Consider the following 55,897-nt stretch of genomic DNA (forward strand, 5'->3'; position numbering starts at 1 on the left):
GAGGATGAGCAGCTGGCGGAGGGCTTTCTGGCGCAACTGCCGGAGCTGCCGGTGAGCCGTCCTGTCCGGCTGGGGCAGCTGGCGGCCTTGATTGGTGGGGCAACGCTGCTGTTGTGCGCCGATAGCGCTCCCATGCATTTGGCGGTGGCGGTGCAGACGCCGCTGGTGGCGTTGTTTGGGCCCACCGACCCGCTGCGGCTGCTGCCTTCAGAGGGGCCGTTTCGGGCGGTCAAGGGGGCCGATGGGAAGGTGGAGTCGATTGCCCCCGAGCAAATTCTGCAGGTGATCTTTCCGGCCTAGAGCCAAGGTTTTCGTGGCAGCAACCCAGTCCCGTTTCTCTGCAGGCGGACCGAGAAGCCTTCTAGCCTGGGAGATGTGTCCCTGTCTGCTTTTAGCCGGCGGGAGAGCTTGCTTTGTCACCTTGGCTCTCCTAGGCTTGCTGGCGAGCGACCGTAAGGCAGTCAGCATTGCTGTTGACCGGGGGAACTTCTGCCCTCTTGGGGGAAAAGGGCTGGGGAAGTAGGGGATTCTCATGCGGACGAAGGGACTTGAACCCTTACGCCTTGCGGCACTAGATCCTAAGTCTAGCGCGTCTGCCGTTCCGCCACGTCACTCTCACCCATGCTAGCTCGCCCTCTGGGCCAGGGCGACCTGTAGGGCAGCAGTCTCAGCATCATCGTCATCTCGAATCGGAATCCCGCTCCAAGTCGCGAAAAAGAGGTGTGCTCAGGTAGCGTTCCCCAAAACTAGGCTGGATCATTACAATCCGCTTGCCAGCGTTTTCCGGTCGCCGCCCCACCTGGATGGCTCCCGCCAAGGCAGCCCCAGTGGAAATGCCGGAGAGGATCCCTTCTTCTTTGGCCAGGCGCCGGCTGTAGACCATGCTCTCTTCATCTTCCACTGGGATCACCTCATCCAGCAGGTCGCGCCGCAGCACATCAGGCACGAATCCCGCTCCGATCCCTTCAATGCGATGAAAGCCGGGCCGTCCACCACTCAAGACGGCACTGGCCTTGGGTTCAACGGCCACCAGTCGAATGGCTGGGTTTTTCCCCTTCAAAAACTCGCCCGCCCCCGTGATGGTGCCGCCGGTACCTACCCCTGCCACCAGGATATCCACTTGACCATCGGTATCTTCCCAAATTTCCGGGCCGGTGGTTCTGGCATGGATCCGGGGGTTGGCGGGATTGGTGAACTGGCCCAACATGTAAGCGTTGGGAGTGCGGCGGACGATCTCTTCAGCCTTCCAGATGGCTTCCCCCATGCCGCCGGCGCTACTGGCCAGGTGCACCTCTGCTCCGTAGGCTTTCAACAGCAGTCGCCGCTCCAGGCTCATGCTCTCAGGCATGACGATGATGAGCCGGTAACCCTTGGCAGCAGCGGCCATGGCCAGGCCAATGCCGGTATTGCCAGAGGTGGGCTCCACCAAGATGGTCTTGCCGGGGGTGATCAAACCGGCCTGTTCGGCAGCCTCGATCATGCTGACGGCAATGCGGTCTTTCACCGAAGCGGCAGGGTTAAAGCTCTCCAATTTCACCACGATCTCGGCCAGGCACCCCTCCGATTGCGGGATCCGATTCAACCGCACCAGCGGGGTGCGACCGATGAGCTGGGTGATGTTGGCGGCGATTTTCATGGCTAACAAAAAGGAAGAAACCATCGCGGCAGTGGGCCCTAGCCCTTAACTCCGGAGCAACCGAGGGCCTTACGCGAGGCTAACCCTTGAATAAGCTCCTTGGCGTGCCCCTTTCAAGATCTCACTGCCCTTGGCCCAGCATTGAGGGGATCCCTGCATTCCTTGAAGTTTTGAGAGGGAGGGTTACAAAACCCCTCCTGAAAATGAATTAGAGTGAGATCACACCGGAAGGACGAGTCCATTATGCACCTGAGTGACATCACTCATCCCAACCAGCTCCGAAACCTGAACCTGAGCCAGTTGCGCAGCCTAGCCCGCCAGATTCGCGACAAACATCTGCAGACGGCTGCCAATTCCCCGGTCGGCTGTCATCTGGGGCCAGGGCTGGGGGTGGTGGAGCTGACCTTGGCCCTCTACAAGACCCTCGATCTGGATCGAGACAAGGTGATCTGGGATGTGGGGCACCAGGCTTATGCCCACAAAATGCTCACCGGCAGGTACCACAATTTCCACACATTGCGCCAGAAGGGGGGGATTTCCGGCTACCTGAAGCGCAGCGAGAGCCGCTTCGATCACTTTGGGGCGGGGCACGCTTCCACCAGCATCTCGGCAGCTTTGGGCATGGCCATCGCTCGGGATCGGCGGGGAGACAACTTCAAGGTGGTGGCCATCATTGGGGATGGTGCCCTAACCGGAGGCATGGCCTACGAAGCCATCAACCACGCCGGGCACCTGCCCAAGACCAACCTGATGGTGGTGCTCAACGACAACGGCATGTCCATTTCCCCCAACGTGGGAGCGATCCCTCGCTATTTAAACCGCCTGCGCCTCAGCCCGCCGGTGCAGTTTTTGGCCGATAGCCTGGAAGAGCAACTGAAGAATCTCCCCCTGCTGGGATCCAGCCTCAGCCCAGAAATTGACCGCCTCAAGGAAACGGTGAAGCTGGTTACCGCTGTGCAAAACAACAAAGCCGGCATTATCTTTGAGGAGCTGGGCTTTACCTACGTGGGGCCGGTGGACGGGCACAACCTGGCGGAGTTGTTGGATGCCTTTGAGTTGGCCCACGGCATCTCCGGCCCGGTACTGGTGCATGTAGCTACCGTCAAAGGCAAGGGCTACCCGCCTGCCGAAGCGGAACAGGTGGGGTATCATGCCCAATCCCGCTTCGACCTGGCCACCGGCAAGCCCTACCCGCCCACCAAGCCCAAGCCCCCCAGCTACAGCAAGGTCTTTGGCCATGCCCTCTGCAAGCTGGCCGAGCGGGATCCCCGCATCATCGGCATCACCGCCGCTATGGATACGGGCACTGGCCTGGATAAGCTCAAGGAAAAGCTGCCGGATCAGTTTGTGGATGTGGGGATCGCCGAGCAGCACGCTGTAACGTTGGCGGCTGGCATGGCCTGTGAGGGAATGCGGCCAGTGGTGGCCATTTATTCCACCTTCTTGCAGCGGGCCTACGACCAGATCATCCACGATGTCTGTATCCAAAAGTTGCCGGTCTTCTTTTGCTTGGATCGGGCGGGAGTTGTGGGAGCCGATGGCCCCACCCACCAAGGCATGTACGACATCGCCTATCTGCGCTGCATTCCGGAAATGGTGCTAATGGCTCCCAAAGATGAAGCGGAGCTACAGCGCATGGTGGTGACCGGGATCCAGTACACCCAGGGCCCCATCGCCATGCGTTACCCGCGCGGATCTGGCGTGGGGGTGCCTCTGGCAGAAGAGGGATGGGAACCCCTGCCCATCGGCAAAGCCGAGGTGTTGCGCAGCGGCGGCGAGGTGCTGATCCTGGCCTATGGGTCGATGGTGCATCCCAGCCTGCAGGCGGCGGAGATCTTGAAAGAACACGGCATCTCAGCCACGGTGGTCAATGCCCGCTTCGCCAAGCCTCTGGATACTGAGCTGATCCTGCCTTTGGCCGAACAGAGCCGCTTGGTGGTGACGGTGGAAGAAGGTTGCCTCATGGGTGGGTTTGGCTCGGCAGTGGCCGAAGCCCTGCTCGACGCCGACCTGGCAGTGCCCTTGTTGCGCTTGGGGGTGCCGGATGTTTGGGTGGAGCACGCCACCCCTGAGGAATCCTTGGCAGAACTAGGCTTGAACAGTGCCGGGATTGCCGAGCGGATTCGGGCCAAGTTTCAGGCACGAGTTCTCAAGGGATCCCCTGCAGAACTTCCCACTGTCAATTCCTAAATCTATCCTGAATCTATTCTGAGAGGCCCATCCGCCGGTTGAACTGCTCGATAGCGGCTTGCTGCAGAGCTTCTGCAACAGGGCGGGTGCGCAGGAGGATCTGCACATCTCGCAGCAGGTTTTCTCGCCACAGGTTCTCCCGCAACACCTGCAGGCGGGCATAGTTGGGATCCAAGCGCATGGCCTTTGCCCCCAGTTCCTCAGCCCGTTCGGTTTCTCCCCGAATGTAGAGGGCAGTCGCCAGGGCCAAATAGGGCTCTGCTACGGCATTGTTCATCTCTATCGTGCGTTCCCAGCGATCGATGGCGGCGTCGAGATCCCCCTGCTCATAGTCCACCAAGCCCATGTTGTTCATGGCCGGCCAATAGGCGGAATCCAACTCCAAGGTCTTCTCATATTCCTGCCGGGCCGCATCCCACCGATCCAGCATGAGGTAGGCATTGCCCAGTTGGAAGCGGGCATTGGGGTTATCCGGTTGGAGGGCAACCGCTCGTTCCAGGGTTTCAGCAGCGGCAAAGTAGCTGCCCTGCCGCAAATAAGCCGATCCCAGCGAGTAGAGAACAGCCCCATCTTGAGGAGACAGGGCGCGGGCCTTCTGCAACGAGGCAATCGCCTGCTCCAAGTCCCCCAGTTCTAGGTGGACGTTGCCCAAAACGTAGAGTAGCTCTGAGGAGTTGGGCACCATGGACACGGCCAGTTGCAGGCGGCGCAGCGCTTCTTCCGTCTGGCCAAACTGGGCTAACCGCAGCGAGTCGGTGGCCAGTTGTAGCGCTTGGGCCTGCATCAAGCCCCCATTGGGCAGAGGGACGTGCAGCAACACCTGGGCCTGGGCAGAGCTCCACCCTCCCATCCCCAACACAACTGCCAGGCCCACCGACAAGGCTCGCCAGGGCCGGACGGATAACCGGAACAACAGTGGCGGCATGATACCCACGCAATAAACAGGCCATGCCCATGTTAGCTGCAACAGCCGGGGATCCCTACGTCTTGGTGTTCTCTTCTGCAGCGGCCATTTGAAAGGGCTCTTGAGCTGCTCATGCTGATACATTCACGCTGAACTCTCCTGAACATGGTTCAGGAAAGAAGCGATCGCATCCTGCCTATCTCTGTTCGCGTCAGCGGGACGGAGTCCAAACAGGAAGGCGGTATCCCGCAAAGCCCTGAGGAATACCCCCCGAGCGCTTTCCCCCTTCACTTCCCGGCAACCGTTGCGGTGGACTCAAGGATCAGGGGGAAACTTGGTCTACTATATCCCTCTCAATGACTTTTGCCAAACCGCCTAAAGCTCAGTAAATTCAGCAAAGTTCAGGGTTTTGGGGGTTAGAGGCATGCTCTTCTGCCTGTTGCTGAGGGTGCCCCGGCTTACACAGAGGTGGATAGGCCATGGTTTACCAGCCGAGAGCAGCCAAATCAGAGGCGCCGCCACCGCCGCCCCGATTGGGTGAGCAGATCTTCGGCAGCCTTTGGCCCCCAAGTGCCGGCCTCATAGGTGAACAGAGGCGGTGCAGCACCGCCGCCATTGCCGCTGCCGGGCTCAGACTCCCAGGCCGATAACACCGGCGTCACCACCCGCCAGGCCGCTTCAACCTCATCGGCACGGGTGAACAGCGTTGGATCCCCCAGCAGACAATCCAGGAGCAGGCGATCGTAAGCATCCGGTGTACTCGCTCCAAAAGCCGTCCCATAGCGGAAATCCATATCCACCGAGCGAGTGCGGATCTCTGGCCCCGGCATCTTGGCCTCAAAGCGCAACGAGATGCCCTCATTGGGTTGGATACGCAGCACCAGGATATTGGGGCTCACCTCCCGAGCTGCCGATTGGAACAGGGAAAGGGGCACCTGCTTAAAGTGAATGGCCACCTCCGAAACCTTCTTGGGCAGGCGTTTCCCAGTGCGCAAGTAGAAGGGCACCCCCTTCCACCGCCAGGTGTCACACTCCAGTTTCAGAGCGACGTAGGTGGGGGTTTTGGACTGGGGATTGACATTGGGCTCCTGCCGATAGCCCAGCACCGGCTTGCCGGCAATCCAGCCAGGGCCGTACTGCGCCCGCACCGCTGCGGCTGCCACATTGCGGGGATCCGCTAGGCGGGTGGCCTGCAGCACCTTGGTCTTTTCGTTGCGCACCCCATCGCTGCGCAGTGAGACAGGTGGCTCCATGGCCGTCAGGCAATAGATCTGCATTAGGTGGTTTTGCACCATGTCTCGCAGGGCGCCGGCAGTGTCGTAGTAGCCGGCCCGATCCTCCACCCCCACCGTCTCCGCCACGGTGATCTGCACATGGTCGATGTAGTTGCGGTTCCAGAGAGGCTCGAAAATGGCGTTGGCAAAGCGGAAGACCAGCAAATTCTGCACCGTCTCTTTGCCCAAGTAGTGATCAATGCGGTAGATCTGCTCTTCCTGGCAAATCCGCTGCAGGATGCGGTTGAGCTCCTGGGCCGAGGTGAGATCGTGGCCGAAGGGCTTTTCGATCACCACCCGCGTTTTGGTCGGATCGGCCACCATGCCAGCTGCCCCCAGCTGTTGGATGGCCTGGGCATAGAAGTCCGGCGCCACCGCCAGATAGAACACCCGGTGGCCGCGGGTGCCCCGCTCTTCGTCCAGCTGGCTGAGCAGTTGCTTCAGGCGAAGATAGCCTTCTGGATCCCCGATATCCAGGCGGCAATAGAACAGGCGGCTGGCGAAGTCCTGCCATAGGGCCTCCGGCCCCAAGTCCTGGGGGGCAAACTCCTGCACGGCAGCCCGCATTTTTTCCCGATAAACCTCGTGAGTCCAATCGCGGCGGGCCACCCCCACCAAGGTAAACTCCGGCGGCAGCCGTCGCTGCACAAACAGCCGATAGTAGGCCGGGATCAGCTTGCGGGCCGCCAGATCCCCAGAAGCGCCAAACTGCACCACAATACAGGGATCCGGGGTGCGTTCTTGGTTGAGACCAACGCGAAGGGGGTTTTCTGCCAGGGTTACCATAGGCCAGCTTGGCTCAAAGAGAAGGATTGGGAAGAACCTAGGGCACCAGAGAACCCTCCAGGCAGCGCAGCACTTCTTCCACGTTCTCGCGGCTGCCGATGATAAGGGGCACCCGTTGGTGGAGAGATTGGGGAACGATATCCAGGATGGCCTCGGTGCCAGTGGTGGCCGCCCCGCCCGCCTGCTCGGCCAGAAAAGCCAGGGGGTTGGCCTCGTACATCAGGCGCAGCTTGCCCTCCGGTTTTTTCTGGGTGCCGGGATAGAGGTAAACTCCGCCCTGCAGGAGAATGCGGTGAAAATCCGCCACCAGAGCGCCGCTGTAACGGGAGATGTAGCCATCGCGGCGGTGAACATAGCGAACGAAGTTTTGGATCCCTTCGCTCCAGTGGCAGAAATAGCCCTCGTTGAGGCTGTAGACGGAGCCGCGTTCAGGAATGCGGATGTCGCTGCGGGAGAGGATAAATTCCCCCAAGCTGGGATCCAACGTGAAACCGTGTACCCCCTTGCCAACGGAGTAGACCAGTTGGGTGCTGGGGCCGTAGAGAATATATCCTGCAGCCAGTTGGCGACGGCCCGGTTGCAGCAGGTCTTGGTTGTCCGCTTCCGGGCGATCCTCAAGAGGGTGAAGGACGGAGAAGATAGAGCCGACGCTGAGGTTGGCGTCAATGTTGGAGGATCCATCCAGGGGATCGATCATCAGGGCCAAGCGGCTGAGGGAGCAGTTTTCCGGCAGGCGAGCCGGGGTTTTCATCTCTTCCGAGACCAGCCGACACACCAGGCCCGTTTGCTCCAAAGCGCGAATGAAGGCCCGGTTGGCATAGTCATCCATCTGTTGCTGTTCTTCCCCTTGGACATTGAGGCTGCCGGTAACCCCCAGCGCCCCTTCGATCAGTCCTGCCTGACTCAGCCGCCGGGCGATCATCTTGCCGGCCAGGGCAATGCGGTTCATCAGGGCGCTGAAGTCTTGGGCCTCTGCCGTAAAACTGCCAAACTGCTGTAAAACATGACGGGAGAGGGTGAGCACATCCCGCAACATCTCCCGTGAGGACTCCGTCCCGCTAACGCGGTCGGCACTGCTGGGCACTGCAGGCGAGGGGAGAGGAGAGCTGAGAACCATACGAGGCTTCGCCAACACGAAAGAAAAACACCCATACAAGGGATCCCCGACCCCTGCGTCTTGACCCGGAGTGCAAGGACTCGGTCTTGCCAGGGCGATTGGAACCTGGGATCCCTTCTACTAGGTAGGCTGGCCGATTCCTGGCGCAGGTGCAGACAACTTACAGAGTTGCTTCAGATTTGGTTTGGATCCCTCTTGCCGGCAGAGCTAGTGTTCCCCCGAAGAGAGGCGGTAGGATGAGTTCTAGCCGTTTTCTTCCTTGCCCACTTCCTCTCGATTCCCTCTGGCAATGATGGCCAATTCTCCGCTCCCACTGCGCAGCCAAGTGGTCACCCAAGGGGTACAGCGCTCCCCCAACCGCGCCATGCTCAGAGCCGTGGGCTTTCGCGACGAAGATTTCGGCAAGCCCATCGTCGGCATTGCCAACGCCCACAGCACCCTCACCCCCTGCAACATGGGGATCCAAACTCTGGCGGAGCGGGCGGAGGCGGCTTTGAGAACGGCGGGCTGTATGCCCCAGGTGTTCGGCACCATCACCATCAGCGATGGCATTTCCATGGGCACGGAGGGGATGAAATACTCGCTGGTGTCGCGGGAAGTGATTGCCGATTCCATCGAGACGGTGGTCAACGGCCAGAGCATGGATGGCCTCTTGGCCATCGGCGGCTGCGACAAGAACATGCCGGGGGCGATGATCGCCATGGCCCGCCTCAATGTGCCCTCCATCTTCGTCTACGGCGGCACCATCAAGCCGGGTCACTACAATGGCCGCGACCTCACCATCGTCAGCGCCTTTGAAGCCGTAGGGGAGTTCAGCGCCGGGCGCATCTCCGAGGAAGAGCTGCTGGCGGTGGAGCGCCATGCCTGTCCCGGTGCCGGATCCTGCGGCGGCATGTACACGGCCAACACCATGTCCAGCGCGTTTGAGGCTATGGGGATGAGTCTGCCCTACTCCTCCACCATGGCTGCAGAAGACGAAGAGAAAGCCGAAAGTGCCGCCCAATCGGCCAAGGTCTTGGCAGAGGCCATCAAAGCCAACCTCCGCCCCCGCGACATCATCACCCGTAAAAGCATTGAAAATGCCATCTCGGTGATCATGGCCGTAGGGGGATCCACCAACGCCGTGCTCCACTTTCTGGCCATTGCCCATGCGGCAGAAGTGCCCCTGACGCTAGATGATTTCGAGACCATTCGTGCTCGCGTGCCTGTCCTCTGCGATCTCAAGCCTTCAGGGCGGTTTGTGGCCACCGACCTGCACCGGGCCGGCGGGATCCCCCAGGTGATGAAAATGCTGCTCAACCACGGCCTGCTGCACGGGGACTGCCTCACCATCTCCGGCCAGACCATCGTCGAAGTCCTGCGGGATGTGCCGGACGAGCCTAGCCCGGATCAGGAGGTGATCCGCCCTTGGCACAGCCCCCTGTATCCCCAAGGGCATCTGGCCATCCTCAAGGGGAATCTGGCTCCCGAAGGAGCAGTAGCCAAGATTACCGGCGTCAAGAACCCGAAAATTACCGGGCCGGCGCGGGTCTTCGATTCAGAGGAGTCCTGCCTGCAGGCCATCCTCTCCGGCCAGATCCGAGCAGGGGATGTGGTGGTGATCCGCTACGAAGGCCCCAAAGGTGGCCCCGGCATGCGGGAGATGCTCTCGCCCACTTCGGCCATCATCGGCGCCGGCTTGGGGGATAGCGTTGGCCTGATCACCGATGGCCGCTTCTCCGGCGGCACCTACGGCATGGTAGTGGGCCATGTGGCTCCCGAAGCCTATGTGGGGGGCACGATTGCCCTGGTGGAGGAAGGGGATCTCATCACCATTGATGCCCCGGCTCGCCAGTTGCACTTGCATGTGAGCGAAGAAGAGCTGGCCCGCCGCCGCGCCCGCTGGTCTCCTCCTGAGCCTCGCTACAAACGGGGCACCCTAGCCAAGTACGCCAAGCTGGTCTCCAGCAGCAGCCTGGGGGCAGTGACGGATTTAAACCTGTGGGATTAATTCCTCGTAGCCCTGGCGTCTCAACCTAACCTGAAGCGACTATGAGTGCGAGAAAGCGGCAGAGAGAAGGGATCCCTGCCGCTGGGTTTTATGGGCTGACGGCCTCAGAGACAACTAGGTACCGATGATCCCGCCGTCATTTTTGGTGATCACCACCACCGCCGAGCGGGGGTAGAGATTGGGGTCGTAGTCTGGCCAGCGGGAATCGACCTTGCCGGCAGCAAAGTCGTCCTCGCTGGTGCTGGCGCCTGGGTGCTGCACGTTGATGAACATGGTGCGCTGATCGGGAGTGGTGACCACACCGGTGATCTCCTGCCCAATCGGCCCGGTTAAAAAGCGGCGAATTTCCCCTGTATCCGGATCGGCAGCCAACATTTGGTTGTTGCCAAAAGGCGCAAACTCCTCTTTGTTGAGATTGCTTTCGCTGGTGTCGGTCTGGATCCAGAGGCGACGGCTGGCATCGAACCACAGACCATCGGGAGAGTTGAAGATGTTGTCTTCATTGAGGGGCTGGCCCGATAGCTTGCGGCTATCTTCCGGCGGCCCGGCCAAGACAAAGAGATCCCACTCGAAACGGGTGGCTTGAGGCCGGTCGTTGGCTTCCTTCCAACGGATGATGTGACCCCACTTGTTTTTGGGACGGGGGTTGGCAGCGTTCACCTGGTCTTGTTCCCGACGGCTGTTGTTGGTCAGGGTGAAGTAGACCATGCGGGTTTGCGGATCCACCGCTCCCCACTCAGGCCGGTCCATTTTAGTAGCACCGACAAAATCTGCCGCCGTGCGGGTGTTCACCAACACATCTGCTTGGCTGGTGAAGCCGTTTTCCGGGGTTAGACCGTTTTTCCCAAACACCAGCGGCAGCCACTCCCCTGTGCCATCTTCGTTGAACTTGGCCACATACAAGGTGCCATTGTCCAACAGATGTCCACCCGCCGTTTCCTTGCGGTAGGGCTCGGCAGAGACGTACTTGTAGATGTACTCAAAGCGGGCATCATCCCCCATGTAGGCCACAATCGGCTGGCCTTCCACCGGCGGCTGAAACACCACGCCTTCGTGGGCGAAGCGGCCCAGAGCGGTGCGCTTCTTGGGAGTGCTGCTGGGATCAAAGGGATCGATCTCCACCACCCAGCCAAAAGTGTTGGGCTCATTGCGGTAGTCTTGAGTGGCATCCGCAGCGGTGGGGGTGGCATTGAAGCGGATGAACTCGTCTGCCTTGTTGCTGGCCAGCTCCCAGCCGTAGCGGGAAGTCTCGGTGCTTACGCCGTAGCGCTTGTGCTCCCGGGGCAGGTTGGGCTTTTGGTCGGGGCCTTTGCTGGTGTTGCTGAAGTAGCCCGCCCAGTTCTCCTCACAAGTAAGGTAGGTATTCCAGGGAGTGACGCCGTGGGCGCAGTTGTTCAGGGTGCCACGGGTCATCGTGCCTTCGGGGCTGAACTTGGTTTTCACAAAGTCGGATCCCCGCACCGGGCCGTGGATCTCCATGAGGGTAAGACCGGTGATGCGGCGGTTGAGGCGATCCCGCACCACTTCCCAACTGCCGTCTCCCTGCTGCTTGATGTGGACAATGCTCACCCCGTGGCCATTCAGCTCTTTCAGCACCTGATCGGGATCGCGGGTGCCGTCAGGATTGGTGGGATACAGGTCGGAATCCAGCTTCTGGCCCACAGCCGCAGCATGCATAAACCGAGGCTCAACGTACTCGTGGTTAAACACCAGCAAACCCTCGGTGGAGCTGCCCTGCCAGGGATCCTTCCCTTCGATGGGGAAGAGGTGCATGCCATCGTGGTGGGTACCCACCTGCATTCCCTGCTCGGCACCGGTGTTTTCCAGCTTGAACTGTGGATAGGTGCCGGTGATGGGAGTACCCCAAGCCAGCAGCGGTCGGGCAGTGTAGCCTTCGGGCACCACCAGTTTGTCTTCCGCGCTCACAGGAATTGCCTTGAAGCCCAGCAAAGCACTGCCACTGGCGGCTTTTGCCGATTTGGAAGCACTGTTCAGCTAGAAATCGCAGGAGCCCCGCACTGTACCCGTAGGGTCAGTGCCGGGAGGAATGCGCTTTGATGAAGTACAATGAACTTATGAGCCAAGTCCTGACCATATCCTGTAAGCTCAAGGCGTTCCCGTCACAAGCCGCCAAATTGGACGCGACGATGGATGCCTTTGTGCAGGCACTGAACTGGGTCAACCAGAACACGCCGGAGAAGATCGTCAATGCGGTCAAACTGCAATCCCTTTGCTACTACGAGATTCGCGCCCGATTCGGCTTGTCCAGTAACTTGGCCCAGCAGGTGTGCAGACGGGTGGCAGGCGCTCGCAAAGTGGCGAGACAGCGCAACCGTCCGGTTAAAGAGTTCAAGCGTAGGTTCGTTACCTACGACGCACGTATCTTTTCATTCCGCGAGAAAGACTGGACGGTGTCGCTGACCACGGTTGAAGGGAGAGAACGCTTTGAACTGGCCATTGGCAACTACCAGCGTGGGATGCTGGCTGGTTCCAACCCAAAAGCTGCCACGCTGATCAAGCGCAAAGATGGCTCCTACTACATCCAGATTTGCGTAGAGAAAAAGCCACCCAAGCAACAAGATACCGACAAGGTGATCGGGGTGGACTTGGGCAGGACAGATATTGCCCATACGTCAGAGGGGGACAACTGGAATGGACAGCAGTTGAACAGAGTCCGAGACCACTACTCCCGGTTGAGGGCGGTACTCCAACGCAAAGCCAGTAAGGGCACACGCAGTTCGCGGCGCAGATGCAGAGAACTGTTGCAACGGCTGTCTGGCAAGGAGAGACGCTTCCAAACGTGGGTCAATCATCGCATCTCCAAAGCTATTGTCTCCAGGGCAAAAGCTACCAACAGCGCTATTGCTCTGGAAGACCTGACAGGGATCCGGGAAAGGGTCAATCAACAGCCACGCAGCAAAGCCGAGCGGCGTAGGACCAACAGTTGGGCGTTCTACCAACTACGTCAGTTTCTGGAATACAAGGCGAGGGCTGCAGGGGTTTCTCTGATTCTTGTGCCGCCTGCCTACACGTCGCAGACCTGCCACCGGTGTTTGCACATCCATCCCGACCCTGCGCAATCCTATCGCAGTGGTAAGTCGTTCAAGTGTGGGCACTGTGGATGGGAAGGGGATGCGGATTTGAATGGTGCGAATGTGATTGCGCTCTTGGGGGCTGTCGTAAACCAGCCTAGAGGTCCGGGCTTGTTTTGTTCTCTGGTAGAGCAGAACAGGCTCAGGGCTACTGAAAGCCCGCTCCGTACCGCTTAGCGGTCGGAGCCGGGTAGTTTACCGCAGGCAAGCCAAAAAAGGTGGCCACCGCTGCAGCAATTCCCCCCTGCAACACTTGACGCCGCTGCAAACGGCTCTCCAGGATGCTGCTGAAAGTGGGGTTGGGAGAGTGGTTACACATAGGCTCGTCTCCAGGACGAAGCTTAGGGCCATGCGAATGGATACTCATGTTGACTTCTCCTCTTGTCTTGACAAGTTTTGTTTAGAAACTTGGCGAGTCTTATAAAACAGCACCTAACCCCTGCGCTACTCTATTCGCGCATGAGGATAGGCACTACAAAAGTTTCTTAATCATTTGTTGCAACGAGAAGAAGACTTGGTTTAAGTCAATTAGATCAAGTGCCAATAAAGTAGTCTGCAGTCCTTAGAATTGCGATTCTTATGCGATTCTTAGAGGTCTTTTCGTAACCTAGAGAACAAATACACCCCATCTTGGTGGTACAGAAGCTGGAATTGAGTTTCCTTCTGTAAAGCTTCAATCAGGACACGGGAGAACTCTGGACTGCTGCGCCACCCCGGATGACGGGTGTTGAGCAACACATAATCAAAGGGATCCCACTGAGAGGGCGGGGATCCATTGAAGCGGCCCTCGTCTGTAAAGTAGATTACAGGTCGCTGGGTGAGGTGAGGGCTGATCTCGTGGGTGGTGAGGACGCCCCCTTGGGTGGTGATCTGGGCAAGAGCCTGTCGGGTTGCCTGCCAAGTGTCTAGGGAGCTGAGATAAATCGAGCCGAAAAAGGTGTATTTCCCCAAGGCCAAAAAGGCCAGCGAAGACCAGATCAGGGGCAGTTTTCCATCTTTTATAAAATGGCTCTGGAAGAGGTGATTTTTCACATTCTCGATGACAGCTAAGAACAAGAAAGGAACGATAGGCAAAGCGTACTGATGCACCAGATCTCGATAGGCGGGGTTGCTGGAGAGTATATTCAAACCCAGGGTAGGCAGGGCAGGGATCCAAGGATCCCAGTGTCGCCAAGAGAGGCCCCAAGCCAAAGGCGCAACCAGTAAAAATCCATAAAACAGGGTGTCCAGAGAGAAGACTTTGCTCAAAACCAGCATCGGTCTCAAGATTAAACCTTGAACAATTTCCGCAACAGAATTCCCTAGATAGTCGTAATGAGAAACGGCTGCCGGCTCGCTGCCGCTGAAGTAAGGGATGATCCCAAAAGTGGCTATCCCAAACCAAGCCGATCCTGCCGCAATTGCCGTCCAGCCGCCCACTTGGCAGCGCCATTGCCAGCGTTCTTGAATTCGTCCTCTTTCCCAAAGCAACAGCCAGGCTCCCAGGGCGACAACATTGAGAGACAACACTGCTTTACAGCCGAGGATGCCGCTCAAACAGAGAAGGAACCCCCACAATTTTCCAGAGCGAATGCAGAGCACAGCCGCCAAGAAAAGGGGAACGGCCAAAACCTCTGGATGAAAATCAAAAAGGTTGGCGTTAAAAATGGCCGGATAGAGAAGATAGGCTGTGGCAATCACCATTGCTTGGCCGGGATCGACCTTGGCCTGAAGTGCAAGGTGATAAATAGCCAATGCTCCCAAGGTTAACGCCAGGGATTGGAGCCCAAACAGCCAATAGACCGAGGGGACAATGCGGTACAAAAAGCTGATGGGATAGAGAATAAAGGCTGCGTGGTCTCCCAAGATGTGGATCCCTCGAATGGTCGAAAACGGAACCTCTCCCCGACTGATTAGATAGATGGATTGGTCGAAGATGCCAAGATCATATCCTCCAGACTGAAACAGGTGATGCCGGACAACACTACAGCCAAAGAGAATGAAGAAATTAAAAATCATGATTGCCAGCAGAAGTGGAGGCAGAGGACGATCCTTCATAAGAACTAGGGCTTTTGATTTATAGATCTTGGCAAGGTAACTTTATCGCTTTTCTCAGCCTTGCGTGACATCCTAGCGAGATCTGGATTCGGCAGAGGCTCCGCCGCAATTCTGGACATTTCTCTTTCCTCGGGAGTATGAGGAATGGCTCAAGCTTGTTGGAGATAACGATACAGATGAGTTAGGACTGGTTACGACAAGAGGGTGTGATTTGGCCCAAGATGGCAGCATGTCTTGCCCCAGTTGCTTCCGGTAAATTGTTGGTCTTACCTTGCCAGGTTTTATAGGCCAATACCGCGAAGGCAAGGGCCTCTTTGGCCTTAGAAGGGATCCCCACTTGGTCGGAAGTCAACAGGGTTGTGGTCGGCAGTTGCTCCTGCAGCAGTTGCATGAGAACAGGGTTTTGGGTGCCGCCACCGCTGAGAATAACTTGATCTGGGGTCGCGGGCAAAAAGTCCCTATAGGCTTGGGCAATGGAGCAGGCCGTAAATCCTGTGAGGGTGGCAATACAGTCGTGAGCAGATATAAATTGGGTCCAAATTTGCTCCAAATAAAGGGATCCAAAATACTCCCGACCAGTGGTTTTGGGCGGTGCCTTTTGAAAATAGGGATCCCGCATCCATTCTGCAACTTTTTCCCAGTGGACTTGGCCTTGGGCAGCCCATTTTCCGTCGCGATCAAAGGCTTGATGTCCCTGACTGGCCCGCATCACCGCCAAATCAATCAAAACATTGCCGGGGCCGGTGTCGAAAGCCAAGGGGGATCCCCCACTGTAGAGGCTGGGGAGATAGGTAAGGTTGGCAATACCGCCGATGTTCTGGGCCACACGATGAAGGTGGGGATGCCTCAACAGCAGCCAATCCACAAAAGCTACCAAAGGTGCGCCTTGACCTCCTGCCGCCATGTCCCGCGCCCGAAAATTGCTCACCACCGGGATCCCGGTCAGCTCGGCAATCACCGCAGCTTCACCGATTTGCAAAGTCGAAGCTTCTGGCCCACTGGGGTTATGCCAAAGGGTTTGGCCATGGCTGCCGATGAGATCGATCTGTTGGGGGGTAAGATGGGCCGCCTGGATCCCTTGCAAGGCCGCTGCCGCAAAAGCTCGACCCAAGCGAAAGTTCAAGGTGCAGATGTGATCTACCGTGCCGGTTTTGGGATCCGCAGCCCGCAAAATCTCTGCCCGCAGCGTTGGGGAATAGGGGATCGTCTGGAAATGCATTAACTCCCACTGTAGGGGATCGTCACCCTCCAGGTGGACGATGGCTACATCGATCCCGTCTACCGAAGTGCCCGACATTAGGCCGACGACGATCATCTTGCTGGGGGCTCGCACCAGAGGCTTGAGAAGGTCTAAAGTTTTGCCCTCTTTCTCCCCTCCCCTTTTTAAGATACAGGCAGCGTATCCGGAGCTACCGCGTGGAGAGGATGAGTGAAGCCATCCGCTACGACCTTCTGTTGGTGGGGGGGAGTTCCTCCAACTTGATCTTGGCCCATCGCCTTTTGGATTTGGCCAAGCTATCCGGGCTAAGAATCTCCATCGCCATTTTGGAAAAAGCCCGCCAATTCGGCGGTCACATCGTCAGTGGCGCCATCTGCAACCTCCAAGTGATCGCCAAGCTCTTCCCCGATTTTGAAAGCCAAGGATTTCCCCACGAAGGCCGGGTGGAAGCCAATCACTTGAGCGTGCTGGGATCCCAACAGCGCTGGGATCTGCCGGAAGCGGTGATCCCGCCGGGATTTCGCAAGCAGGGGCAGTTCATTCTCACCCTCAGCCACGTCATCCGTTGGCTGGCCGAAACCCTGCAGGAAAAAGCCAAAGGGATCCCGAACGTTACCCTGGATGTGTTCCCTGGCTTTGCCGCCCATGAAATCCTCTACGACGGGGAGCGGGTGATTGGGGTGCGGGCGAGCGATTCCGGCCAAGTGTACGAAGATTGCATCTTTGCCGAACTCACCTGTTTCGGCGACAAAGGCTTCATTTCCAAAGATCTCATCGAGAAGTTTCAACTGCGCCCCAACCCGCAACTGTGGTCGGTGGGGGTCAAAGAGGTGTGGCAGATCCCCCAGTCCCGGCAGGGGCAGGTGTGGCATACCTTGGGCTACCCGGTTTTGGATGGCAGCTTCAGCGGGGGCTTTGTCTATGGCCTCAAAGACAATCGCCTGGCCTTAGGTCTGATCATCGGCCTCGACAGCAGGAACCCCAACCTTAACCCCCAGCAGCGTCTGCAGGAGTTCAAGGCTCACCCCTGGATCCAGTCCCTGATTGCCGGCGGCAAGTTGCTCAAGTACGGGGCTGCCGTGATTCCCGAAGGGGGCTACCACAGCCTGCCCACCCGGTTTGGCGTTGAGGGAGCCCTGCTGTTGGGGGATGCGCTGGGGGTGTTGGATGTGGGTAGCTTGGCCGGGGTGGATAATGCCATGGAAACCGGCTATCTGGCGGCGGGCCTCATTCACGATGGCTTCTTGAAAGGGGATCTGCGCATCCAAACCGACTACCAAAAGGCGGTGATGGAAAGTGCAGTGGGGCAAAACCTCTACCGCAGCCGCTACTTCCGCGAGGCTTTTTTGGAAAACTCCCGCCTGCTGGAAGAATACTTACCTCAGGTGTGCCGCAGCGTCGATGCCGGCCACCCCTGGCTGGGATCCCTGCGCTGGGGCCTGCAGGATCCCGTTCGCCGCGGACGAGAAACTCTGCGCGCCTACACCCTGCTCACCGGGCGGGTCAGCCCCAGCGAGCCACCCCCGCGAGGCTATGTGGCCCCCCACGCCGCCATTCAGGCGGATTTTGTGGCCCCCACAACCTTGGCTCCCCAGGAATTGGCCGCTCGACCGGGCTATTTCTCGCGGCCCGATGCGGTTTTTTTCGCGGATCCCCGCTACCCCGAGGGTAACCGTCACATCCTGGAGTTCGACGCCGAAACCTGCCGCCGGTGCATCGCCGCCTACGACAAGCTGAATCGCCCCACCCCCTGCGTTGCCGACTGCACAGCAGAGGTACACCACATCCGCGACCAAAATGGCATCCGCTCCCATGCCATGTCTTTGGAAAACTGCATCCAGTGCCGCACCTGCGAGATCATCTGTCCCCACTTAAACTTGCGGGTCAACCCCAGCTACGAGGGATCCGGGCCGGATTTCTATGGGCTGTAGCCGTTGCTGAGGTTAACTCAGTTCGCTGCAGCTCGCCTGATCCTGGGGGTCTAGCAACTGAGGTGAATGGATCTGGCCATCTTGGCCGACGATCCCAGGGATCCAAGCAACCTTGGAAATTGGCTAGGTTGGGTTAGGGCTTGTTGGAGATCTTTTGTCGGTGAGCGATTCTTTGGATGTCCAGGCTCCTCTGCCCGCCATTTTGGCCGATCTGCAAGAAGCTCTGGAATCCCTGGGGTTGGGCCATCTTCAGGTACAAGCGCGGCTTTCCGGCCACCGCCTGTTGCTGCGCCTAGAGGGGGATCCCCTGCCTGAGCCGGATGCTTTGCTGGAGAGCCTCTCGCCGGCATTGGAGCACATGGCGCTGACCCACAGGCAGCGTCAGGTGGAGCTGTTTGGCTTTCTGGCCAATGAAGGGATCCCGGAATGGCACTGCGAGTGGCGCTACCAGCCCCAGCCCAACCCCAACAGCCCTCTGTATCGCGCTCAGCGGGGGGATGAGGTGGCCATCCAGCAGGTGTTCAATTACCTGTTGCGTCCAGAAGGGATCCAAGCACGGGTTCATTTCCATCCCAAGCTGGGCCTCTTGCAGGTGAACTTGCAGGCGGCAGAAGCTCCGGATCCGGCTTGGGCTAAGGATTTTCTGCGGCGAGCCTTGACCCGTCTGGAATGGACTTTCTTGCAACGGCTGCGGCTTTCCGGGCAAAAACTGGGCTCCTTTTTCCCGGCCTGGAGCCAGGAGTTCGATCTCAAACAGCCCGCCTTTTGGCAGGCCCCCCAAGTGCCCTTGACCGGGCGCTCCCCCATCTCAGAGAGAGAAATCTCTCCGCTGGATAAGCCGCCACCCCCTTCTCCTGCCTCCCAGACTGAATCTCCGGGTGTCAGTTGACGGAGGAGATAGTAAGTAGCCGAGCGTTTGCAGCCGCTGGCTGAGCGTATTCTGAAGGACAGTGCTCGTTGGGGTTGGCCATGCGGGTTGTTTTTTTCGGCACGCCAGAGTTTGCCCTGCCTTCGCTGCAGATCCTGTTGCAGCCGCAGTCTCCCTTTGAAGTGGTGGGATTGGTCTGCCAGCCGGATCGGCCCCAGGGACGGGGACAAAAGGTGCTTCCCCCCCCTACCAAGGTTCTCGCCCAGGCCCACGGGATCCCGGTGTGGCAGCCTGTCCGCCTGCGGCGGGATCCCCAAGTGCTGGCGGCTCTGGAGGCGCTGGCTGCCGATGTGTTTGTGGTGGTGGCCTACGGCCAGATCTTGCCCCTGACGGTGTTGCAGATGCCCAAGCTGGGCTGTGTGAATGTGCATGGATCCCTGTTGCCGGCCTATCGTGGCGCTGCTCCCATCCAGTGGGCCATTGCCAACGGCGAAACCGAGACCGGCGTGACCACCATGCTCATGGATGAGGGAATGGATACGGGGGCCATCCTGCTCCAGGCCAAGCTACCCATTGGGCCAGAGCAAACCAGCCTAGAATTGGCACCCCAACTGGCTCAACTGGGGGCAGAACTCTTGGTGGAAACGCTCTTGAAATTGGAGAAAGGGGAACTCACCCCTATTCCTCAGGATGGATCCCGGGCAACCTACGCCCCTTTGCTCAAAAAACAAGACTTTCACCTCGACTGGCAGCGCCCTGCCCAGGCCTTGCACAACCAAATCCGCGCCTTTTCTCCCGACTGTTTCACCAGTTTGAGGGGGCAGCGGATCAAAATTGTCCGCTCTGCCTCTCCTCAGTTGCACCCACCCCCTGGCGATCTCCCCCAAGGCAGCCCTGGCGAGGTGGTGGGATTGGCCAGGGGAGAAGGGATCTACGTAGCCACAGGAGAGGGATCCCTATTGATCCGGCGGGCGCAGCTGCCTGGCAAAAAAGAACAGTCCGCTTGGGACCTGGTCAATGGCGGCCAGCTCAAGGTGGGGATGCGTTTTGAGCCACTCCCGGATGCTTGAGAGCCATACAGGGATCCCTTGGGCGTGGTCAACCCAAATGGTGGCGAATAAATGGTGGCGAATACAGTAATGAATGAAACATTTCCGTTGCATTACTCCCCTCTCCCTCTGGGAGAGGGTGAGGCTTACTCCGGCTGGGGAAACTCCTGCCAAAGGGTGGTGCGTTGGCGCAAGCTGAGGAACTGTCCGCCGCCCAAGATGAGGTGGTCCAAAACCGGGATCTGTAGCAGTTGCCCCGCTTGCAAGAGTTGCCGGGTGAGGGCAAGGTCTTCTGGGCTGGGATCCAAGCTGCCGGAAGGGTGGTTGTGGGCCACCAGGATGCGGCTGGCTCCTTGCTTGATGGCGCTGCGGAAGGTTTCCCGCGGATGGGTGAGGGTTTCGGTGGCTGTCCCCCGGGTTACGATCTGCTGGCCAATGAGGCGGTGCTTGATATCTAGGTGCAAAACGGCAAAATGCTCCTGGGTCTCCCACATCAGGTCGCCGCTCAGGGCCATGGCTGCCTGTTCCGGCGACTCGATCACCGTGCGTTCTGGCGGGCGACCCAAAAACACCCGTCGCCCCAGCTCGATGGCGGCCAACACCGTTGCTGCCTTGGCCGGGCCAATGCCTTCGATCTGGATCAGCTCTCCGGCTTCCACCTGGCGCAACTGGGCCAAGGGATCCCCTTGGGCTTCTAACTTTTTCAGGAGCAACTGGGCGAGGCCGACTGCTGAGAGTTTGCCCGGCCCCTGTCCGGTGTTGAGCAGAATGGCCAGCAGCTCGGCGTGGGAGAGGTGCCTTGCCCCTTGGCTGAGCAGCCGCTCGCGGGGACGATCTTGGGCAGGAATATCGCTGATGCGCAGCACGTACTGGCTCATCTGGGGCCTAGGGAGGAGAAGAGGTTTTTTTCAACAGCCAAAAGGGACTGCGGCGCTCGACGACCCGCCAAGATCCCAGAATGGCTGCCTGTTCGCCCTCGGGAGCTGTAAGTTCAGCTACAAAGGGATCCCAGGTAACCAGGTAGTCGGGCGCCTGCCCCTGGGCTTGCCAGTCGGCCAGCTCTTCTGGGCTGGCGGCGTAGGGAACCTGCAGCGGGCCATAAAAATAGGGTACAAAAGAGCGAAAGCCGTACAGGCCCACCGTTCCAGAGAGAGCCGGCTGGGCGTTGTTTTCGGAAGTGGCAAACTGCCGGAAAAAGTGGACGGCTCCTCCCTGGGTGTGTTGCAGCAGGCGGGGGAAGACCCAGCACCAGGCCAGTTGGGCGCTCAGTCCGGTGGCCAAGAGCAAAACTGTCCAGCCCCAAGCCCGCCGCCGTCCTCGACTCCAAAGGAGAATTCCCAGCAGCAGGATCGCGGCGGGGACGTAGGTCAACACCGGCCACTCCACCTCAGCCTGCAGGTATCCCAGCACCAAGCTGCTGGAAAAGTCGTCAGGGATGCCGGCAAAGACCCATGCTTGGACTAGCCCAGCGGGATCCTGGGATCCCAGCCAGGGCAGCAATAGCCACAGGGCCAGCCAAAACAAGCCACTGAGCAGGATCCAGGCACTTTCCCAAAAACTGGGCCCTCTTTTCTCAGCAACCAGGCGCTGCAAGCGCAGGGCAGCAAAGTAGGCCCCAATGGGGTACAGCAGCGAGGTGTAGTGAACCAGCTTGGTTTGCACCAGCAGCGAAAACAGGGCCAGCACCACCCCAAAAGCCACCAACAGCAGAGATTCTGCCCGCCGAGTCAAATCCACCGAGCCCACGCTCCTGGGGATGGGCTGCAGGATCTCGGCCAAAGCCAAAGAACCCCAGGGAAAGCACCCCAGGGCAAAGGCCAACAGATGAAAATAAACCGGGCCGGGATGCCCATCTGAGCTGGTGAGGATGCGCCATTGGTAGCGCCCAAACTCTTCCACCCATTCTGGCCCCCGTTGCACCCCCTCCAACGCCAGCCAAGTGAGGGGAACAGCCACAGCTAGGCTGAGGAAAACCAGGCTCTCCCCCCATCGAAGGGGAGGATCCCGTTGCCAGAGCTTGTAGAGGATCCAGATAGCCAGGGGCAACACCAGCCCCACCGGCCCTTTGGCCAACACTGCCAAGCCCAGGGCCAGCGCCCCCACCGCTCTCCACCTGCGTCCAGAGTACCCGGCCCGCCAGGCCTCCTCGGCGGCCCAAAGGGATCCCAGCCCCACACCCATGCCCAGGTTGAGTAGCGGGTCGATGAGACCGGTTTTGTAAAAAAACAAGGGCAGGTAGCCCGTCAGCAGCAAGATCCCCCATAGGCAGCCGAACCCCATCCCGCCCAGACAGGATCCCCACCCCACCAGCAGCGCCACTGTGATCCCGCCCACCCAGGCATTGGGCAACCGCGCCGCCCATTCGTTCATCCCCAAAACAGCCATGGACAGGGCCTGCAGCCAAAAAAACAGGGGCGGCTTTTCAAAAAAGGGCTCCCCGTTGATCGCCAACGAGAGCGGATCCCCGCTGGCCAGCATCTGCCGCGCCAAGCTGGCGTAGATCAGCTCATCCCAGTCGAACAGATAGGGGATCCCCTGACCTACCCACAGCCACAGGCCGGCCAAAAGCCCCATCCCCAGGGATCCCTTGAGGCGGCCCAGAAAGCTAGGCATGGAAAGCTTCTGAAGACACCACCCGGCCCACGCTCTGAGGCGAGCGCAGGAGGCGGAGCAACTGGGCTGCCAGAGCGGATCCCTCTGTCTCTACCGGAATCTCCACCCCACACCAACGGCTGGAGCTACCCTGCAGGGCAGCTATCCACTCCGGGGCAAGGGATCCCCGCGCCACCCCGATCAATTGCGGCAGAGGCTCCCGACGATACAGCCCAATCCAGCGCAAGCCCAGTTGAAAAGGCCCCGGTCGGAAACGGGGGTTCAAGCGGCCATCCGCCTCAAACTTGCTCAACATCACCTGCAGAGAGCAGATCTGGCGAGTATTGAGCGCAGGAGCCGAAGGCACAAGGCGGGCGCGGAACGTGGCAACCATCTCCGCAAAGGGGATCTGAACGGTCTGCTCTTCTCCCGGCGCAGTGTCGAACGCATAGCCGTAGGCGGGGCTGTCCCAGCCGCCTTGATCCCGCAGTAAGACCTTATACCGCTGCCCATCCCCTCGCAGGCGCAGCTCCAGACCGGCAAACCCCGACAAGTCCAGCGGCGGCTGCCAATTGCGGGTGCGCGTGGAAACAAACCCCCCAAAGTTGGCCGTGGAAACCTGGCCTGCGAACAGCAGCTCCTCCTTTCCCCAGAGCAGTTGGCTTTGGCTCGCCCCGCCCATCACCACATCGTCCAAAATGCCCCAAAACCGATGCAAATCCGGGTTGGGCCGGCGAAAGTCGAACAGCATCCGCTCCGTTTGCCCACTGCTGCGCAATTGCTCCAGATAAGCCTTGGCCGTTGGTGGATCCCCCAAACCTAGGATCACGGTTGCTGTCGCCCAATCTGGCGTATGGCTCACCTCCACGCCCTGCTGCCGCAGGGCCTCCGCCAACCCGTCAGGCAAACCTTCCCCCACCACCCCTATCTGGATAGCGACCGGCTCGGAAAGAGAAGGTGGCACAAAATCATCCTCCACGGCCTGGAACCCATTCTGAACCCGACGCCATACCTCAGCCCAAGGCAGGGCCTCATAGTAGGTGAGCGTGTTCCAGAACCGCCCCAGATCCCAAGGCATGAGTCTACCTCATCTCTTCAGAGGTCTATCCCGGATCCCTAGCTTAGGGCAGCGCCGAAGAACTCCACCGCTTCTGCCAACACGTCTAAAAAGCGATCCACCTCCGCCAACGTGTTGTACAGGTAAACACTGGCTCGGGCAGTGGATTGTACTCCCAAATAGCGATGGAGGGGTTGAGTGCAGTGGTGCCCCGCTCGAACGGCAATGCCTTGCTCATCCAGCAAAGTAGACAGGTCATGGGGATGGACAGCCTCCACCGAAAAGCTAACCAGCCCTGCCCGTCGCGCCGGATCCTTGGGGCCATAAACCGTAATACCCGCTATGTGCTGGATCCCGTCCAACAGGTGGGTAATCAACCTTTGTTCATGGGCATGAACCCGCTCCAGACCGATCTGGCTCAAGTAATCTACGGCTGCCCCCAGCCCCACCGCCTGGGCAATCGCCGGCGTACCAGCCTCAAATTTGTGGGGGATATCCGCATAGGTGGCGTGATCCCAGTACACATCGGCGATCATCTCTCCCCCACCCAAAAAAGGGGGCATCGCTCGCAGCAGCTCCCGCCTGCCGTAGAGGACGCCAATCCCCGTTGGGCCACACATCTTGTGCCCCGAAAAGGCCAACCAATCGCAATCCAGCGCCTGGACATCCACAGGCATGTGGGGCACGCTCTGGCAGGCATCCAGCAGAACCTTGGCTCCGTAACGATGGGCCAGTTCAGTCATCTCCTGAACGGGGTTGATGGATCCCAGCATGTTGGAGACCTGGGTTACCGCCACCAAGCGGGTGCGGTCGCTGAGCAAAGACCGGTAGTGCTCCAGATCCAACTCTCCCTCTGGCGTGATCTGGATGAACTTGAGGTGGGCTCCCGTCCTTTGGGCCACCCATTGCCACGGGATCAGGTTGCTGTGGTGCTCCATCACCGAGAGGACGATCTCATCCCCCCGCTCCAGATGGCTCAAGCCCCAACTGTAGGCCACCAGATTGATGGCTTCGCTGGCATTGCGGGTGTAGATGATCTCTTGAGGAGAAGGCGCGTTCACAAACCGAGCGATCTTTTCCCGCGCCCCCTCATAGGCATCTGTGGCTTCGTTGCTCAGCGTATGGACCCCACGATGCACGTTGGCGTTGCAGTGTCGATAGTAATGATCCATCGCCTGCATAACCGCCAGTGGCTTTTGAGAAGTGGCGGCATTGTCAAAGTAGATCAGCGGGTGGCCGTTGACCTGGCGCTGCAAAATCGGAAAATCTGACCGCACCTGGGCAGCCAGATCGAAAGAATGGTCAAGCTTGAGAGAAGAAAGGGGGGATACCGCCATAGTCTGCGCAAAAGGCCTGCTTCCCTCAGTATGACATCGCTTCCGGCCAGCCTTCGGCAAACCCATCCGCCCAATCCCTTCCAGCATCCAGGGATCCCTTCCTCCCTGACCTGAAAGCGAAGCTTGTCACAAAATGTAACTTTGTGTTAAGTTTGGTTACAGCAACCAATACGAGGTATTAGCAATGCAATCGTCTCCCAGAATCCCTTCTCGTCTGGACTCCGCTTCTGTTGCCCAGTACTACGACACCACCAACGACTGGATCCCAGGCTGGACAGAGCAAGCGGAGCGTTGGAATGGACGCTTGGCCATGTTGGGCTTGGTGATCAGCATTGCTACAGAAGCGGTGCTGGGCCACAGTGTTTTTGCCAGCACTCTCGCCCAGTGGCTAGGTCTGCAATAACCTGCAATAATTTGTCGAAGAACTTTTCGGTAGAGCCACATTGGACATCTCACAGACTTTCTCTTCGGCTTTGAGATGTTACAGCTCTACCCTTTTTGGGAGCTTTTTCACCCTTCAATCCCTATCTCGACAGTCCGATGATGCTTGACAATCCCTTCCTCCCCTACATTGCCGTCATGGTGGCCGGGCTGGTGGCCGCTGTTGTGATTGGCTCGATGGCTTTCTTCAACTCCAAGCGCCCTGCTGGCTGGGAAGGCGCCGGTCGCCCGCGGTACGTGCCGCAGTACGGTCAAGACGGCGATACCCCGCCGGAGTGGGAGATTGGCTGGACGGAGAAGGCCGAGCGATGGAACGGACGGCTGGCCATGCTGGGGTTTGCCATCAGTGTTGTGGTAGAGGCCATAGTGGGCCACAGCGTGTTTGCCTCTGCACTGGGGATCCGCTGATCCCAGTTGAAAGCTGTCTGATGGCTGGAAGAGTTGGAAAATGGCAGCCGGAGAGCTCCGCCTCTCTTCTTCTGGCTTTGACTCAGCCTTTGCCAGTACCCCAAGCTGGAGCTGGCCGCAGATGCAAGTCACTGCTGGCCTTCAGCCTTTACCACTGGATAATCTTTTTCTGAACAGCTGTCATGCACATGGCAACGCGGGCGTTGATCTCATCCTCAGAGCCGAAAATATCTAGCTTTTCTTTGAGCCTTTGGATACAGTTTTGTACGGTCTTCTTGCTGGTGTGAATGCGATCGGCAATGGCCTGATCGGTGAGGGCTTCTTTGCAGAGCAAGTTCAAGACCTCAATTTCTCGTTCTGTCAGCTTCGTAAGACCGCGCAACTCCCGCGGCATGCGCAATTCTCCATTCAGGGCGCTTTTGGCCCCCTCCAGAAACACGGTGCGCCGTTCCATTTTGTTGACCGCGGCAAACCCACCCTGGTGTTTGCTGATCAGGCCCACCAATGGAGTTAGCAGCAGCGGCTCGCTGGAATAGGCCATCACATTTAGGGTGGGGTAGTTCTCAAAGATATGACGCAGGAACTCTAGGCCAGGCTCGGCAGACTGCTCCCCGCTGGTTTGACCATAGAGCAGATCGGCTACAACCAAGTCTGGTTGTTCCCGCTGCAGGCGCAGGATGGCGTCCATGGGATTGGTGACCGTAATACATTGAGCATCTGCTGCAATGCGTTGCAGCCACTCACAGTTGTTTTGAGCCACCTCTGGATGATCTTCGACGATCAAAAACTTGAGCGGGGCAGTGGGGCTTTCAACCTCGGGCATCAATCCACTCCTCTAAATCCTTATCTTGTAGTCCATTCTCTGCCGAGCGAGCTTGGCCGAGATGCGTTCGTCGGCAAGGGATCCGTCTGCAAGCATAGCTCCCAGCCGACTACCCCAGTGTAGCCTCAGGTAGGGGCTTAGAGGTGAGCCTGGGGGGGTGGGAAAGGACAGGTTAGGCTAGAGGGTGACGTCGACTGGATCTTAACTGTGGTACCCCTGCAAGATCGCAACCCAACCACCCGCACAGCCTATGTCACTTATGCCCTGGTGATCGTTAACATCTTAATTTTTCTGTACCAGCTAACCCTGTCGCCACAAGAGCTGGCAGCTTTTTTCCGGGAGTGGGCAGTGGTACCGATAGAGTTGACGGCCAGTTTTCGAGGGGAGATCACCTCTTCGTCGCGTCCAGAATGGGTAACCCTATTCACCTCACAATTTCTGCATGGGGGTTTTCTCCACATTGGCGGGAACATGCTTTTTTTGTGGGTTTTCGGCAACAACGTTGAGGATCGCTTGGGCCATGTGCGCTACCTCATCTTCTACCTGACTTGCGGAGCTTTGGCTGCATTAACGCAGTGGTTTTTCGATATGGGATCCCCCATTCCTTCACTGGGGGCAAGCGGCGCTATTGCTGGCGTATTGGGAGCCTATATTTTGCGTTTTCCACGGGCCGAGATTCTGACCCTGGTGCCCTTGGGTATTTTTATCACAACCCTCTACGTTCCGGCTTGGGTGTTCCTAGGCTTTTGGTTCATCCAGCAAGCTTTCTACGGCATTGCCAGCCTACAGACGCCTACCAATATCGGTATGCAGGGTGGGGGAATTGCTTACTGGGCCCATGCGGGCGGTTTTGTGTTTGGGGCCATTTTGGGGCCGCTGATGGGGTTGTTTTCCGGCAAAAGCCCTTATGACCGCCAAATGACTTGGCAACAACGTGACAGGGATCTGTTTTGATTTGATCAGCTTTGATACTTTCTCAGTCTATTGTTAATCGGATAGCAGCGTGATGGGAGAAAGCCATGGTCAGTCTATCTGCCAAGCCTCTAACTCTGGAAGACTTTCTACAACAGCCGGAAACTCAGCCCGCCAGCGAGTTCATCAAAGGAGAAATTATCCAGAAGCCCATGCCACAGGGAAAACATAGCCGTCTCCAACTAAAACTGGGTAGCTTCATTAACGAGATGTTGGAGCCTTCTCAACTGGGAATGGCATTTCCAGAGCTGCGCTGCACCTTCGCCGGATACGCGATTGTGCCCGATATTTCTGTGATCCCCTGGGATCGGATCCCTGTAGATGAAGATGGCACCATTCAAAATCTCATCCCCTTTTGCCCTGATTGGATGATCGAGATTCTCTCTCCCAATCAAAATCCAATGAAGCTGGTCAAAAAAATCTTGATCGGCCTGGATCACGGCTGCCAAATGGGGTGGGTGGTGGATCCCGAAGAAAGGGTTGTTTTCGCCTACCCTGCCGGGCAGCAGCCGACAGTACATGAGGATCCCCAAGAGGTGATCCCCACTCCTGCGTTTGCCCAAGGGATCCAACTGACAATCGCAACTTTGTTCGGCTGGATGCAAGTTCAAGCTGGCGAGAGCCACAAGTCCAATGCGGGATAGAAAGAGAGTGGATCTCCTTCCATCCCTCAATTCTCAATTCAAATTCAACATTCAGCTAGAAATCGCAGGAGCCCCGCACTGTACCTGTAGGGTCAGTGTCGGGAGGAATGCGGAAGTTATGATAGAACCATGACCCAAGTCCTGACCGTCCCCTGCAAGCTCAAGGTGTCCCAGTCGCAAGCCGCAAAGTTGGATGCGACAATGGATGCCTTTGTGCAGGCGTTGAACTGGGTCAACCAAAACACACCAGAAAAAGTAGTCAACGCAGTCAAACTCCAGTCCCTTTGCTATTACCAGATTCGCGCTCGGTTTGGCTTGTCCAGTAATCTGGCCCAGCAGGTCTGCAGACGGGTAGCGGGTTCCCGCAAAGTGGCTAAGCAGAAAAAGCGTCCCGTCAAGGAGTTTAAGAGCGGCTTTGTTACCTACGACGCCCGTATCTTTTCGTTCCGTCAAAAAGACTGGACGGTGTCGCTCACCACGGTGGAAGGGAGAGAACGCTTTGAACTGGCCATTGGCAACTACCAGCGTGGGATGCTGGCTGGTTCCAACCCCAAATCTGCCACCCTGGTCAAGCGCAAAGATGGCTCCTACTACATCCAGATTTGCGTAGAGAAAAAGCCACCCAAGCAACAAGATACCGACAAGGTGATCGGGGTGGACTTTGGAAGGACAGATATTGCCCATACGTCAGAGGGGGACAACTGGAATGGACAGCAGTTGAACAGAGTCCGCGACCACTACTCCCGGTTGAGGGCGGCACTCCAACGTAAAGCCAGTAAGGGCACCCGCAGTTCGCGGCGCAGATGCAGAGAACTGTTGCAACGGCTGTCTGGCAAGGAGAGACGCTTTCAAGTGTGGGTCAATCATCGCATCTCCAAAGCTATTGTCTCTAGGGCAAAAGCTACCAACAGCGCTATTGCTCTGGAAGACCTGACAGGGATCCGGGAAAGGGTCAATCAACAGCCACGCGGTAAAACGGAGCGTAGGAGGGCCAACAGTTGGGCGTTCTACCAACTACGTCAATTTCTGGAATACAAGGCGAGAATTGCGGGGGTTCCTCTGGTTCTTGTGCCGCCTGCCTACACGTCGCAGACCTGCCACAAGTGTTTGCATATCCATCCCGACCCTGCGCAATCCTACCGCAGTGGCAAGTCGTTCAAGTGTGGGCACTGTGGATGGGAAGGGGATGCGGATTTGAATGGTGCGAATGTGATTGCGCTCTTGGGGGCTGTCGTAAACCAGCCTAGAGGTCCGGGCTTGTCTTGTTCTCTGGTAGAGCAGAGCAGGCTCAGGGCTACTGAAAGCCCGCTCCGTACCGCTTAGCGGTCGGAGCCGGGTAGTTTACTTGTTGTAGAGGGCAGGAGCTTGGGCAACCGTCTCACCAGTTTGAGGCAGCTCCTGCCGCAGCAGCGCCACCAAAGCGTTAGTGGATTGGTCGTAGAGGCTGGTCACCAGCTTGGGGTAGAGCCCAATGCCGATGATGGGGATCAACAGGCAGGCGATGATGAACACCTCGCGTGGCTCAGCATCTACCAATTCTTCGTGTTCGGTGAGCTCTTTGTTCTCTGGGCCAAAGAAAATCTGCCGCAACATCGACAGCAGGTAGATGGGGGTCAGGATCACCCCAACTGCTGCCAGGAAAACCACCACCAACCGGAAGGGGAGAGAGTAGGCATCGGTGGTGGCCATGCCGATAAACACCATGATCTCGGCCACAAAGCCGCTCATGCCGGGTAGGGCTAGCGAAGCCAGGGAGCAGGCGGTGAACATGGAGAAGATCTTGGGCATCTTCAGGCCAACGCCGCCCATTTCCTCCAGCTCCAGCGTATGGGTGCGGTCGTAGGTGGCCCCCACCAAAAAGAACAGGCTGGCCCCGATCAGCCCGTGGGAGATCATCTGCAGCATGGCGCCGCTCATGCCGATCTCCGTCAGGGATCCGATACCGATGAGCACGAAGCCCATGTGGCTGATGGAAGAGTAGGCGATCTTCCGTTTCAGGTTGCGCTGGGCAAAAGAGGTGAGGGCGGCAAAGATGATGTTCACCACCCCCAGCACGATCAGCACCGGCGCAAAGTAAAGATGAGCATCCGGCAGCATACCCGCATTCATGCGCATCAGGGCATAGCCCCCCATCTTGAGCAGGATCCCGGCCAGCAACATGTGAACCGGCGCGGTGGCTTCTCCGTGGGCATCGGGCAGCCAGGTGTGCAAGGGGAAAATGGGCAGCTTCACCCCATAGGCAATCAGAAAGGCCCCGTACATCAGCAGTTGGAAGGTGAGCGGATAGGTCTTGTGGGCCAGATCCGTCATGTCAAAGCTGATGGGATCCCCGTAGAAGGCCATAGCCAGACCTGCCACCAGGATAAACAGGGAGCTGAGAGCCGTGTAGAGGATGAACTTGGTGGCCGCATACAGGCGGTTGTATCCCCCCCAAATGGAGAGGAGCAAGTACACCGGGATCAGCTCCAATTCCCACATCAGGAAAAACAGCAACATATCCTGCACGGCAAACACCCCGATCTGCCCGCCATACATGGCCAGCATCAAAAAGTAGAAGAGGCGAGGTTTGAGGGTGACCGGCCAAGCGGCCAAGATGGCTAGGGTAGTGATAAACGCCGTGAGCAGGATCAGGGGCATGGAGAGGCCATCAGCCCCCACCGACCAACTCAAGCCCACTTGGGGTACCCAGGTGTAGCGCTCCAGCAGTTGCAAACCTGTCTGGCCGGGATCGTAGCCGACATAGAAGCCGGCCAGCAGAATCAGCAGATCCGTGACCGCAATGAACAAAGCAAACCAGCGGATCCGCTCGGCCAACTTTTGTGCGTAGGCGCGGGTACTGGGATCCCCAGCCGGTGATGGGATCAGGGGAATAAATAGGGCGGCCAACACAGGGTAAGCGATGACCGTGGTCAGCCAAGGAAACTCGTGCAAGCTGGGCAGCGCCATGGATGTAACCTCGCTTGTGCCATACCATCAGGGGGATCCCTGCCGGCTGCAATCCGACAGCCCTTTACCAGAATCGCCCTTGAGTATCTATGCTTAGCAAATCTACAGGATTATCTTAAGGCTCCCTCTCCCTTTGCGTTGGGATCCCTGGGATGGAGCAGATGCATGGGTGGATGTTGTACCCGAAAATCAAAATACAGTCTTCCACTGTTCTCACAAGGTAACCGATCTCATCATGCCTCAGCCCAAACTGATCATCCACGGCGGAGCCGGCAGCGCCCTGGAAGGGGAAAGCAGCCTGGAAAAAGTGAGGGGATCCCTGCAGCAGGTGGTGGAGAGCACCTACGAGCTGCTGTTGGCTGGGCAGAGTGCCGAGGCGGCGGTGATGCATGCCTGCCAGTTGCTGGAGGATGATCCGCTCTACAATGCCGGGACGGGGTCGGTCTTGCAATCGGATGGGCAAATCCGCATGAGCGCCGCTCTCATGAACGGGGCCACCCAGTCTTTTAGCGGGGTGATCAACGTCAGCCGAGTTCAGCATCCCATCCTCATGGCCCAGGCTCTGCAATCAAGCCCGGATCGCGTGGTGGCCGAACAAGGGGCAGCAGAGCTGGCGCGGGAGCTGCAGTTGCCGGTCTATGACCCGGCCACTCTCAATCGGGTTCAAGAGTGGGTGCAGTTGCGCCAAACCCATCCCCCAACTAGGGTTCTCACTGCTCTGGCCATGGGCACGGTGGGGGCGGTGGCGCTGGATCAACAGGGGCAAATCTGTGCCGGCACCTCCACCGGCGGGCGGGGGTTTGAACGGGTGGGGCGAGTAAGCGATTCGGCCACTCCAGCGGGAACCTATGCCAGTGCGGCGGCGGGAGTCAGTTGCACCGGTGTCGGGGAAGATATTTTGGATGAGAGCTTGGCGGCGCGGATTGTGATTCGAGTGGAAGATGGCCTCAGCCTGAAGGCTGCCATGGCCAAGTCTTTTCAAGAGGCCCGCCAACGTCGCCGCTCCTTTGGGGCCATTGCTCTATCGCGCTCGGGCGAGATTGCCTGGGATACCACCACCGACCTGCTGCTGGCCGCCTACCACGATGGGCAGGGGATCGGCTTGACGATCTAAACTTCTAGCCGGGCTTGCGGGATTAGACCTGGACAAGCCTGAGGCGGTTGGATAAGAGTAGGATAAGAGTAGAAATAGTACTTAAACAAACCAAGTCTGCCCCCTGGCGGGCCACTGTAGAGCGTTTATGGCACTTCACGCGGAGTTGCACCGTCATTTGGGCGGTTCGGTTGTCCCCCGAATTCTGTGGCGCTATTTTCACCGCCAGGGATCCCCTTTGGCAGAGCGCTTTCCCACCTATGCCGAGTTTGAGGAGTTCTACACCCGCCCGCGCAACACCCTCGAGGATTACCTGGAGCTGCACACGCTGGTGGAACAGGTGCAGACCCTGGAAACCCTGCCCTATTTTATCTACCGCCTGCTGCGGGGAGCCTACATCTTTGAGGATCTGGCCTACCTAGAGATTCGCTACACCCCCTACCTACGCACGGATCCCAGCCTGGATGAGGCGGAGCGCCTCAAGCAGATGCGCCAGGTAATCGAGACGGTGGGGCAGGCCAGCCAGCAGCGAGAGTATCCCATCGTCACCACCCAGATCGTCTGTTTGCATTCACGCCTGCCCAGCCACATCAACCGGGCCATGGTGGAAGCTGCCGCTGAGTCGGAGTATGTGTGTGCCATCGACCTGGCCGGGGGAGACAAGCCCTACGGCGAACGGATGGACGAGTGGATTGAGCTGTTCAAGTATGCGCTGGCCCGCGGCCTAAAAACCACTGCCCACCTGTACGAAACTTTGGATGGCTGCTACCCACAGTTGCTGCCCTATGTCTCGCGGATCGGCCACGGCATTCAGATCCCCCTCCACTATCCAGAATTGCTGCCGGAGCTGGCGCGGCGAGGCCAATGCCTGGAAGTTTGTCCCACCACCTATCTAAAAACGGGAACTCTACCCAGTTTGGAGCCCCTCAAGATTGTCTTTGACCGCTGCTTTGAGGCGGGGGTGGATATCGCCATCTGCACCGACAACGCCGGCTTGCACAATGTACGCCTGCCGTTTGAGTACGAGAACCTGCTGACCCACGACATTATCGATTTCGAGCAGCTCAAACACTGCCAGGAAGCAGCCTTTCGTCACGCTTTTGCCTGGCCCTATAAGGGGCGTCCGGCCTCATTGTTGTCGGAGTTACAGCAGGGGGTATCTGCTTCTTTGGTGGCTCTCTGATCCCCTCAGCGGGACGGAGTCTTTATTCTTCATCCGAGCTTCTTGAGAATAGGGAAGGGATCCGTAACAGAGACAGGGGCAGCTTTCGCAAGGGAAATAACCGCTTGGATCCCTTGCCCAGAGCGATGCTGAGGGGCATCCGAGGGTGGATGAAGCCCAACAGAATCCAATGCTGAGTCTACTGAGCCAAGCATGAAGGTCTATATCAGTGCCGATATTGAAGGGATCGCCGGCATCAGCCATTGGGATGAGGCCACCATCGGCCAGCCGGGTTACGAGCCATTCCGAGAGCAGATGACCCGAGAAGTGATCGCGGCTTGTGAGGGATCCCTGGCTGCCGGAGCCACGCAGATCACAGTCAAAGATGCCCATGACTCCGGGCGGAACCTCATCCCCGAACGGTTGCCGGAGCCGGTGCAACTCATCCGCGGCTGGAGCGGCCACCCCTACTGTATGGTGCAAGAGCTGGATCGCAGTTACAATGCCCTGATCTTGATCGGCTATCATGCCCGCGCCGGATCTGCTGCCAACCCCCTCGCCCACACCTACACCACCGAAGTTAGCCAAATCCGGCTGAACGGCCAGGCCATCGCCGAGTTTCACCTGGTCAGCCTCACGGCTGCCTATGAGGGAGTCCCAGTTGTGTTTGTAGCCGGAGATGCGGAGGTGTGTGCCGCAGCGAAAGCTTATGACGCCCACATCGAGACGGTGGTCACCCACAAAGGGATAGGCCAGTCGGTCATTACGCCACATCCGCAGCAGGTTCTACAGGCCATCCGCCAAGGTGTAGAGGGATCCCTGAGGCGGCTGTCGGCCTACCGTCCTCGCCCACTGCCGGATCACTTTCAATTGGAAGTGGACTACAAGGATCCCGCTCGGGCCTACCGCAAGTCTTTTTATCCCGGCTGCCGGTGGATTGCCGATTCCACGGTTCGGCTGGAAGTTTCCGAGTGGTTTGAGGTGTTGCGGGCTTTGGAGTTTATCGTGCTCACCTAGCCAGGGATCCAAGCGGCATCTGGATGAGGCGAGCAGCAGCTTCCCTGAGGCTGGTCTCGGAAAGGTCAGACAGCTCAATCCGGGCCCGAAGGCGATTGAAGTTTTGCTGCAGCCCGTGTCGATAGGTGGGGTCGTAGTGCTGCTCCAGCAACTCCTGCACAAACTGCGGCCAGTCTTGGGCGTCGATCAGCTCAAACCAACGCTGCAGGCGGGCCTGGCCAAGACGGGACTTCAGAGGCAGCAATTTCCCCTTTAGCGCTTGGGGGTGAGCAATCCAGTGGGGATAGTGGGCGATTAACCCCTTCACCCGCTCCTCTAGAGGCAACTGCACTTCGACACAGTCGGCTTGGGTAAGGGCTTGCCAAAGGGCAGGCGGCAGATGGAGCTGGCCCACTTTGGCACTCTCAGCCTCCACCCAGACTGGCTTGGCGGGATCCCACTGGAGAAAGGCCTGCACCAGTTGACTTTCAAAGCTCTTCTGACTGGGCTGTGGCACCCCCCACTCGGCCCCCAGGAGGGATCCCCGGTGACAGGCCAGCTTTTCCAGATCGAGAACTTGGGATCCCTGTTGGCGCAGATGGTGAAGCAACTGGGTTTTGCCGCTCCCTGTTGGTCCGCAGAGCACTCGGTAGGTAAATTCCTGGGGCAAGATCTGCAGCTGTCGGCGCACCCAGGCCCGGTAGGTTTTGTAGCCACCTTGCAAAACCGTAACCTGCCAGCCCACCTGGGACAACACCAATGCCAAGCTGGCAGAGCGCTGCCCTCCCCGCCAGCAGTAGATTAGGGGCCGGTAATCGCGATCTTTATCGGCAAAATGGGTTTGCAAGTGGCGACTGATGTTCTGGGCCACCAAGCTTGCCCCTCGTTTGCGGGCTGCGAAGGGATCCACCTGCTTGTAGAGCGTGCCCACCTCCGCCCGTTCTGTATCGTAGAGTACAGGCAAGTTGATGGCTCCCGGCCAATGATCCTCTGCGAACTCTGCCGGAGAGCGCACATCGATAATTTCGCTGTAGGTGTGCAGCCAGGGCTCTGCAGTGAAGTGAATCGGAGGAGACACAAACCTGTGGATGGAAATGGCAAGCTAGCGCAATCTTGAACAGTTTCTAGCTTAGCCAACGCTGCTGCTCAAGGAAGCCCAGGGCTAACCCTAGCCTATCCCCTCGCAGGTGGACTTCTCGCTTTTCCAGAAGTTTAGGCAAGGTCTCTGGAACATGCAGGATGCCATTTGCCGCTCTCAAAATAGAGGTTTTCAGGCTCTCCAGGTGCCACCTCAGATAGAAAGGTGAGCTCGGACTTTTTCTTCGTCCATTTGGTCAGTCGGCCCCTCCATGATAAGGGATCCATTTTCCATAAGATAAAAGTAATCGGCTAGGCTTTGGGCAAACTCAAAATACTGCTCCACCAGCAACACCGAAACGCCCCGCTCCTTTTGAATGCGGCTGATGGCTTCTTCAATCTCGATAATGATAGAGGGCTGGATCCCTTCTGTGGGCTCATCCAGGAGCAAAAGTTTGGGCTCCGCCACCAAAGCTCTGGCGATGGCCAGTTGCTGCTGCTGCCCACCGCTCAAATCCCCACCCAGCCGTTTAAGAAAAGAACGCAGAATTGGGAATAGGTCATAGACAAACTCAGGTATGATCCGTTCTCTGTCCGGTGCCGCTTCTAGCCCCACCAGCAGGTTTTCCTCAACCGTTAGGCGGGGAAATATCTCTCGACCTTGGGGTACATAGCCAATACCGGCGCGGGCTCGCCAATTGGGAGGGTAATGGTTGATAGGACGGCCCTCAAAAGCAATTTTGCCTGTGCAGTCTTTCAGAAGTCCCATCAGGGCTTTAAGTGTGGTGGTTTTGCCCATACCATTGCGGCCCAGAAGGCAAACCGCTTGGCCGGGAAAGATCTTAAAAGAGAGATCCTTCACAATTAAACTCTGACCATAGTAAACCCTCAAGTTGGAGACCTCCAGGAGAGGCCCGGATCCATCTCGGGATAAGTTTTGTGTTGCGGTCGCGTTTTCCGTATTCATAGGCCTGCGCATGAGTCGATTAGATACAGAACTATAGCCTCTTTGCTTAGTTTTTCCCCTTGTGGGATCCGAGATAGACCTCAATCACTCGCGGGTCGTTTTTCACATCCTCAAAGGTACCTTCGCACAGCACCGAGCCTTGGTGTAAAACGGTAACCTTGCGGGCAATTTGTCGGACAAACACCATGTCATGTTCGATCACCAAAATGGTGTGGCTTTGGGCTAAGGATTGAATTAACTCTCCTGTAGCTTCTGTTTCTTTGTCCGTCATCCCGGCCACGCATTCATCCAGCAGCAGCAAATCCGGATCTTGAGCAATCACCATGCCGATCTCCAGCCATTGCTTTTCTCCGTGGGAAAGCAGCCCTGCCGGAACCCGATCCTTACGGCTGAGGCCAATGGTTTCCAAAAGAGCATCCGTTTTTTCTCGCAGATGCTTTTTGCCCAATAGGGTGGAAAAAACCCTTTTGTCAGGGTTGAGGGATAGCTCCAAGTTTTCTCGCACGCTCAAGTTTTGATAGACCCGCGGCGTCTGAAACTTGCGCCCAACACCCAAAATCGAGATCTCGTGTTCCTTGAGCTTGGCCAGATCCTTTCCTTTGAACAGCACCCGTCCTCGGGTGGGCTTAACCTTGCCCGTCAGCACATCGAGAAACGTAGTCTTACCCGCCCCATTGGGACCGATGACCACCCGCAGCTCCCCTTCCTCCAGAGAGAAGTTCAACCCATCTAAAGCCTTAAAGCCGTCGAAGCTGACGGTGAGATCCTGAGTTTGTAAAATTTGTCGGGTGGCGGTGGGAGCTGCAGTAAGCATGGGGATCACATCCAAGAACGGAAAGGGCAGAGGGCGAACAGGGTTCTCAACCCATCAAATAAATAAGAGAGGACACTTGGCATCGCTGGCTTACCCATCAGATCTGGGATCCTTTTACTCTGAACTTGCACCTTGCGTATGATGCACATCGACAGAAAGCCAGATTTAAGCTGGGGAAGTATCTGCCAAGCGCCTGCGCCAAAGCTGGACAGTGACCCAAAGCTGCCTGCCTTGGGTGCGCACCCAACCCACCAGTCCATCCGGCAACACCAGCACCACCAGCAGGAACAATCCCCCTTGGAAAAACAACCAAATTTCGGGAAAATTTTCGCTCAGCAAGCTCTTGGCAAAGTTAACCAACAGAGCCCCCAGCACCGCCCCCACCAAACTGGCCCGACCGCCCACCGCCACCCAGATTACCATCTCAATGGAAAAGGGAACGGCCATCGCATTGGGAGAGATGATCCCGGTTTGCAAGGTAAACAAAGCTCCGGCAATGCCTGCCAGGGCAGCAGACACGGCAAACACCAGCACTTTAAAGCCGGTGGGATCGTAGCCGGAAAAACGAACCCGCGGCTCGTCATCTCGAATGGCTACCAGGATCCGACCGAATAGGCCGCTGGTGAGCCAACGACAGAGAAGGTAAGCCAAAACCACCGCCAGAACTGTAGTGACATAGACAGCAAAGCGCATTTCGGACGAGTTGACATCTAGGCCAAACAAAGTCTGGAAGTTGGTCAGGCCGTTGGTGCCATTAATTAAGCGCTGTTGGCCGTTGAAGAAGTTAAAGAAAATGATCGTGGTGGCCTGAGTTAAAATGGAAAAATAAACCCCTCGGATGCGATTTCTCACCACCAAATACCCCAGGGCTGCCGCCACCAAAGCCGGGATCAAGACCACAGCAACAGCCGTAAACGGAAACGAATAAAAGGGATACCAAAACCAGGGCAATTCCGTTACCCCGTAGAGGCTGAAAAACTCCGGTATCTGACCTTCCGGCAATTGCAATTTCAGGTGCATCCCCAGAGCGTAGCCCCCCAAGGCAAAGAACACCCCATGCCCCAGGCTGAGCATGCCGGTATAGCCCCAGATGAGGTCGATTCCCAAAGCTACAATGCTGAGGGCCAGAAACCGCCCCAACAAGTTGAGCCGAAAGCCAGACAGCACAGTTGGGGCCACAAAGATCAAGGCCAGCACCAAAACGATGAGGATCCCGGCCTCCCACAGAAGCTTGCGAGAAGAATTGGGATCCCCACCCGCGGCGGGAGCAGCCACTTCATGATCAGCACGGGGGGAATGAACCAGTTTCATGGGCTTTGTGAGGGAGTAGAAGATGGAGAGTCTGGTCCTAGAGTTTTCGCCAAGCGAGATCATTCCCTAGGCATCCACCATACGACCTTTTTCGGGGAAAAGGCCCCGAGGTCGCACCTGCAAAAAGGCCACGATCAAAGCAAAGACCATCACCTTGGCCATGCTCGTGGTGGCAAAAAAGTTGAGGGTATCGGTCAGGATGGGCACGTTGGGAAAAATCAAAGCCAGCGTCCCTGAGCCGATGACAAAGTTGGCAATCCCGATCCCAAGCGCCGCCACAATGCTGCCCAAAAGCTTACCGACACCCCCCACGACGACCACCATAAAGGTATCCACGATGTAGTTTTGGCCGGTGTTCGGCCCCACGGATCCCAGCAGGCTGACCGCCACGCCGGCTACTCCCGCCAGACCCGAACCGATGGCAAAGGTAAGGGCATCCACCTTTTGCGTGGGGATCCCTACACAGGCGCTCATGGCCCGATTTTGGGTAACCGCCCGGATGCGCAGCCCCCAGCGGGTGCGTTGCAAGAAGAAGTACAGCCCCAGGATGCAGAGGATGGTGAGGGCGATGATAAACAGGCGGGTATTGGGCAAGAACAGGTTGCCCACCGGGATCCCACCCCCCAGCCACCGGGGAGCCGTCACGTCTTTGTTCTGGGCGCCGAACCAAGGCTGGGTAACCGCCAAAGCACAGGTTTGCGCCAGCACCCGCCCCCCCACCGATGCAATGGCCGTGGAGAGCACCAACAGCAGCGCCAGTGTCCACCCTTTGAGGCGCGGCCAATCCGTTCGCCTGGCCAAGAGCCACCAGCCGCCAAAAAAGAGCACCGCGAAGGCCCCCAAGCGGAAAGCCAGCACCCAATTGACGCTGCGCACAAACTGCTGCAGGATCAGGCTCACGCCCCAGGTGGCCAAAAGGGTCTCCAAGGGTCGGCCATACAAAAAGCGGATCACCCCCCGCTCCAAGGCCAGCCCTACCAGAGCAGTGACGGCAAAGGCTGCCACCAAAGCCGGGAAGATATACAGATCCCGCCAGGGATCCCCTAGGGGACGAAAGGCATTTTGAACCACAAAAGTGGTGTAGGCCCCCAACATCATCAGCTCCCCATGGGCCATGTTGATGACCCCCATGAGGCCGAAAACAATGGCTAAGCCCAGAGCGGCTATCAGCAAGACGGTGCCGATGCTAAGGCCGTTAAACAAGCTATCCAAGAGCAAGGTCATCGGCAGGGGATCCTCCTTCCAACTAAACTAGGGAGGCTAACCGAGCATCTAGGCGGGATCCCCGACCCTATCCAAACGGCAAGGGATCCCAGCCCTGGCCAGGACTAGCTGACTTTGTAGCGACCGCCCTTGGCCGGATCTGACCAATCGCAGGCAAAGCCCTTGGTCTCTGCCACAAACTGGTTCCAGGGCTGCGGCTCCACGGCATCCGTAGAAAAGATGACATCAAACAAACCGTCAGAGCGCACCTGGCCGATCCGCACATACTTGGTCAGGTGGTGATTGGTGTTCATGGTTACCAAGCCTTCTGGGGCATCAAAGGTCTGGCCATAGGCTGCCTGCCGCACGGCGTCGATTTCCACTGTTCCCGCTTTTTCCACTGCCTGCTTCCAGATGTAAACCATGATGTAGGCGGCTTCCATCGGGTCGTTGGTGACGCGGTTTTGGCCGTATTCTGCCTTGAAAGCCTCCACAAACTTCTTGTTGGCAGGCGTATCCACCGTCATAAAGTAGTTCCAGGCGGCGAAGTGCCCTTCCAAAAATTCGGGGCCAATGGCCTGCACCTCTTCTTCGGCAATGCTGACGGACATGGAAGGATAACGATCTGGCCCCAGCCCTGCCCCTTCCAGTTGTTTGAAAAAGGCCACGTTGCTGTCGCCGTTCAAGCTGTTGTAGATCACACCGCCATTGGGAAGAGCGGCCCGGATCTTGCTGATGATGGGGGTAACTTCTGTGTTGCCCAAAGGCAGATAGTCTTCACCCACCACTTTGCCCCCCAGGGCTTCCAACTGGGCCTTGATGATGGTGTTGGCCGTGCGGGGGAACACATAGTCGGATCCCACCAGGAAGAACTCTTTACCTTTATTGTTGAGCAGCCATTCCACGGAAGGCTCGATCTGCTGGTTGGGGGCAGCGCCGGTGTAGAAGATGTTTTTGGAGCACTCTTGTCCTTCGTACTGCACGGGATACCAGAGCAGGTGCTGCTTGGATTCAAACACCGGCAACACGGCTTTGCGACTGGCCGAAGTCCAGCATCCAAACACCGTTGCCACCTTGTCCACATCGATCAATTTGGTGGCTTTCTCGGCAAAGGTTGGCCAATCGGAAGCCCCGTCCTCGATAATCGGCTCGATCTGCTTGCCCAAAACCCCACCGGCGGCATTGATCTCTTTGATAGCCAGCTTTTCCGCATCCACCACGCTGGTTTCCGAAATGGCCATGGTGCCGCTGAGGGAGTGCAAAATGCCAACGCGAATGGTCTCTCCCTGGGCGTAGGCGGGCACAGACCGCTTCACCCAGATCTGCGCCCCAGGGCAGCCCCGGCTCCGGCCAGAGCGCCCATTTTCAGCACTTGACGACGATTAAATGATAGAGCCATCGGTGATCTCCGAAACGAAGTGAGTGCAAAGGGTATTAAGAAGTCCAGTTGTTGCAGCAGCCCGGCCAACGGGGGGAAGCACCTAGCTCATCACCTCGCCCATGTGTTAAATTTGCCCAACTGCAGTCGGCTGAGGCTTTCACCGAATGCCTTCCCAACGTCAACAGGGGAAAGGCTAATCCTGCAGTCGAGAAAGCGTTGTGCATCCCTGTTGCCTTAACGTGTTCCATCAAACCCATTCAGCCCGGAGAGAATTGTATCGCGGGATACCTTTTCCCAGAATCCGAGCCCTTTCCCCACAGGCTGTAGGCAGAGGCAGGGATCCCTTGCTGCCGGCATAATAGGGGTTCTGGGGTCGAGAATTAGTTGAGAGTTAATAGCTTATGGTGCAACAGGCCGGCTATGGATCTTGGCGATCCCCGATTACCGCTGACCTGGTGGTGACGGGATCCCTGCGCTTGGGACAGATGGTTTGGGATCAGGGGGATCTCTACTGGACGGAGGGCCGCCCGCAAGAAAAAGGGCGCAATGTGTTGATGCGGCGCTCTGCCGACGGGATCCTGGTGGAGCTGACACCGGCACCTTTCAATGTGCGGACACGGGTGCATGAGTATGGGGGTGGAGCTTATTGGGTGTCGGCAGGGGTAGTGTATTTTTGCAACTTCGCTGACCAACGGCTCTACCGCCTGCTGCCGGGTTCGGATCCCCAGCCCCTGACGGAAGCAGGCCCCTATCGCTACGCCGACGGGGTGGTGGATCGGGCGCGTGGACGCATCCTCTGTGTGCGGGAAGATCACAGCCGCCAGGGAGAGCCGGAAAACAGCCTTGTCTCGATTGACTTGGAAAGCGGATCCCAGCAGATTTTGGCTTCTGGGCACGACTTCTACGCCAGCCCGCGCCTCAGTCCAGACGGCCAGACCTTGGTATGGCTGACCTGGGATCACCCCCAAATGCCCTGGGACGGCACAGAGCTGTGGCGGTCTGAGGTGAACCCTGACGGCAGCTTGGGAGAACCTCAAAAGCTGGCCGGTGGCCCTGCCGAGTCGATCTTCCAGCCCCAGTGGTCACCGGAGGGGGATCTCTACTTTGTTTCCGATTGCAGCGGCTGGTGGAACCTCTATCGCTGGGATCCCCAGGGCCCCATTCCCCTCTGCCCTATGGAAGCGGAGTTTGGAGAGCCGCAGTGGGTGTTTGGCCTGAGCACCTACGGCTTTGCTGGGGATGGGCGCATTCTGGCCTGCTACCAACAGGGGGGTCTGTGCCATTTGGCCTACCTGGATCCCCAGTCGGGGCAACAGGAAGAGATCCCTTTGCCCTACACCGAGATCCACAATCTGCAGGTAAGTGGGGAAAAAGCCGCTTTCCTGGCCGGATCCCCGACGGAAGCCACTGCCTTGGTCTGCCTAGACTTACCCTCCAGCCAAGTGGAGGTGGTGGCCCGTTCCAGCAGCGTGGCGGTGGATCCCGACTATCTGTCGATCCCAGAGCCCATTGTTTTTCCCACCGGTGGCGGCAAGGAAGTGGCCTACGCCTTCTTCTATCCCCCCAAAAACCGAGACTTTGTTGCCCCTGCTGGCGAAAAGCCACCCCTGCTGGTGAAAAGCCACGGCGGGCCCACCGGGGCGACGGCAGCCGTGCTCAACCTGGGGATCCAATACTGGACCAGTCGGGGGATTGCCGTTTTGGATGTGAACTACCGGGGCAGCAGCGGCTACGGACGGGCCTATCGGGATGCTCTCAAAGGCCGGTGGGGCCTGGTAGATGTGGAAGATTGCATCGCCGGATCCCAATTTTTGGCAGAACAGGGCAAGGTGGACGGGGAACGGCTGCTCATTCAAGGGGGCAGCGCTGGCGGCTATACCACGTTGGCGGCCTTGACCTTCCACAGGGTCTTCCGGGCGGGTGCCAGCTACTACGGGGTGAGCGATCTGGAAGCCCTAGCCCAGGAGACCCACAAGTTCGAGTCTCGCTACTTGGACAGCCTTATTGGCCCCTACCCAGAGCGGCGGGATCTCTACCGGGAGCGTTCCCCCATTCATCACCTAGAGGGCCTCAATTGTCCGGTTATCTTCTTTCAAGGCTTGGAAGACGCCATCGTGCCCCCCAATCAGGCAGAGAGGATGGTGGCAGCGCTGCGGGCCAAAGGGATCCCAGTGGCCTATGTGCCCTTCGAGGGAGAGCAACACGGCTTTCGCCAGGCGGCCAACATCAAAAGGGCCTTGGAGGCAGAGCTTTACTTTTATGCCCAGGTGCTGGGGTTTCCGCTGGCAGAACCTCTTGAGCCGGTTCGGATCGAGAACTTGGACACCTGATGATGACTGCTCAATGGGTCGAATAGAAAGGGATCCCGTCCCATCTATGGCCCATTGTTGCTCCACAACGCTGTCGCGACAGAGCAGCCCCTCTATGATGGACTTACCAGCCAACCCGGATGGAGCATGACTCTAGTCAATAATAAGCTCAACTATACTGAAAATAATGTATAATATGTTCAGTACGGATTACTACCAGTTGATCTTTCTGTTTACTTTCGAGTCTGCCAACATGGTAGCCAAAGCAAAGCAGAAAATTGGTAGTAAGACGACACGGAAACTGCGCTTTGGGTATTCTACTCAAAGCTTTGCGGGATACCGCCATTCTGGTTGGAAACAAACAGAATGCTATCGCTGCATAGTTGAACAGTGATGTTCAGCAGTGTTCAGCGTAAATGTATCAGTCATCGATATTGCTCCGCAACACTGTCGCGACTGCTGGTAAGAGAGCTGGTCATGAGCGTCAGTAGCCCTTCCTTCCGTGAACTGCCCATCTTAGAAAGCGGCGATCGTCTCACCCGCGATGAGTTTGAACGGCGCTATCAAGCCATGCCTCAGCTCAAAAAAGCCGAGCTGATTGAGGGAATTGTTTACGTGGCATCTCCCCTCAGATATCGCCGACATGGCAGACCACACAGCCACATCATGGCCTGGCTGGGAGTTTATGAAGCAGCAACGCCGGGGGTTGAGTCGGCGGGCAATCCAACCGTTCGCCTGGACTTGGACAATGAGCCGCAGCCAGATGCCATATTGCGGATGCACGAATCTTGTGGGGGACAGTCCCGCATTAGCGAGGATGACTACATTGAGGGTGCACCGGAGCTGATTGTGGAGATTGCCGCCAGCACAGCTTCCTACGACCTGCATGATAAGCTGCGGGCCTACCGGCGCAACGGCGTGCGGGAATATCTGGTCTGGCTAACCCAAGAGCAAGCCTTTCGCTGGTATGTCTTCCAGAATGGAGAGTACGTGCAGCAACAGCCCAATGAGTTGGGCGTTTTGTACAGTCGGGTGTTTCCGGGGTTGTGGTTAGCCGTGGACGCGCTGCTGACGGGCAACATGCAGCAGGTGTTGGGTGTGCTGCAAAGGGGAATTGAGTCGGAGGAACACCGAGAGTTTGCAGCGCGGTTGGCAACCCGAGAAGCAGAGGCTGGAGCCTAGGCCATGAGTCGGAGGGACGGGTTTGCGCTCGCAAAGGCTCAGGTTAATGGCTGTGGGCCAACAGGTTGGGCTCGAAGACAGCCATCTCCAACCGAAACGGGATCCCCATGTGGGCCAGCCAGTCCTGCAGGGGATCATCGGCCAGCGCCAGGATCTGTCCTTGGAGGGAAACGTGGGCCGGGCGGTGCCAATTGCCCAGTTGATGAATCACCTGGCCCATCTGGATGGGGTTTTCAGGTTGAATCAAGAGCACCGGTTCGGGTTGGGCTCTGACCCGAATGTGTCGCTGCGCATCCGCATAGAGCAGATCCCCATCGTGAAGATGGGTGCCCCGAGGCAGCATCAACTGGATCTCGGTGCCCCGATCGCTCACCAGCCGTTGCCGGGATCGCTGGCGGTCGTGCCAAGTGAGGGCAACCACTTCCAATTGGCCGGGGATCCCCTCTGGCGGCTCGTCCAGCAGTTGCGTCACCGTAATGGCCGCGGGCTCCTCTCCCGCAGCATGGGCATCTTCGCTCATGTTAGGGACTCCAGATACTGGCTGAGGTCTTCTTGAAGGCGAGAGAACTCCACCTCAGTGGAAAAGCGCAGCCCTTCCGTTTTCACAGTAACCAAGACCTTGGCTGCGTGGGGGCCAGCCCAGATGTTGGGGTTGCAGAACATCTCCAAAGAGAAGTCGGCAGCAGAATGATGAAACTCAACCGGATCCTGAGGCTGCTGCCGGGAGCTGCCCGAGCGAACCTTGAGCCGCTCCAAGAGGATTTGCAGGGCCTTGTGCCATTGTTGTGCCACCTCTGGCGAAAGGGAGAAACTGGCCGAGCCGGTTGCGAAGTTGAGGGCAAACTGAGGAAAATGGGTAGTCATGGAGGCCCGTACCGTTCGCGAAGTGTCCTCTGGAGGGCAGCATTGGACAACAACAGTATCTTACGTCAGCTCTTGCTAATGGGCGTGGGCACAACCACTCTGCTGGCAGAACAGTTGAGAAAGGCTGCCGACGACTTGGTGCAGAAGGGGCAGCTCAACCCAGAAGAGGCATCCAATGTCATCAACAACCTGCTCAACCAGGTGAAGGCCGAGCAGAGTAACTTTGAATCCTACGTTCAGCGGCAGGTGCGCAACGTCCTGCAGGATCTGGGCGTGCCCCGCCAATCGGAAATGGACGAGCTGCGGGGGCGGCTGGATCGGCTGGAGCGGCAGGTGCGCAATTTGGAGAATCAGGTTTACCGCCGGTAGCCGAGCTGAGCCTTCCCCTTTTGCCGGCTTTCCTTTGCCGTTGGGCAGGGTTTTGCCGAACGTTGCGATACCCTGAAGTCCTCTCTGGGAGAATTCATCAAGTTCCCATGCCAAGCGAAGTTTTGACCATCACAGGCCGAGGGATCCCCCTGCTGGGCAACGACATCGACACCGATCGGATTATCCCGGCCCGCTTTTTGAAGTGCGTCACCTTCGACGGCTTGGGCCAGCACGTGTTTGCCGACGACCGCGCCCAGGATCCCGGCCAACACCCCTTCGATCAGCCTCAGTACCAGGGAGCCCAGATCCTCGTGGTCAATGCCAATTTTGGCTGTGGCTCCAGCCGGGAGCATGCCCCCCAAGCGCTGGCCAAATGGGGGATCCGCGCTCTCATCGGTGAAAGCTTTGCCGAGATTTTCTTCGGCAACTGCTTGGCCCTAGGGATCCCTTGTGTCACGGCACCCCCGGCTGTGATTCAAGCTCTGCAGAAGGCGGTGGCCGAGGATCCCCAGCTCCAGTTGACGCTGGATCTGCCCAACAAACAGGTGCGCTGGGAGGCAAATACCGCTGCTGTGGAGATCCCCCAGGGAGCCTGGCAAATGCTGGTGCAGGGCACCTGGGACGCCACAGGACAACTGCTGGCCGCCCAAGCCCAGATTCAGCAAGTAGCCGCTTCTTTACCCTACCTGCGTTGGCAGCGAGCCCGTTGAGCAATCCTCTCCCCCCTGATACCCATACATGGCTGGGCAGTGCTGACCCAGATTTTCTGGATTTGGCGATCCGGGAGATAGAAGCTGCGGATCCAGAGGCTGCCGTGCAGCGGCTAAAGGAAGCACCTGGCTTGGTGTGGGTATGCAGCCAACGCTCATTTGCTGACCTGGCTGAGGCTTGGCAAGCTGACCCGCCCATTTTTTTACGCCACATCTGCCCCATTCACCAAGAACGGCGGCTGGCCGAGGGATCCTTAGTTGAATTGCGCCTTGATGGGGAAATGTTGGCAGCCATTGACCCCGCCCTCAGCTTTTCGGTTCAGACGCGCCTGTTTGGAGAGCCGGCTCTCAAGCCCTTCCAGGTCAATGAAACCCTGGCCGAACAGGTGATGGCAGCGGTGGGATCCCCCCTGGAGGTCAAAGACCCACAGCAGGTAATCTCGGTGGTGATCCTGGCTCAACCGATGGGCATTCGCGCTTGGCTGGGCCTATCCTTGGCTGCCCAGAACCTCTCCAACTGGGCCGGTGGGATCCATCGCTTTCGGCGGGATCCAGAGCAGATCAGCCGCTCCGAGTTTAAGCTGCTGGAGGCCATCCAGGTGTTTCAGATTCCCTTGGTGCCGGGGGGACAGGCTCTGGATCTGGGGGCAGCACCGGGGGGATGGTCGCGCATTTTGCGCCTATATGGCCAGCAGGTCACGGCAGTGGATCCGGCGGACTTGGACGAGCGCCTCAGCCAAGATCCGGGGATCTGCCACCATCGCCTCAGCGCCCAAGCCTACTTGGCCCGTGGCCCAGGCCGGTTTCACCTGATCCTCAACGACATGCGCATGGATGGCCCGGCTTCCGCCCACCTGATGGTGGCTTTTGCTCCCCATCTGGAGCCACAGGGGAGAGCTGTGATGACCCTGAAGCTACCCCACCAACACCGCCTGCGGGTGCTGCGGCAAAGTCTGGAGATTTTGGGTAGTGCCTTCCCCCTGGTGAGAGCCCGCCACCTGTTTCACAATCGCAGCGAAGTCACCCTCTACTTGCAACAGGGGATCCCTGCCCCTCAATCTGCCGTTTCCACCACCTGAATCTCCCGACGGAGCACCATTTCGCGAATGGACTCCAGCAAGCCTATCTCTTCGGGGGAGATTTTGCCGTCGGCCCGGATGGCGTTGACGATTTGATCCACCTCTGTGCGGGTGAGCTTTTTGTCTTCCAGCGCTCGATCCACCAGCGCTTGCAATTGCGAAAACTCCATAAGGCTCCTCTGCGCTTGAACAGGTCTTGTCGCCTCATTTCCTCATCTAAGCTACCCGCGCTGCCCAAAATCTCCTGCAAGCGCAAGATTCTCTTCAGGTATCCTAAAGAAAACGTGAAACCCACCGAGAGGAAGACATCATGGCTGGCCCGGATCCCAGGAGCACTGCGCACGATTGCGCCACCCTCTGTCGAGATGGCTGTGTCTTGGGAGAGGACTGCCCCCACCGAGAGGCGGCTCGCCAAGCCGTGGCCTTTGTCATGAGCACCGACTGGGAGACCTTGATGCGGATTGCCGAATCCAAGAACCTGCCCAAAAGCTCCCCTCAGGAGGAGATGGATCCCCTGCAGTTTTTGGAGAACTACCGCTTGGGCGGGTAGGCCCCAACCAGTCTCCCTAAGGACAAGGGATCCCTGCTGAGGATCCAGGGGTTTTGAGCCATACTTTTGAGCCATACTGAGTTAGGTGGGATCCCTGGATTCTATGGTTTGGCCTTGGATCATCATTGGGTTAGTCCTCATTTCTGCCGAATTGTTTTTGCCAGAATTGGTTGCCGGCTCGGTGGGGCTGGCGGCGCTCTTGGCGGGGCTTTTGGCTTATTTGGGGCTGCCGATCTGGGTACAATTTGCCAGCTGGATTGGGGCATCGGTGGTGTTGATTATCCTCAGCCGCCGTCTGGTGCCCCATGGATCGGTTCAGGTAGAGGAATCTCGCGAGGCGCGGGCAATCACCCCCATTCCCCCAGGCGAACGGGGGCGGGTTTCTTATCTGGGTTCCACCTGGAACGCCAAGTGCAGCATTCCCAACCTGGAAATCCAAGCCGGGCAGGAGCTCTACGTGGTGGAGCGACAGGGGAATACCCTCATTGTCATGCCGGCCAAGATGCTCAAGTCCTGACCTGGACAAATGTTTGTTTCCCTTGTTGCCTTGAGCGAGGGATCCCTGCTTGGGTGTGCATCAGAGGCGGGGATCTGGCATAATCACAAAAGCTAAGCCGGGATGTAGCGCAGCTTGGTAGCGCATCTGCTTTGGGAGCAGAGGGCCGCAGGTTCAAATCCTGTCATCCCGATCCTGACTGCGACGGGAATTGAGCCGTTTACGCTATTGACCGAGAGTTTCCCACCTATCCAGAGCCCCGCAGCCAAAACCCGCATCTATCGGCAGGGGTGCAGTCTTTGTCTTGAAGGCGCAAGAAGCAAACTCTTCGATTCTTCGATGCCATGAAAGAAATGGGCGGATCAGCTAGAAATCGCAGGAGCCCCGCACTGTACCCGTAGGGTCAGTGCCGGGAGGAATGCGGAAGTTATGATAGAACCATGACCCAAGTCCTGACCGTATCCTGCAAGCTCAAGGTGTCCCCGTCGCAGGCCGCCAAATTGGACGCGACTTTGGAGGCTTTTGGCCAAGCCTTGAACTGGGTCAACCAGAACACGCCGGAGAAAGTCGCCAACGCCGTTAAGCTCCAGTCTCTGTGCTACCGCGAAATCCGTGCCCGGTTCGGCTTGTCCAGTAACTTGGCAAGGACTACGTCCCGCTTACGCGACCAGCAGGTCTGCAGGCGGCTGGCCGGCGCCCGTAAAGTTGCCCAACAGAAAAACCGCCCCGTCAAAGCGTTCAAAGGGGGCTTCGCTACCTACGACGCTCGTATCTTTTCGTTCCGCGAGAAAGACTGGACGGTGTCGCTGACCACGGTGGAGGGTCGGGAGCGCTTTGAGCTGGCGATTGGCCGCTACCAGAGAGAACGGCTGGCGGGCTCCAATCCCAAATCTGCCACTCTGGTCAAGCGTAAAGACGGCTCCTACTCCATTCAAATCTGTGTGGAAGCGGAGCCATCCCCACCGCAACGCACGGGTAGAGTGCTGGGGGTGGACTTGGGAAGGACAGATATTGCCCATACGTCAGAGGGTGATAACTGGAATGGACAGCAGTTGAACCGAATCCGAGACCACTACTCCAAGCTGAGGGCGACACTCCAACGTAAAGCCAGTAAGGGCACACGCAGTTCGCGGCGCAGATGCCGTCAACTGCTGCAACGGCTGTCTGGCAAGGAGAGACGCTTTCAAACGTGGGTCAATCATCGCATCTCCAAAGCTATTGTCTCTAGGGCAAAAGCTACCAACAGCGCTCTTGCTCTGGAAGACCTGACAGGGATCCGGAAAAGAGTCAATCAACAACCCCGCAGCAAAGCCGAGCGGCGCAGGGCCAACAGTTGGGCGTTCTACCAACTACGTCAATTTCTGGAATACAAGGCGAGGGTTGCAGGGGTTTCTCTGATTCTTGTGCCGCCTGCCTACACGTCGCAGACCTGCCACCGGTGTTTGCACATCCATCCCGATCCTGCGCAATCCTACCGCAGTGGTAAGTCGTTCAAGTGTGGGCACTGTGGATGGGAAGGGGATGCGGATTTGAATGGTGCGAATGTGATTGCGCTCTTGGGGGCTGCCGTAAACCAGCCTAGAGGTTCGGGCCTGTTTTGTTCTCTGGTAGAGCAGAGCAGGCTCAGGGCTACTGAAAGCCCGCTCCGTACCGCTTAGCGGTCGGAGCCGGGTAGTTTACGCAGCCAAGCGGGATCCCCCGTAGCCAGGCCAAGGAGAAGCAAGCACAAAAAAGGCAGGGTTAACCTGCCCCCGCCGAGAAGATCGAGAGTTGAGAGCTTGCTCTCGTTGTCGTAATCGTTGCATCAAGGCGCGGTTCCGTTTGTCCAGTTGGCGCTTGCGTGCCGATCCCCCACGACCGCGACGGTTTCTGCCCTGATGGCGAGGAGATTCATGAGATTTCAACAGCATGGGATTCCCCTGATAAACTAAACAGTCCTGCCTGATTCTAAACGAAACCTCAGCAACTGGCCACAAGACTGGCGGCGCAAGCTGCGGCATTTGCGGCTGGGGATAGGCCGTCTTTGTCAATTTATTCGCATCATTCGGCATGGAGGACTCCTTGGGACAGCCAGTCTTTTAGGCGGTGGGTAGCCCGGCAGTCATCCTCGTTGTAGATAAGCGAGTGCTCCAAATATCTGCGCTCCCGAGTTTCCAGCCATTGGCTATACCAGTAAATGGACTGGGCGCCATTGGCATCCGGCAGACGCCATTGAAACCCCAACCAGCGGGCGATGTTTTTCAGGGAATAGCTCTCAATCGGTAACACCACCGAGCGTTGCACCCAGGCCTGTAAATCCACAAAGCGCTGCAACAACTGCCGCAGCTGTCGGGGATCCGTGCGGTATTGCTCCCCCAGCCGTCGGCAGGTCTGCACTTCAAAGCCGTGAAAGTGGTAGATGGGAGCGTCAGGATAGCGTTGTGCCAGTTGCAAGAATTGCTCCCAAGCTTGCCTTTCTTCCCGCGGCTCGGCGGCCAGGCAACTGTGATAGCTCGCAACCTTTTTCCCCTCGGCTTGCTCCACCACCAGCAGGCCCAGCAGATAGGCGACGTTGTGGCGGGGATCCGCCTCGATATCGAAGTACAGCTCTACGGGTGTGGTGGGCAGGGTTTCCGGGGGGGATTGAATCCAGAGAGGCTGCCGGCTGAGGGTGGCACGGGCTTGCAGCTGCAGTTGCAGGGCCACGCCGGATCCCAACTTGGGAATGGCTTGCAACCTATCCAACTGAGCGTTGGCCAGGGCTTCAATCGAGTGGATCCCCGCCTCTTGCAAAAGGGGATAGCGGGATCCCGTTACGCCCGGCAGCAGGCTGAGGGGTTGAGCGGCGGCGTTCAACTGGCGACAATGCTCCCGCCAGTGGCAAAGATGGCAGCGGCTGCGGGCCATGAACACCTGGGGCGGTTCCGGCTGGTTGAGGGAGTGCAGGTACTCCTGCAGCAATTGCCGCACCTGTGCTCGTCGGCGGCTCAGGTGGACGGGGTGCCACTTCCCATCTTTCAGGATCAAAATGCCCCGCTTGGGAACGTTTCCCTGCAGGGATCCGAGCAACTCTGCCTGCAAAGCCAGCAACAATTCGTATTCCGGTTTGGGGCGTTTGCCGATACGAATATGAACCGGCAGGTAAGAGGATCGGGCGGCGTGGCGACTTCTGCCAACGAGAGTGGGATCCCGAATCAGCAGATCCAGGGAGCTGCTCACCCAAACTGAACGTCTCTCTGGAACAGCTTCAGGCGGCAACGCAAGAGCGGGCACCATCTCGTAGTCTTCTGGGGCAGGGATGGGATCCCTTGGAGAGGAGGAGTGAGGGACAGGTTCAGAAGCAAGCTGCAACAGCTCTGCCTCAGCAGTACAGTTGAGATCTTCCTGCGGTTGCCAAAACAGCTCTGCGGCAATCCGTCCGCCGTAGATCCGCTCCGCCCCGTCGGCCATGGCTGCCAAGAGAGCTTCATTGCCCGGCGCAACCCGTTCTCCGGGGAATCGCTCAAACACAGCGGCTGCCAGGGCTTGGCGATCCCGCCGCCATTGCTCCAGCAGGTTGTCCGGCGGCAGCTTGGCCTCTTGAGGGCCAAAGCGATCCAGGTAAGGCAAGCGTCGGCAACGAAAGAAAGCAAGCAGCTCCTCAGACTCAACAGAACCCTGTCCTGCTGCTGCAACCTGGCACTCCAACGGTGGAAAACCTCAGCTCTGCTGCCATTGTGGCACGCCCCCAGGTTGCCCTCTGATCCTTCAAGACTTGGGATCCTGAGCGGGCAGGAGATGGGCGATGATCCGCTCAATCGTCTCAGATTGGCGACGAGCTGTATCGGCTTGCTGTTGACATATTGCCTTTAACTCTCCCAGCCAAGTGCTCTGCTCCTGGGATATCAGCACCTGTTGTTGAACAATGGCTTTCAGATGGGTTAGGTCATCCTTGACGAAGCTGACGGTCTCGGCCAGGGTCAACACAGCCCCAACCAGGCGATCCAGCCGGAAGTCAATTTGGTCGAACCGGTCTTTGCTCTGCATTTTGCTTAGATTTGTCGGTAGAAGCTATCGGCCAATGCTGAAGGGGAGTCGCTTCGCCCAGGGAAGGCCCCCCGCCGAATAGCTAGCCCCCTCAAGCTTGTGTCTTTATTGTTACCCATACGTACAGATACGTACAGATATGCCATGAGCTATCCAGCCCAATTTCCCCTTCCAGAGTCTGTACAGGTGTTGTCTTGGGAGTGCGGTTCACCCTTCAGACGCAATGTGTACTATTTTGCAAGATCCAGAGAAAAACCCCAGAGAACGAAATCACAGCCACGCAAAAGCTCAAGAGACAACCCAGACTGCTGCCAGCAGCAGGGATCCCTGATAAGACCTGCAGCTTGCTGACACGGCTGGCGTATGCTGGAGAATAAAGATTTCTTTACACTTTACCGGAGCGGACTGTGACAGCTCTTTCGACGGCCCCAGCCTTGCCCCAAACCAAGACGGTGGCGGTGGAAATGCAGGGGGTGTGGAAGCGCTTTGGGCAGCAGGTTGCCGTTCAGGATTTGAGCCTGCAGATCCCCCAGGGGGAAGTGTTTGCCCTGTTGGGGCCCAACGGCGCTGGCAAATCCACCACCATCCGCATGCTTACTAGCCTTACCCGACCCAGCCAGGGATCCATCCGGGTGGGGGGGTATGACGTGGTGCGGGATCCGGTGGCGGTGCGGCAGCAAATTGGCGTAGTTCTGCAGCCTATCACCCTAGAGGCAGAGCTGACCGTTTGGGAAAACCTGGAGTTCCACGGGCGTATGCACCACATCCCCAACCCAGAGCGGCAACGGCGCATCGATGAATGGCTGGAGTATGTGCGGCTGGCGGATCGCCGGCAAGACAAAGTGAAAACCCTCTCAGGGGGAATGAAACGACGCTTGCAGGTGGCCAGGGCGTTACTGCATCGCCCCCAGATTTTGTTTTTGGACGAGCCCACTGTCGGGTTGGATCCCCAGGCGCGGCGGCTGTTGTGGGAGATCTTGCGGGATCTCAATCGGCAGGGCATGACCTTGCTGATTACCACCCACTACATGGAGGAGGCAGAAGAGCTGTGCGACCGCATCGGCATCATGGATGGGGGAAGGTTAATCGAGTTGGGCAGCACCGAGCAACTGCGGGCCAAGTATGGAGAGGCCCTGCTGGTGCGATCCTGTCCTGGCCGGGAGGTGGAGTACACCTTTTTCCCCAGCTTGGCGGAAGCTCAGCGGCAGTTGGAGGCAGAACCCGACAAAACCGGCCTCATGGTGCGCCCGGCCAACTTAGAAGACATTTTTGTGCGTTTGACGGGCCGCCGCCTGGATTAGAGAACCCAAAGGATGCTGGCACTTTCATCCCCCAGGCGCAAAAACTGTGTCTTGCTGGAGTGGGGCATTGAGCGTTGCAGTTCTACACTCTGGTCATCTTATTTTTTTATTGGAATAGCGCGTTTATTGGAATGGCGCGGGGTGAACCTGTTTCGCCGTACTGATCCCCGCCTTCCCTCTCTCAAAAGGAGAAAGACTGGAGGTGAGTTGGCGAGTGTTTCAATTTGGCTCGACTTGAAATGACCCGGTGCGCAACAAGTCTCGGCCCGATAACTCCGTCCTGCTCTCGCGCTTAGGCCGGGGAGGATACCAACTTTTTCTCTGCCTACCCCTCTTTGGGGCTGGGGGGCTCAAACTTGTAGCCAACTCCACGCACGGTGCGGATCAACTCCGGTTGGCTGGTATCAGTCTCTAGTTTCTTGCGAATTTGGCCGATGTGGACATCGACCACCCGTTCATCTCCCTCGTGGTTAAAATCCCACACCTCTTGAATCAGCTCAGCCCGTCGCCAAACCCGCCCCGGATGTCGAGCCATAGCATAGAGCAAATCGAACTCCAGTGCTGTTAAGTTGATCAGGCGCTGCTCGCGGATGACTGCTCGGGTTTCCGGGTCGATTACCAAAGAGGCAAAGGTCAAGACCGGTGCGCTGGCAACTTCGGTCTTCATGCGTTGCCGCCGCAGAATGGCTTGCACTCGCGCCTGTAACTCCGGCAGGCTGAAGGGCTTGGTCAGGTAGTCATCTGCCCCCAACTGGAATCCGTGCAACTTATCAGCAGGGCTGACGCGGCTGGTCAACATCAACACGTACACGCCGGTCTCTTTTTGCATTTGCTGGCAGAGATCGTAGCCGCTCACATCCGGCAAGTTCAGATCCAAAATTACCAAGGCCGGCTGAAAAGCGCGCAACTGCTGTAAGCCCTCGGCCCCCGTCATCGCCACCTCAACCGAATACCCCTGCCGCTGCAAGTACCGCTGCAGTAGAGCACAAATGCTGGGATCATCATCGATGATGAGGATGCGTGACATGGCAGCTTGGCACTCTCGAAGTCAGCAGGAGACAAGGTTGCAGGGCGTTGGGGTGTGGGGATCCCTTCGGCAGCTCATGGGCAACAATCGTGCAGAGGCGATGGGCCCTCGGCTCGCGGGTGAATAAAGAGCCCTCTCAACAGGGCAAGCTTGACCCCAACCTCGGCTGGAAAGGGCCACAGGCGCAGGCAATTCATGAGTGATTGAACACTTAAATCTTATTTCAAGTCTTTACGTATGGGGTCACAGGGGGAGTTCATCCTTGTCAAGGCTGCCCTTCTCTCCAAATTAACGGAGGCTTATCCAAGAATCTTGGGCATTATCTTACTGAGTTGCCCAAGGGGAAAAGTAGCGTAAGGAGGATCCGTCAAGCAAGATCCTTAGCACCTGGAGTTAATCTGGAAGCTGTGACGCTGCTGTTCCTGTCTCAAAGTCTCGCTTTAGTGTGGCAGGTGGCGGTTTATCCCGGAGGCTTATGTACACCAATCCCGATGAAGTCTTCCGCAAAGATGTCTGGTTGGCCCTCTTCACGTGGGGGATCCTAGAGTTGGCTTGTTTCGTGATTATCCCCTTTACCGGAGCCTACGCATTCTCGCAAGTGGCGGCTTGGCTGTGGCCCTCTTTGGTTTTGGGGCCGGTGGGGGCGGTGGTGGTGGCTTTTTGTTCTAAAGTGGTGCTGGCTGCTAAC

General features: G+C 57.9%; 54 protein-coding genes and 1 tRNA gene (1 of these 55 cut by a window edge). 26 read left to right on the top strand and 29 right to left on the bottom strand.

Translation table 11 applies throughout. From position 1 onward, the window contains the following. On the top strand, positions 1–300 hold a 300-nt coding region (locus ACVWYY_RS02635), incomplete at its 5' end, for a glycosyltransferase family 9 protein (RefSeq protein WP_457439513.1). A 379-nt stretch (positions 301–679) separates the two neighbouring features. Here ACVWYY_RS02635 and cysK read toward each other — a convergent pair. Then, entirely contained in the window at positions 680–1,636 is a 957-nt protein-coding gene (gene cysK, locus ACVWYY_RS02640) for a cysteine synthase A (protein ID WP_011433569.1), read from the bottom strand. Between the two features lie 243 nt (positions 1,637–1,879). Here cysK and dxs point away from each other — a divergent pair, with 243 nt between their 5' ends. Continuing rightward, positions 1,880–3,826, top strand: coding sequence for a 1-deoxy-D-xylulose-5-phosphate synthase (gene dxs, locus ACVWYY_RS02645; protein ID WP_011433570.1), 1,947 nt, complete (start codon positions 1,880–1,882; stop codon positions 3,824–3,826). 13 nt (positions 3,827–3,839) lie between these two features. Here the strand turns inward: dxs and ACVWYY_RS02650 are convergent, their stop codons facing one another. The 4 genes from ACVWYY_RS02650 to ACVWYY_RS02665 all read right to left on the bottom strand — a co-directional run bounded on the left by ACVWYY_RS02650 (position 3,840) and on the right by ACVWYY_RS02665 (position 8,273). Beyond that, positions 3,840–4,751, bottom strand: coding sequence for a tetratricopeptide repeat protein (locus ACVWYY_RS02650; RefSeq protein WP_457403952.1), 912 nt, complete (start codon positions 4,749–4,751; stop codon positions 3,840–3,842). A gap of 485 nt (positions 4,752–5,236) precedes the next feature. Then, entirely contained in the window at positions 5,237–6,790 is a 1,554-nt protein-coding gene (gene zwf / locus ACVWYY_RS02655; protein ID WP_457403951.1) for a glucose-6-phosphate dehydrogenase, read from the bottom strand. A gap of 37 nt (positions 6,791–6,827) precedes the next feature. Beyond that, the gene (gene fbp, locus ACVWYY_RS02660) at positions 6,828–7,826 is read right to left on the bottom strand and encodes a class 1 fructose-bisphosphatase (RefSeq protein WP_457403956.1); all 999 of its coding nucleotides are present in this window, start codon (positions 7,824–7,826) and stop codon (positions 6,828–6,830) included. 324 nt (positions 7,827–8,150) lie between these two features. After that, positions 8,151–8,273 carry a hypothetical protein gene (locus ACVWYY_RS02665; RefSeq protein ID WP_457439588.1) on the bottom strand — a complete coding sequence of 41 codons (123 nt, stop codon included), beginning with the start codon at positions 8,271–8,273 and terminating at the stop codon, positions 8,151–8,153. On the opposite strand from ACVWYY_RS02665, the gene ilvD reads away from it, so the two are divergent. Then, a complete protein-coding gene (gene ilvD / locus ACVWYY_RS02670; protein WP_457439579.1) occupies positions 8,233–9,897 on the top strand; it encodes a dihydroxy-acid dehydratase in 1,665 nt (554 codons plus the stop codon). The two genes, ACVWYY_RS02665 and ilvD, sit on opposite strands and share 41 nt — an antisense overlap. A 114-nt stretch (positions 9,898–10,011) precedes the next feature. On the opposite strand, the gene ACVWYY_RS02675 is transcribed toward ilvD, so the two are convergent. Beyond that, entirely contained in the window at positions 10,012–11,892 is a 1,881-nt protein-coding gene (locus tag ACVWYY_RS02675; protein WP_457439581.1) for a PhoX family protein, read from the bottom strand. An 80-nt stretch (positions 11,893–11,972) separates the two neighbouring features. Here ACVWYY_RS02675 and ACVWYY_RS02680 point away from each other — a divergent pair, with 80 nt between their 5' ends. Further along, positions 11,973–13,166, top strand: coding sequence for an RNA-guided endonuclease InsQ/TnpB family protein (locus ACVWYY_RS02680; RefSeq protein WP_457439514.1), 1,194 nt, complete (start codon positions 11,973–11,975; stop codon positions 13,164–13,166). On the opposite strand, the gene ACVWYY_RS02685 is transcribed toward ACVWYY_RS02680, so the two are convergent. The 3 genes from ACVWYY_RS02685 to ACVWYY_RS02695 form a co-directional block, all read right to left on the bottom strand. Continuing rightward, the gene (locus ACVWYY_RS02685) at positions 13,138–13,308 is read right to left on the bottom strand and encodes a hypothetical protein (protein ID WP_414343072.1); all 171 of its coding nucleotides are present in this window, start codon (positions 13,306–13,308) and stop codon (positions 13,138–13,140) included. The two genes, ACVWYY_RS02680 and ACVWYY_RS02685, sit on opposite strands and share 29 nt — an antisense overlap. A 269-nt stretch (positions 13,309–13,577) precedes the next feature. Further along, on the bottom strand, positions 13,578–15,026 hold the full coding sequence (locus ACVWYY_RS02690; RefSeq protein ID WP_457439516.1) for a DUF2079 domain-containing protein: 1,449 nt from the start codon (positions 15,024–15,026) through the stop codon (positions 13,578–13,580). Positions 15,027–15,207: 181 nt separating this feature from the next. Further along, positions 15,208–16,359 carry an anhydro-N-acetylmuramic acid kinase gene (locus tag ACVWYY_RS02695; RefSeq protein WP_457439518.1) on the bottom strand — a complete coding sequence of 384 codons (1,152 nt, stop codon included), beginning with the start codon at positions 16,357–16,359 and terminating at the stop codon, positions 15,208–15,210. Between the two features lie 92 nt (positions 16,360–16,451). Here ACVWYY_RS02695 and ACVWYY_RS02700 point away from each other — a divergent pair, with 92 nt between their 5' ends. The 3 genes from ACVWYY_RS02700 to fmt all read left to right on the top strand — a co-directional run bounded on the left by ACVWYY_RS02700 (position 16,452) and on the right by fmt (position 20,114). After that, positions 16,452–18,176 carry an electron transfer flavoprotein gene (locus ACVWYY_RS02700; protein ID WP_457439520.1) on the top strand — a complete coding sequence of 575 codons (1,725 nt, stop codon included), beginning with the start codon at positions 16,452–16,454 and terminating at the stop codon, positions 18,174–18,176. Between the two features lie 160 nt (positions 18,177–18,336). Then, positions 18,337–19,065: a hypothetical protein gene (locus ACVWYY_RS02705; protein WP_457403943.1), complete on the top strand. Its 729-nt coding sequence runs from the start codon at positions 18,337–18,339 to the stop codon at positions 19,063–19,065. A gap of 80 nt (positions 19,066–19,145) precedes the next feature. Then, on the top strand, positions 19,146–20,114 hold the full coding sequence (fmt, locus tag ACVWYY_RS02710; protein ID WP_457403942.1) for a methionyl-tRNA formyltransferase: 969 nt from the start codon (positions 19,146–19,148) through the stop codon (positions 20,112–20,114). A 125-nt stretch (positions 20,115–20,239) separates the two neighbouring features. On the opposite strand, the gene radC is transcribed toward fmt, so the two are convergent. The 4 genes from radC to ACVWYY_RS02730 are packed head-to-tail and all read right to left on the bottom strand — an operon-like array spanning position 20,240 to position 25,079. After that, positions 20,240–20,971 carry a RadC family protein gene (gene radC, locus ACVWYY_RS02715; RefSeq protein ID WP_414400432.1) on the bottom strand — a complete coding sequence of 244 codons (732 nt, stop codon included), beginning with the start codon at positions 20,969–20,971 and terminating at the stop codon, positions 20,240–20,242. A 7-nt stretch (positions 20,972–20,978) separates the two neighbouring features. Beyond that, on the bottom strand, positions 20,979–22,706 hold the full coding sequence (locus ACVWYY_RS02720) for an ArnT family glycosyltransferase (RefSeq protein WP_457403939.1): 1,728 nt from the start codon (positions 22,704–22,706) through the stop codon (positions 20,979–20,981). Next, positions 22,699–23,763: a CIA30 family protein gene (locus tag ACVWYY_RS02725; protein WP_457403937.1), complete on the bottom strand. Its 1,065-nt coding sequence runs from the start codon at positions 23,761–23,763 to the stop codon at positions 22,699–22,701. The genes ACVWYY_RS02720 and ACVWYY_RS02725 overlap by 8 nt, the downstream gene beginning before the upstream one ends. 38 nt (positions 23,764–23,801) lie before the next feature. After that, positions 23,802–25,079, bottom strand: coding sequence for a cysteine desulfurase (locus tag ACVWYY_RS02730; protein WP_414416545.1), 1,278 nt, complete (start codon positions 25,077–25,079; stop codon positions 23,802–23,804). A gap of 184 nt (positions 25,080–25,263) precedes the next feature. Here ACVWYY_RS02730 and ACVWYY_RS02735 point away from each other — a divergent pair, with 184 nt between their 5' ends. Next, the gene (locus tag ACVWYY_RS02735) at positions 25,264–25,482 is read left to right on the top strand and encodes a hypothetical protein (protein WP_011433585.1); all 219 of its coding nucleotides are present in this window, start codon (positions 25,264–25,266) and stop codon (positions 25,480–25,482) included. 137 nt (positions 25,483–25,619) lie between these two features. Then, on the top strand, positions 25,620–25,928 hold the full coding sequence (gene psb35 / locus ACVWYY_RS02740) for a photosystem II assembly protein Psb35 (RefSeq protein WP_414422025.1): 309 nt from the start codon (positions 25,620–25,622) through the stop codon (positions 25,926–25,928). A 148-nt stretch (positions 25,929–26,076) separates the two neighbouring features. On the opposite strand, the gene ACVWYY_RS02745 is transcribed toward psb35, so the two are convergent. After that, positions 26,077–26,751, bottom strand: coding sequence for a response regulator transcription factor (locus ACVWYY_RS02745; protein ID WP_414408845.1), 675 nt, complete (start codon positions 26,749–26,751; stop codon positions 26,077–26,079). 207 nt (positions 26,752–26,958) lie between these two features. Here ACVWYY_RS02745 and ACVWYY_RS02750 point away from each other — a divergent pair, with 207 nt between their 5' ends. The 3 genes from ACVWYY_RS02750 to ACVWYY_RS02760 all read left to right on the top strand — a co-directional run bounded on the left by ACVWYY_RS02750 (position 26,959) and on the right by ACVWYY_RS02760 (position 29,690). Then, positions 26,959–27,705: a rhomboid family intramembrane serine protease gene (locus ACVWYY_RS02750; RefSeq protein WP_414342387.1), complete on the top strand. Its 747-nt coding sequence runs from the start codon at positions 26,959–26,961 to the stop codon at positions 27,703–27,705. A gap of 65 nt (positions 27,706–27,770) precedes the next feature. Further along, the gene (locus ACVWYY_RS02755) at positions 27,771–28,367 is read left to right on the top strand and encodes a Uma2 family endonuclease (RefSeq protein WP_457403936.1); all 597 of its coding nucleotides are present in this window, start codon (positions 27,771–27,773) and stop codon (positions 28,365–28,367) included. 129 nt (positions 28,368–28,496) lie between these two features. Further along, the gene (locus ACVWYY_RS02760; RefSeq protein ID WP_457439522.1) at positions 28,497–29,690 is read left to right on the top strand and encodes an RNA-guided endonuclease InsQ/TnpB family protein; all 1,194 of its coding nucleotides are present in this window, start codon (positions 28,497–28,499) and stop codon (positions 29,688–29,690) included. Between the two features lie 18 nt (positions 29,691–29,708). Here the strand turns inward: ACVWYY_RS02760 and ACVWYY_RS02765 are convergent, their stop codons facing one another. Next, positions 29,709–31,313, bottom strand: coding sequence for an NAD(P)H-quinone oxidoreductase subunit 4 (locus tag ACVWYY_RS02765; protein WP_457439524.1), 1,605 nt, complete (start codon positions 31,311–31,313; stop codon positions 29,709–29,711). A 235-nt stretch (positions 31,314–31,548) separates the two neighbouring features. Here ACVWYY_RS02765 and ACVWYY_RS02770 point away from each other — a divergent pair, with 235 nt between their 5' ends. The 3 genes from ACVWYY_RS02770 to ACVWYY_RS02780 all read left to right on the top strand — a co-directional run bounded on the left by ACVWYY_RS02770 (position 31,549) and on the right by ACVWYY_RS02780 (position 34,585). Continuing rightward, positions 31,549–32,427, top strand: a complete 879-nt coding sequence (locus tag ACVWYY_RS02770) for an isoaspartyl peptidase/L-asparaginase (protein WP_457403934.1) — start codon at positions 31,549–31,551, stop codon at positions 32,425–32,427. A gap of 127 nt (positions 32,428–32,554) precedes the next feature. Continuing rightward, positions 32,555–33,589 (top strand): amidohydrolase family protein, encoded by a 1,035-nt coding sequence (locus tag ACVWYY_RS02775; protein ID WP_414357521.1) that lies wholly within the window; start codon positions 32,555–32,557, stop codon positions 33,587–33,589. 192 nt (positions 33,590–33,781) lie between these two features. Next, entirely contained in the window at positions 33,782–34,585 is an 804-nt protein-coding gene (locus ACVWYY_RS02780; RefSeq protein WP_457439526.1) for a M55 family metallopeptidase, read from the top strand. Here the strand turns inward: ACVWYY_RS02780 and mnmH are convergent. The 7 genes from mnmH to ACVWYY_RS02815 form a co-directional block, all read right to left on the bottom strand. Next, positions 34,578–35,642, bottom strand: a complete 1,065-nt coding sequence (gene mnmH / locus ACVWYY_RS02785; protein ID WP_457439527.1) for a tRNA 2-selenouridine(34) synthase MnmH — start codon at positions 35,640–35,642, stop codon at positions 34,578–34,580. The two genes, ACVWYY_RS02780 and mnmH, sit on opposite strands and share 8 nt — an antisense overlap. A gap of 213 nt (positions 35,643–35,855) precedes the next feature. Then, positions 35,856–36,620 carry an urea ABC transporter ATP-binding subunit UrtE gene (gene urtE, locus ACVWYY_RS02790; RefSeq protein WP_414331328.1) on the bottom strand — a complete coding sequence of 255 codons (765 nt, stop codon included), beginning with the start codon at positions 36,618–36,620 and terminating at the stop codon, positions 35,856–35,858. Positions 36,621–36,654: 34 nt separating this feature from the next. Next, on the bottom strand, positions 36,655–37,422 hold the full coding sequence (urtD, locus tag ACVWYY_RS02795) for an urea ABC transporter ATP-binding protein UrtD (RefSeq protein WP_457393364.1): 768 nt from the start codon (positions 37,420–37,422) through the stop codon (positions 36,655–36,657). Positions 37,423–37,587: 165 nt separating this feature from the next. Next, positions 37,588–38,796: an urea ABC transporter permease subunit UrtC gene (urtC, locus tag ACVWYY_RS02800; protein WP_457411233.1), complete on the bottom strand. Its 1,209-nt coding sequence runs from the start codon at positions 38,794–38,796 to the stop codon at positions 37,588–37,590. 3 nt (positions 38,797–38,799) lie between these two features. Then, positions 38,800–39,957 (bottom strand): urea ABC transporter permease subunit UrtB, encoded by a 1,158-nt coding sequence (gene urtB / locus ACVWYY_RS02805; RefSeq protein WP_457439530.1) that lies wholly within the window; start codon positions 39,955–39,957, stop codon positions 38,800–38,802. Between the two features lie 104 nt (positions 39,958–40,061). Continuing rightward, positions 40,062–41,252: an urea ABC transporter substrate-binding protein gene (gene urtA / locus ACVWYY_RS02810; protein WP_457439532.1), complete on the bottom strand. Its 1,191-nt coding sequence runs from the start codon at positions 41,250–41,252 to the stop codon at positions 40,062–40,064. Next, a complete protein-coding gene (locus ACVWYY_RS02815; protein WP_457439583.1) occupies positions 41,249–41,335 on the bottom strand; it encodes a twin-arginine translocation signal domain-containing protein in 87 nt (28 codons plus the stop codon). Before ACVWYY_RS02815 ends, urtA begins: the two co-directional genes overlap by 4 nt. A gap of 383 nt (positions 41,336–41,718) precedes the next feature. Here ACVWYY_RS02815 and ACVWYY_RS02820 point away from each other — a divergent pair, with 383 nt between their 5' ends. Both ACVWYY_RS02820 and ACVWYY_RS02825 read left to right on the top strand, forming a co-directional pair. Next, on the top strand, positions 41,719–43,647 hold the full coding sequence (locus tag ACVWYY_RS02820) for a S9 family peptidase (RefSeq protein WP_457439534.1): 1,929 nt from the start codon (positions 41,719–41,721) through the stop codon (positions 43,645–43,647). Between the two features lie 456 nt (positions 43,648–44,103). Then, entirely contained in the window at positions 44,104–44,808 is a 705-nt protein-coding gene (locus ACVWYY_RS02825) for a Uma2 family endonuclease (protein ID WP_041436634.1), read from the top strand. Positions 44,809–44,851: 43 nt separating this feature from the next. Here ACVWYY_RS02825 and ACVWYY_RS02830 read toward each other — a convergent pair whose 3' ends face one another. Both ACVWYY_RS02830 and ACVWYY_RS02835 read right to left on the bottom strand, forming a co-directional pair. Beyond that, positions 44,852–45,328 (bottom strand): urease accessory protein UreE, encoded by a 477-nt coding sequence (locus tag ACVWYY_RS02830; protein ID WP_457403927.1) that lies wholly within the window; start codon positions 45,326–45,328, stop codon positions 44,852–44,854. After that, positions 45,325–45,672, bottom strand: a complete 348-nt coding sequence (locus tag ACVWYY_RS02835) for a hypothetical protein (RefSeq protein WP_457403925.1) — start codon at positions 45,670–45,672, stop codon at positions 45,325–45,327. Before ACVWYY_RS02835 ends, ACVWYY_RS02830 begins: the two co-directional genes overlap by 4 nt. Before the next feature lie 42 nt (positions 45,673–45,714). Between ACVWYY_RS02835 and ACVWYY_RS02840 the strand changes: the two genes are divergently transcribed. The 3 genes from ACVWYY_RS02840 (at position 45,715) to ACVWYY_RS02850 (ending at position 47,830) form a co-directional block, all read left to right on the top strand. Next, positions 45,715–46,041, top strand: coding sequence for a phasin family protein (locus tag ACVWYY_RS02840; RefSeq protein ID WP_011433607.1), 327 nt, complete (start codon positions 45,715–45,717; stop codon positions 46,039–46,041). A gap of 107 nt (positions 46,042–46,148) precedes the next feature. After that, positions 46,149–46,751, top strand: a complete 603-nt coding sequence (gene leuD / locus ACVWYY_RS02845; protein WP_457403924.1) for a 3-isopropylmalate dehydratase small subunit — start codon at positions 46,149–46,151, stop codon at positions 46,749–46,751. Then, entirely contained in the window at positions 46,748–47,830 is a 1,083-nt protein-coding gene (locus ACVWYY_RS02850) for an SAM-dependent methyltransferase (protein ID WP_457403922.1), read from the top strand. The genes leuD and ACVWYY_RS02850 overlap by 4 nt, the downstream gene beginning before the upstream one ends. Here the strand turns inward: ACVWYY_RS02850 and ACVWYY_RS02855 are convergent. Beyond that, complete coding sequence (locus ACVWYY_RS02855) at positions 47,806–48,000, bottom strand: hypothetical protein (RefSeq protein ID WP_457403921.1); 195 nt, start codon at positions 47,998–48,000, stop codon at positions 47,806–47,808. The two genes, ACVWYY_RS02850 and ACVWYY_RS02855, sit on opposite strands and share 25 nt — an antisense overlap. 140 nt (positions 48,001–48,140) lie before the next feature. Here ACVWYY_RS02855 and ACVWYY_RS02860 point away from each other — a divergent pair, with 140 nt between their 5' ends. From ACVWYY_RS02860 to ACVWYY_RS02875, 4 genes are all read left to right on the top strand, one after another. Continuing rightward, positions 48,141–48,380, top strand: a complete 240-nt coding sequence (locus ACVWYY_RS02860; RefSeq protein ID WP_011433611.1) for a hypothetical protein — start codon at positions 48,141–48,143, stop codon at positions 48,378–48,380. Between the two features lie 103 nt (positions 48,381–48,483). Next, complete coding sequence (locus tag ACVWYY_RS02865; protein ID WP_414346738.1) at positions 48,484–48,897, top strand: NfeD family protein; 414 nt, start codon at positions 48,484–48,486, stop codon at positions 48,895–48,897. Between the two features lie 98 nt (positions 48,898–48,995). Next, a tRNA-Pro gene (locus ACVWYY_RS02870) sits at positions 48,996–49,069 on the top strand. 247 nt (positions 49,070–49,316) lie between these two features. Then, on the top strand, positions 49,317–50,534 hold the full coding sequence (locus tag ACVWYY_RS02875; protein ID WP_457439536.1) for an RNA-guided endonuclease InsQ/TnpB family protein: 1,218 nt from the start codon (positions 49,317–49,319) through the stop codon (positions 50,532–50,534). Positions 50,535–50,552: 18 nt separating this feature from the next. Here ACVWYY_RS02875 and ACVWYY_RS02880 read toward each other — a convergent pair whose 3' ends face one another. The 3 genes from ACVWYY_RS02880 to ACVWYY_RS02890 all read right to left on the bottom strand — a co-directional run bounded on the left by ACVWYY_RS02880 (position 50,553) and on the right by ACVWYY_RS02890 (position 52,881). Then, on the bottom strand, positions 50,553–50,786 hold the full coding sequence (locus ACVWYY_RS02880; protein WP_457387631.1) for a hypothetical protein: 234 nt from the start codon (positions 50,784–50,786) through the stop codon (positions 50,553–50,555). Positions 50,787–50,916: 130 nt separating this feature from the next. After that, on the bottom strand, positions 50,917–52,542 hold the full coding sequence (locus tag ACVWYY_RS02885; RefSeq protein ID WP_457403589.1) for a TM0106 family RecB-like putative nuclease: 1,626 nt from the start codon (positions 52,540–52,542) through the stop codon (positions 50,917–50,919). A 60-nt stretch (positions 52,543–52,602) separates the two neighbouring features. Further along, the gene (locus ACVWYY_RS02890; protein WP_011431115.1) at positions 52,603–52,881 is read right to left on the bottom strand and encodes a hypothetical protein; all 279 of its coding nucleotides are present in this window, start codon (positions 52,879–52,881) and stop codon (positions 52,603–52,605) included. Positions 52,882–53,333: 452 nt separating this feature from the next. On the opposite strand from ACVWYY_RS02890, the gene ACVWYY_RS02895 reads away from it, so the two are divergent. Then, a complete protein-coding gene (locus ACVWYY_RS02895; protein WP_011433616.1) occupies positions 53,334–54,182 on the top strand; it encodes an ABC transporter ATP-binding protein in 849 nt (282 codons plus the stop codon). A 325-nt stretch (positions 54,183–54,507) separates the two neighbouring features. Here ACVWYY_RS02895 and ACVWYY_RS02900 read toward each other — a convergent pair whose 3' ends face one another. Continuing rightward, on the bottom strand, positions 54,508–55,209 hold the full coding sequence (locus ACVWYY_RS02900) for a response regulator transcription factor (RefSeq protein WP_457396140.1): 702 nt from the start codon (positions 55,207–55,209) through the stop codon (positions 54,508–54,510). 475 nt (positions 55,210–55,684) lie between these two features. Here ACVWYY_RS02900 and ACVWYY_RS02905 point away from each other — a divergent pair, with 475 nt between their 5' ends. Then, positions 55,685–55,897: the 5' portion of a hypothetical protein gene (locus tag ACVWYY_RS02905; protein WP_011433618.1), read on the top strand. 168 nt of this gene lie beyond the right edge of the window; only the first 213 of its 381 coding nucleotides appear in the window; the start codon lies at positions 55,685–55,687; its stop codon lies beyond the right edge, outside the window.

The organism is Thermostichus sp. MS-CIW-34, from assembly GCF_054060435.1.

Excerpts from the sequence above, each read along its gene's own strand:
- cysK (WP_011433569.1), bottom strand. The coding sequence starts at position 1,636 with ATGAAAATCGCCGCCAACATCACCCAGCTCATCGGTCGCACCCCGCTG.
- dxs (WP_011433570.1), top strand. The coding sequence starts at position 1,880 with ATGCACCTGAGTGACATCACTCATCCCAACCAGCTCCGAAACCTGAAC.
- ACVWYY_RS02650 (WP_457403952.1), bottom strand. The coding sequence starts at position 4,751 with ATGCCGCCACTGTTGTTCCGGTTATCCGTCCGGCCCTGGCGAGCCTTG.
- zwf (WP_457403951.1), bottom strand. The coding sequence starts at position 6,790 with ATGGTAACCCTGGCAGAAAACCCCCTTCGCGTTGGTCTCAACCAAGAA.
- fbp (WP_457403956.1), bottom strand. The coding sequence starts at position 7,826 with ATGTTGCGGGATGTGCTCACCCTCTCCCGTCATGTTTTACAGCAGTTT.
- ACVWYY_RS02665 (WP_457439588.1), bottom strand. The coding sequence starts at position 8,273 with ATGGCGCGGTTGGGGGAGCGCTGTACCCCTTGGGTGACCACTTGGCTG.
- ACVWYY_RS02680 (WP_457439514.1), top strand. The coding sequence starts at position 11,973 with ATGAGCCAAGTCCTGACCATATCCTGTAAGCTCAAGGCGTTCCCGTCA.
- ACVWYY_RS02685 (WP_414343072.1), bottom strand. The coding sequence starts at position 13,308 with ATGTGTAACCACTCTCCCAACCCCACTTTCAGCAGCATCCTGGAGAGC.
- ACVWYY_RS02690 (WP_457439516.1), bottom strand. The coding sequence starts at position 15,026 with ATGAAGGATCGTCCTCTGCCTCCACTTCTGCTGGCAATCATGATTTTT.
- ACVWYY_RS02700 (WP_457439520.1), top strand. The coding sequence starts at position 16,452 with ATGAGTGAAGCCATCCGCTACGACCTTCTGTTGGTGGGGGGGAGTTCC.
- fmt (WP_457403942.1), top strand. The coding sequence starts at position 19,146 with ATGCGGGTTGTTTTTTTCGGCACGCCAGAGTTTGCCCTGCCTTCGCTG.
- radC (WP_414400432.1), bottom strand. The coding sequence starts at position 20,971 with ATGAGCCAGTACGTGCTGCGCATCAGCGATATTCCTGCCCAAGATCGT.
- ACVWYY_RS02720 (WP_457403939.1), bottom strand. The coding sequence starts at position 22,706 with ATGCCTAGCTTTCTGGGCCGCCTCAAGGGATCCCTGGGGATGGGGCTT.
- ACVWYY_RS02725 (WP_457403937.1), bottom strand. The coding sequence starts at position 23,763 with ATGCCTTGGGATCTGGGGCGGTTCTGGAACACGCTCACCTACTATGAG.
- ACVWYY_RS02730 (WP_414416545.1), bottom strand. The coding sequence starts at position 25,079 with ATGGCGGTATCCCCCCTTTCTTCTCTCAAGCTTGACCATTCTTTCGAT.
- ACVWYY_RS02735 (WP_011433585.1), top strand. The coding sequence starts at position 25,264 with ATGCAATCGTCTCCCAGAATCCCTTCTCGTCTGGACTCCGCTTCTGTT.
- psb35 (WP_414422025.1), top strand. The coding sequence starts at position 25,620 with ATGATGCTTGACAATCCCTTCCTCCCCTACATTGCCGTCATGGTGGCC.
- ACVWYY_RS02745 (WP_414408845.1), bottom strand. The coding sequence starts at position 26,751 with ATGCCCGAGGTTGAAAGCCCCACTGCCCCGCTCAAGTTTTTGATCGTC.
- ACVWYY_RS02755 (WP_457403936.1), top strand. The coding sequence starts at position 27,771 with ATGGTCAGTCTATCTGCCAAGCCTCTAACTCTGGAAGACTTTCTACAA.
- ACVWYY_RS02760 (WP_457439522.1), top strand. The coding sequence starts at position 28,497 with ATGACCCAAGTCCTGACCGTCCCCTGCAAGCTCAAGGTGTCCCAGTCG.
- ACVWYY_RS02765 (WP_457439524.1), bottom strand. The coding sequence starts at position 31,313 with ATGGCGCTGCCCAGCTTGCACGAGTTTCCTTGGCTGACCACGGTCATC.
- ACVWYY_RS02770 (WP_457403934.1), top strand. The coding sequence starts at position 31,549 with ATGCCTCAGCCCAAACTGATCATCCACGGCGGAGCCGGCAGCGCCCTG.
- ACVWYY_RS02775 (WP_414357521.1), top strand. The coding sequence starts at position 32,555 with ATGGCACTTCACGCGGAGTTGCACCGTCATTTGGGCGGTTCGGTTGTC.
- ACVWYY_RS02780 (WP_457439526.1), top strand. The coding sequence starts at position 33,782 with ATGAAGGTCTATATCAGTGCCGATATTGAAGGGATCGCCGGCATCAGC.
- urtE (WP_414331328.1), bottom strand. The coding sequence starts at position 36,620 with ATGCGCAGGCCTATGAATACGGAAAACGCGACCGCAACACAAAACTTA.
- urtD (WP_457393364.1), bottom strand. The coding sequence starts at position 37,422 with ATGCTTACTGCAGCTCCCACCGCCACCCGACAAATTTTACAAACTCAG.
- urtC (WP_457411233.1), bottom strand. The coding sequence starts at position 38,796 with ATGATCTCGCTTGGCGAAAACTCTAGGACCAGACTCTCCATCTTCTAC.
- urtB (WP_457439530.1), bottom strand. The coding sequence starts at position 39,957 with ATGACCTTGCTCTTGGATAGCTTGTTTAACGGCCTTAGCATCGGCACC.
- ACVWYY_RS02815 (WP_457439583.1), bottom strand. The coding sequence starts at position 41,335 with ATGGCTCTATCATTTAATCGTCGTCAAGTGCTGAAAATGGGCGCTCTG.
- ACVWYY_RS02820 (WP_457439534.1), top strand. The coding sequence starts at position 41,719 with ATGGTGCAACAGGCCGGCTATGGATCTTGGCGATCCCCGATTACCGCT.
- ACVWYY_RS02825 (WP_041436634.1), top strand. The coding sequence starts at position 44,104 with ATGAGCGTCAGTAGCCCTTCCTTCCGTGAACTGCCCATCTTAGAAAGC.
- ACVWYY_RS02830 (WP_457403927.1), bottom strand. The coding sequence starts at position 45,328 with ATGAGCGAAGATGCCCATGCTGCGGGAGAGGAGCCCGCGGCCATTACG.
- ACVWYY_RS02835 (WP_457403925.1), bottom strand. The coding sequence starts at position 45,672 with ATGACTACCCATTTTCCTCAGTTTGCCCTCAACTTCGCAACCGGCTCG.
- leuD (WP_457403924.1), top strand. The coding sequence starts at position 46,149 with ATGCCAAGCGAAGTTTTGACCATCACAGGCCGAGGGATCCCCCTGCTG.
- ACVWYY_RS02855 (WP_457403921.1), bottom strand. The coding sequence starts at position 48,000 with ATGGAGTTTTCGCAATTGCAAGCGCTGGTGGATCGAGCGCTGGAAGAC.
- ACVWYY_RS02860 (WP_011433611.1), top strand. The coding sequence starts at position 48,141 with ATGGCTGGCCCGGATCCCAGGAGCACTGCGCACGATTGCGCCACCCTC.
- ACVWYY_RS02865 (WP_414346738.1), top strand. The coding sequence starts at position 48,484 with ATGGTTTGGCCTTGGATCATCATTGGGTTAGTCCTCATTTCTGCCGAA.
- ACVWYY_RS02875 (WP_457439536.1), top strand. The coding sequence starts at position 49,317 with ATGACCCAAGTCCTGACCGTATCCTGCAAGCTCAAGGTGTCCCCGTCG.
- ACVWYY_RS02880 (WP_457387631.1), bottom strand. The coding sequence starts at position 50,786 with ATGCTGTTGAAATCTCATGAATCTCCTCGCCATCAGGGCAGAAACCGT.
- ACVWYY_RS02890 (WP_011431115.1), bottom strand. The coding sequence starts at position 52,881 with ATGCAGAGCAAAGACCGGTTCGACCAAATTGACTTCCGGCTGGATCGC.
- ACVWYY_RS02900 (WP_457396140.1), bottom strand. The coding sequence starts at position 55,209 with ATGTCACGCATCCTCATCATCGATGATGATCCCAGCATTTGTGCTCTA.